General features: G+C 72.7%; 48 protein-coding genes and 1 tRNA gene (2 of these 49 running past the window's edge). 16 read left to right on the top strand and 33 right to left on the bottom strand.

Annotation, left to right across the window (positions count from 1 at the left end; all coding sequences use genetic code 11):
• Nucleotides 1–1,293, bottom strand: partial view of an excinuclease ABC subunit UvrB gene (uvrB, locus tag ABZ809_RS15880; RefSeq protein WP_357563227.1) — the 5' portion only. The gene continues 816 nt to the left of window position 1, outside the view; the window shows 1,293 of its 2,109 coding nt (coding positions 1–1,293); the start codon lies at nucleotides 1,291–1,293; the stop codon falls past the left edge of the window.
• A 298-nt stretch (nucleotides 1,294–1,591) separates the two neighbouring features.
• Here uvrB and ABZ809_RS15875 point away from each other — a divergent pair, with 298 nt between their 5' ends.
• Nucleotides 1,592–3,118, top strand: coding sequence for a hypothetical protein (locus tag ABZ809_RS15875; protein ID WP_357563226.1), 1,527 nt, complete (start codon nucleotides 1,592–1,594; stop codon nucleotides 3,116–3,118).
• A 77-nt stretch (nucleotides 3,119–3,195) separates the two neighbouring features.
• Here ABZ809_RS15875 and coaE read toward each other — a convergent pair whose 3' ends face one another.
• A complete protein-coding gene (gene coaE / locus ABZ809_RS15870) occupies nucleotides 3,196–4,377 on the bottom strand; it encodes a dephospho-CoA kinase (RefSeq protein ID WP_357563312.1) in 1,182 nt (393 codons plus the stop codon).
• A gap of 651 nt (nucleotides 4,378–5,028) precedes the next feature.
• Nucleotides 5,029–6,522, bottom strand: a complete 1,494-nt coding sequence (rpsA, locus tag ABZ809_RS15865; RefSeq protein ID WP_334561457.1) for a 30S ribosomal protein S1 — start codon at nucleotides 6,520–6,522, stop codon at nucleotides 5,029–5,031.
• 396 nt (nucleotides 6,523–6,918) lie between these two features.
• Here rpsA and ABZ809_RS15860 point away from each other — a divergent pair, with 396 nt between their 5' ends.
• The 3 genes from ABZ809_RS15860 to ABZ809_RS15850 all read left to right on the top strand — a co-directional run bounded on the left by ABZ809_RS15860 (nucleotide 6,919) and on the right by ABZ809_RS15850 (nucleotide 8,404).
• Nucleotides 6,919–7,722 carry a class I SAM-dependent methyltransferase gene (locus tag ABZ809_RS15860; RefSeq protein WP_357563225.1) on the top strand — a complete coding sequence of 268 codons (804 nt, stop codon included), beginning with the start codon at nucleotides 6,919–6,921 and terminating at the stop codon, nucleotides 7,720–7,722.
• 126 nt (nucleotides 7,723–7,848) lie between these two features.
• Nucleotides 7,849–8,067 (top strand): DUF2945 domain-containing protein, encoded by a 219-nt coding sequence (locus ABZ809_RS15855; protein ID WP_357563224.1) that lies wholly within the window; start codon nucleotides 7,849–7,851, stop codon nucleotides 8,065–8,067.
• On the top strand, nucleotides 8,057–8,404 hold the full coding sequence (locus ABZ809_RS15850) for a DUF3140 domain-containing protein (RefSeq protein ID WP_357563223.1): 348 nt from the start codon (nucleotides 8,057–8,059) through the stop codon (nucleotides 8,402–8,404). Before ABZ809_RS15855 ends, ABZ809_RS15850 begins: the two co-directional genes overlap by 11 nt.
• 268 nt (nucleotides 8,405–8,672) lie before the next feature.
• On the opposite strand, the gene polA is transcribed toward ABZ809_RS15850, so the two are convergent.
• The 11 genes from polA to ABZ809_RS15795 all read right to left on the bottom strand — a co-directional run bounded on the left by polA (nucleotide 8,673) and on the right by ABZ809_RS15795 (nucleotide 21,252).
• Nucleotides 8,673–11,372, bottom strand: a complete 2,700-nt coding sequence (polA, locus tag ABZ809_RS15845; protein ID WP_357563222.1) for a DNA polymerase I — start codon at nucleotides 11,370–11,372, stop codon at nucleotides 8,673–8,675.
• A 178-nt stretch (nucleotides 11,373–11,550) separates the two neighbouring features.
• Nucleotides 11,551–12,357, bottom strand: a complete 807-nt coding sequence (locus ABZ809_RS15840; protein WP_357563221.1) for an amino acid ABC transporter ATP-binding protein — start codon at nucleotides 12,355–12,357, stop codon at nucleotides 11,551–11,553.
• Nucleotides 12,354–13,334, bottom strand: coding sequence for an amino acid ABC transporter permease (locus ABZ809_RS15835; protein ID WP_357563220.1), 981 nt, complete (start codon nucleotides 13,332–13,334; stop codon nucleotides 12,354–12,356). The genes ABZ809_RS15840 and ABZ809_RS15835 overlap by 4 nt, the downstream gene beginning before the upstream one ends.
• Before the next feature lie 2 nt (nucleotides 13,335–13,336).
• Entirely contained in the window at nucleotides 13,337–14,248 is a 912-nt protein-coding gene (locus tag ABZ809_RS15830; RefSeq protein WP_357563219.1) for an ABC transporter substrate-binding protein, read from the bottom strand.
• Nucleotides 14,249–14,281: 33 nt separating this feature from the next.
• On the bottom strand, nucleotides 14,282–14,992 hold the full coding sequence (locus tag ABZ809_RS15825) for an ABC transporter ATP-binding protein (RefSeq protein ID WP_357563218.1): 711 nt from the start codon (nucleotides 14,990–14,992) through the stop codon (nucleotides 14,282–14,284).
• Nucleotides 14,982–15,773, bottom strand: a complete 792-nt coding sequence (locus ABZ809_RS15820) for an ABC transporter ATP-binding protein (RefSeq protein WP_357563311.1) — start codon at nucleotides 15,771–15,773, stop codon at nucleotides 14,982–14,984. Before ABZ809_RS15820 ends, ABZ809_RS15825 begins: the two co-directional genes overlap by 11 nt.
• 46 nt (nucleotides 15,774–15,819) lie before the next feature.
• Nucleotides 15,820–16,929: a branched-chain amino acid ABC transporter permease gene (locus ABZ809_RS15815; protein WP_357563217.1), complete on the bottom strand. Its 1,110-nt coding sequence runs from the start codon at nucleotides 16,927–16,929 to the stop codon at nucleotides 15,820–15,822.
• Complete coding sequence (locus tag ABZ809_RS15810; protein ID WP_357563216.1) at nucleotides 16,926–17,876, bottom strand: branched-chain amino acid ABC transporter permease; 951 nt, start codon at nucleotides 17,874–17,876, stop codon at nucleotides 16,926–16,928. The genes ABZ809_RS15815 and ABZ809_RS15810 overlap by 4 nt, the downstream gene beginning before the upstream one ends.
• Nucleotides 17,877–17,984: 108 nt before the next feature.
• The gene (locus ABZ809_RS15805; protein ID WP_357563215.1) at nucleotides 17,985–19,145 is read right to left on the bottom strand and encodes a branched-chain amino acid ABC transporter substrate-binding protein; all 1,161 of its coding nucleotides are present in this window, start codon (nucleotides 19,143–19,145) and stop codon (nucleotides 17,985–17,987) included.
• 259 nt (nucleotides 19,146–19,404) lie between these two features.
• The gene (locus tag ABZ809_RS15800; RefSeq protein ID WP_357563214.1) at nucleotides 19,405–20,571 is read right to left on the bottom strand and encodes a hypothetical protein; all 1,167 of its coding nucleotides are present in this window, start codon (nucleotides 20,569–20,571) and stop codon (nucleotides 19,405–19,407) included.
• 60 nt (nucleotides 20,572–20,631) lie between these two features.
• On the bottom strand, nucleotides 20,632–21,252 hold the full coding sequence (locus ABZ809_RS15795) for a response regulator (protein WP_357563213.1): 621 nt from the start codon (nucleotides 21,250–21,252) through the stop codon (nucleotides 20,632–20,634).
• Nucleotides 21,253–21,333: 81 nt separating this feature from the next.
• Here ABZ809_RS15795 and ABZ809_RS15790 point away from each other — a divergent pair.
• Nucleotides 21,334–21,416 (top strand) — tRNA-Leu (locus tag ABZ809_RS15790).
• A gap of 32 nt (nucleotides 21,417–21,448) precedes the next feature.
• Nucleotides 21,449–22,198 (top strand): transcriptional regulator, encoded by a 750-nt coding sequence (locus tag ABZ809_RS15785; RefSeq protein ID WP_357563212.1) that lies wholly within the window; start codon nucleotides 21,449–21,451, stop codon nucleotides 22,196–22,198.
• Nucleotides 22,199–22,213: 15 nt separating this feature from the next.
• Here ABZ809_RS15785 and ABZ809_RS15780 read toward each other — a convergent pair whose 3' ends face one another.
• Nucleotides 22,214–23,392: a PLP-dependent aspartate aminotransferase family protein gene (locus tag ABZ809_RS15780; protein WP_357563211.1), complete on the bottom strand. Its 1,179-nt coding sequence runs from the start codon at nucleotides 23,390–23,392 to the stop codon at nucleotides 22,214–22,216.
• 83 nt (nucleotides 23,393–23,475) lie between these two features.
• Between ABZ809_RS15780 and ABZ809_RS15775 the strand changes: the two genes are divergently transcribed.
• The gene (locus ABZ809_RS15775; RefSeq protein ID WP_357563210.1) at nucleotides 23,476–23,955 is read left to right on the top strand and encodes an Lrp/AsnC family transcriptional regulator; all 480 of its coding nucleotides are present in this window, start codon (nucleotides 23,476–23,478) and stop codon (nucleotides 23,953–23,955) included.
• A 92-nt stretch (nucleotides 23,956–24,047) separates the two neighbouring features.
• Nucleotides 24,048–25,070: an LLM class flavin-dependent oxidoreductase gene (locus ABZ809_RS15770; protein WP_357563209.1), complete on the top strand. Its 1,023-nt coding sequence runs from the start codon at nucleotides 24,048–24,050 to the stop codon at nucleotides 25,068–25,070.
• A 221-nt stretch (nucleotides 25,071–25,291) separates the two neighbouring features.
• Here ABZ809_RS15770 and ABZ809_RS15765 read toward each other — a convergent pair whose 3' ends face one another.
• Nucleotides 25,292–27,580, bottom strand: coding sequence for a cellulose binding domain-containing protein (locus tag ABZ809_RS15765; RefSeq protein ID WP_357563208.1), 2,289 nt, complete (start codon nucleotides 27,578–27,580; stop codon nucleotides 25,292–25,294).
• Nucleotides 27,581–27,797: 217 nt separating this feature from the next.
• Here ABZ809_RS15765 and ABZ809_RS15760 point away from each other — a divergent pair, with 217 nt between their 5' ends.
• Nucleotides 27,798–29,231 carry a pyridoxal-dependent decarboxylase gene (locus tag ABZ809_RS15760; RefSeq protein ID WP_357563207.1) on the top strand — a complete coding sequence of 478 codons (1,434 nt, stop codon included), beginning with the start codon at nucleotides 27,798–27,800 and terminating at the stop codon, nucleotides 29,229–29,231.
• An 81-nt stretch (nucleotides 29,232–29,312) separates the two neighbouring features.
• Here the strand turns inward: ABZ809_RS15760 and ABZ809_RS15755 are convergent, their stop codons facing one another.
• The 5 genes from ABZ809_RS15755 to ABZ809_RS15735 form a co-directional block, all read right to left on the bottom strand.
• On the bottom strand, nucleotides 29,313–30,326 hold the full coding sequence (locus ABZ809_RS15755) for a sulfite exporter TauE/SafE family protein (protein WP_357563206.1): 1,014 nt from the start codon (nucleotides 30,324–30,326) through the stop codon (nucleotides 29,313–29,315).
• Nucleotides 30,327–30,447: 121 nt separating this feature from the next.
• The gene (locus ABZ809_RS15750; RefSeq protein ID WP_357563205.1) at nucleotides 30,448–30,918 is read right to left on the bottom strand and encodes an Rrf2 family transcriptional regulator; all 471 of its coding nucleotides are present in this window, start codon (nucleotides 30,916–30,918) and stop codon (nucleotides 30,448–30,450) included.
• Nucleotides 30,919–31,004: 86 nt separating this feature from the next.
• Nucleotides 31,005–31,889 (bottom strand): acyl-CoA thioesterase II, encoded by an 885-nt coding sequence (locus tag ABZ809_RS15745; RefSeq protein ID WP_357563204.1) that lies wholly within the window; start codon nucleotides 31,887–31,889, stop codon nucleotides 31,005–31,007.
• A complete protein-coding gene (gene pyk / locus ABZ809_RS15740; protein ID WP_357563203.1) occupies nucleotides 31,886–33,334 on the bottom strand; it encodes a pyruvate kinase in 1,449 nt (482 codons plus the stop codon). Before pyk ends, ABZ809_RS15745 begins: the two co-directional genes overlap by 4 nt.
• Before the next feature lie 710 nt (nucleotides 33,335–34,044).
• Entirely contained in the window at nucleotides 34,045–34,410 is a 366-nt protein-coding gene (locus tag ABZ809_RS15735; RefSeq protein ID WP_357563202.1) for a YciI family protein, read from the bottom strand.
• Nucleotides 34,411–34,721: 311 nt separating this feature from the next.
• On the opposite strand from ABZ809_RS15735, the gene ABZ809_RS15730 reads away from it, so the two are divergent.
• The 3 genes from ABZ809_RS15730 to ABZ809_RS15720 all read left to right on the top strand — a co-directional run bounded on the left by ABZ809_RS15730 (nucleotide 34,722) and on the right by ABZ809_RS15720 (nucleotide 37,509).
• A complete protein-coding gene (locus ABZ809_RS15730; RefSeq protein WP_357563201.1) occupies nucleotides 34,722–35,594 on the top strand; it encodes an aldo/keto reductase in 873 nt (290 codons plus the stop codon).
• Between the two features lie 80 nt (nucleotides 35,595–35,674).
• The gene (locus tag ABZ809_RS15725; protein ID WP_357563200.1) at nucleotides 35,675–37,027 is read left to right on the top strand and encodes a pentapeptide repeat-containing protein; all 1,353 of its coding nucleotides are present in this window, start codon (nucleotides 35,675–35,677) and stop codon (nucleotides 37,025–37,027) included.
• Between the two features lie 53 nt (nucleotides 37,028–37,080).
• Nucleotides 37,081–37,509, top strand: coding sequence for a nitroreductase family deazaflavin-dependent oxidoreductase (locus ABZ809_RS15720; RefSeq protein WP_357563199.1), 429 nt, complete (start codon nucleotides 37,081–37,083; stop codon nucleotides 37,507–37,509).
• A gap of 16 nt (nucleotides 37,510–37,525) precedes the next feature.
• On the opposite strand, the gene ABZ809_RS15715 is transcribed toward ABZ809_RS15720, so the two are convergent.
• Nucleotides 37,526–38,530 carry a hypothetical protein gene (locus tag ABZ809_RS15715; protein WP_357563198.1) on the bottom strand — a complete coding sequence of 335 codons (1,005 nt, stop codon included), beginning with the start codon at nucleotides 38,528–38,530 and terminating at the stop codon, nucleotides 37,526–37,528.
• A 295-nt stretch (nucleotides 38,531–38,825) separates the two neighbouring features.
• Here ABZ809_RS15715 and ABZ809_RS15710 point away from each other — a divergent pair, with 295 nt between their 5' ends.
• Nucleotides 38,826–39,446 (top strand): hypothetical protein, encoded by a 621-nt coding sequence (locus ABZ809_RS15710; RefSeq protein ID WP_357563197.1) that lies wholly within the window; start codon nucleotides 38,826–38,828, stop codon nucleotides 39,444–39,446.
• A gap of 515 nt (nucleotides 39,447–39,961) precedes the next feature.
• Here the strand turns inward: ABZ809_RS15710 and ABZ809_RS15705 are convergent.
• The 5 genes from ABZ809_RS15705 to ABZ809_RS15685 all read right to left on the bottom strand — a co-directional run bounded on the left by ABZ809_RS15705 (nucleotide 39,962) and on the right by ABZ809_RS15685 (nucleotide 43,358).
• On the bottom strand, nucleotides 39,962–41,323 hold the full coding sequence (locus ABZ809_RS15705) for an MFS transporter (RefSeq protein ID WP_357563196.1): 1,362 nt from the start codon (nucleotides 41,321–41,323) through the stop codon (nucleotides 39,962–39,964).
• 166 nt (nucleotides 41,324–41,489) lie between these two features.
• On the bottom strand, nucleotides 41,490–41,990 hold the full coding sequence (locus ABZ809_RS15700) for a hypothetical protein (RefSeq protein WP_357563195.1): 501 nt from the start codon (nucleotides 41,988–41,990) through the stop codon (nucleotides 41,490–41,492).
• Nucleotides 41,987–42,430, bottom strand: a complete 444-nt coding sequence (locus ABZ809_RS15695; protein WP_357563194.1) for a hypothetical protein — start codon at nucleotides 42,428–42,430, stop codon at nucleotides 41,987–41,989. Before ABZ809_RS15695 ends, ABZ809_RS15700 begins: the two co-directional genes overlap by 4 nt.
• A 306-nt stretch (nucleotides 42,431–42,736) precedes the next feature.
• The gene (locus ABZ809_RS15690; protein ID WP_091076450.1) at nucleotides 42,737–43,000 is read right to left on the bottom strand and encodes a DUF6244 family protein; all 264 of its coding nucleotides are present in this window, start codon (nucleotides 42,998–43,000) and stop codon (nucleotides 42,737–42,739) included.
• Nucleotides 43,001–43,130: 130 nt separating this feature from the next.
• Entirely contained in the window at nucleotides 43,131–43,358 is a 228-nt protein-coding gene (locus ABZ809_RS15685) for a winged helix-turn-helix domain-containing protein (protein WP_357563193.1), read from the bottom strand.
• A gap of 261 nt (nucleotides 43,359–43,619) precedes the next feature.
• On the opposite strand from ABZ809_RS15685, the gene ABZ809_RS15680 reads away from it, so the two are divergent.
• On the top strand, nucleotides 43,620–43,835 hold the full coding sequence (locus ABZ809_RS15680; RefSeq protein ID WP_357563192.1) for a hypothetical protein: 216 nt from the start codon (nucleotides 43,620–43,622) through the stop codon (nucleotides 43,833–43,835).
• Nucleotides 43,832–44,782: a hypothetical protein gene (locus ABZ809_RS15675; RefSeq protein ID WP_357563191.1), complete on the top strand. Its 951-nt coding sequence runs from the start codon at nucleotides 43,832–43,834 to the stop codon at nucleotides 44,780–44,782. The genes ABZ809_RS15680 and ABZ809_RS15675 overlap by 4 nt, the downstream gene beginning before the upstream one ends.
• Before the next feature lie 422 nt (nucleotides 44,783–45,204).
• Here the strand turns inward: ABZ809_RS15675 and ABZ809_RS15670 are convergent, their stop codons facing one another.
• The 5 genes from ABZ809_RS15670 to gltB form a co-directional block, all read right to left on the bottom strand.
• On the bottom strand, nucleotides 45,205–46,080 hold the full coding sequence (locus ABZ809_RS15670; RefSeq protein ID WP_357563190.1) for a hypothetical protein: 876 nt from the start codon (nucleotides 46,078–46,080) through the stop codon (nucleotides 45,205–45,207).
• A complete protein-coding gene (locus ABZ809_RS15665) occupies nucleotides 46,081–48,678 on the bottom strand; it encodes an FtsK/SpoIIIE domain-containing protein (RefSeq protein WP_357563189.1) in 2,598 nt (865 codons plus the stop codon).
• A gap of 169 nt (nucleotides 48,679–48,847) precedes the next feature.
• Nucleotides 48,848–49,648, bottom strand: coding sequence for an SGNH/GDSL hydrolase family protein (locus tag ABZ809_RS15660; RefSeq protein ID WP_357563188.1), 801 nt, complete (start codon nucleotides 49,646–49,648; stop codon nucleotides 48,848–48,850).
• 256 nt (nucleotides 49,649–49,904) lie between these two features.
• Nucleotides 49,905–51,413 (bottom strand): glutamate synthase subunit beta, encoded by a 1,509-nt coding sequence (locus ABZ809_RS15655; protein ID WP_357563187.1) that lies wholly within the window; start codon nucleotides 51,411–51,413, stop codon nucleotides 49,905–49,907.
• On the bottom strand, nucleotides 51,406–56,127 hold the full coding sequence (gltB, locus tag ABZ809_RS15650) for a glutamate synthase large subunit (protein ID WP_357563186.1): 4,722 nt from the start codon (nucleotides 56,125–56,127) through the stop codon (nucleotides 51,406–51,408). The genes ABZ809_RS15655 and gltB overlap by 8 nt, the downstream gene beginning before the upstream one ends.
• A 146-nt stretch (nucleotides 56,128–56,273) precedes the next feature.
• Between gltB and ABZ809_RS15645 the strand changes: the two genes are divergently transcribed.
• The gene (locus ABZ809_RS15645) at nucleotides 56,274–57,119 is read left to right on the top strand and encodes a GNAT family N-acetyltransferase (RefSeq protein ID WP_357563185.1); all 846 of its coding nucleotides are present in this window, start codon (nucleotides 56,274–56,276) and stop codon (nucleotides 57,117–57,119) included.
• A 122-nt stretch (nucleotides 57,120–57,241) separates the two neighbouring features.
• Here ABZ809_RS15645 and ABZ809_RS15640 read toward each other — a convergent pair whose 3' ends face one another.
• Nucleotides 57,242–57,671, bottom strand: the 3' end of a protein-coding gene (locus tag ABZ809_RS15640; RefSeq protein ID WP_357563184.1) for an NAD(P)/FAD-dependent oxidoreductase. The gene runs 758 nt beyond the window's last position; the window shows 430 of its 1,188 coding nt (coding positions 759–1,188); its start codon lies beyond the right edge, outside the window; it ends in the stop codon at nucleotides 57,242–57,244.

Below are 57,671 nucleotides of genomic sequence, written 5' to 3'. Positions count from 1 at the left end.
CACGACGACCTCCGGGTCGATCAGGCCGGTGGGCCGGATCACCTGCTCGACGAACTCGCCCTGCGACTGCTCCATCTCCCACGAGCCGGGGGTGGCGGAGAGGAAGACCATCTGCCCGACCCGCTCCAGGAACTCGTCGAAGCGCAGCGGCCGGTTGTCGGCGGCGCTGGGCAGCCGGAACCCGTGGTCGATCAGCATCCGCTTGCGGGACGCGTCGCCCTCGTACATGCCGCCGATCTGCGGGATGGTCACGTGCGACTCGTCGACGACGGTGAGGAAGTCGTCGGGGAAGTAGTCGAGCAGGCAGTGCGGCGGGCTGCCGGGCAGTCGCCCGTCCATGTGCATCGAGTAGTTCTCGATGCCGGAGCAGAACCCGACCTGGCGCATCATCTCGATGTCGTAGGTGGTGCGCATCCGCAGCCGCTGCGCCTCCAGCAGCTTGCCCTGTCGCTCCAGCTCGGCGAGCCGTTCGGCCAGCTCGGCCTCGATGTCACGGATCGCCCGCTCCATCCGCTCCGGCCCGGCCGCGTAGTGGGTGGCTGGGAAGATCACCAGCCCGTCGACCTCCTTGACCACGTCGCCGGTGAGCGGGTTGAGGTAGTAGAGCTTCTCCACCTCTTCGCCGAAGAGCTCGATGCGGACGGCCAGCTCCTCGTAGGCCGGGATGATCTCCAGCGTGTCGCCGCGGACCCGGAAGGTGCCCCGGTTGAAGGCCATGTCGTTACGCGTGTACTGGATGTCGACCAGCCGGCGCAGCAGCTGGTCGCGGTCCAGCTCCTGCCCGACCGCGACCCGCACGGCGCGGTCGAGATATTCCTCCGGGGTGCCCAGCCCGTAGATCGCCGAGACGGTGGCCACCACGATCACGTCGCGCCGGGTGAGCAGCGACATGGTGGCCGAGTGCCGCAGCCGCTCGACCTCCTCGTTGATCGAGGAATCCTTCTCGATGTAGGTGTCGGTCTGCGGGATGTAGGCCTCGGGCTGGTAGTAGTCGTAGTAGGAGACGAAGTATTCGACGGCGTTGTGCGGAAGCAGCTCGCTGAACTCCTTGGCCAGCTGCGCGCAGAGCGTCTTGTTCGGCGCCAGCACCAACGTCGGCCGCTGCACCCGCTCGATCAGCCACGCGGTGGTGGCGCTCTTGCCGGTGCCGGTCGCACCGAGCAGCACCGTGTGGCGGTCGCCGCGCCGGACCCGGCGCTCCAGGTCGTCGATGGCCGCCGGCTGGTCGCCGGCCGGCTGAAACTCGCTGATGACCTGGAAACGGCCGTCGAGCCGGGGAATGTCGAGCGCCATGACCCCAACGGTACGCCGGGGGTCCGACACCCCGGAGCGACTACGCCCGGTCGACGATCGGCTTCGATATTCCCATTGTGTGAGCCATCTCACCGGACTACGCTTTCCGGGTAGGCCGCTCGCGGCGGCCGACCGGGCAGGTGGCCAGGCCGACAAGGCCGGCCTGCCCCCGGCACAGAGGTCGCAGCACCCGGCACTCCCGGCGTGCGCGCCGACGTGGTCGCGCCCGACGCGCTGACCGGCCGCCGCGAGCGCCCCTGCTCGTCACCCCACGGGGGTGAATCCCGTTCAACCTCCCGTGGAGACCTCCGCCGCCCGGGCCCCCCGCCCAGGGCCGACCCGCCCGCCGCAGCACCGCCCGCCGCACGACGACGCCCACACCGGGAGCATCCCCCGGGTGGTGACCGGCCGCCGGCGCACCGTCCTGCTGACGCTCGCGGCCGTGGCCGTGCTCTCCGCCGCCGCGCTGGTCGTGGGGCTGCTGAGCTGGACGCCCGCCCGGCCGGAGCAGCCGAGGACGCTGACCGGCGACGAACGCGAGCGGCTCGCCGCGATGCGGGTCACCAACCTCCGCGACCTGCGGGCGGGAGTGCGCGTGACCGTGGGCACCGGCGGCGCGCGTACCGAACTGGTCGGCTGGGTCGACTGGTCGCGGTCGCTCGTCTACCTCGACGTCGGCGGGCCCGGCGCCGGCGCCGAACGCGGGCTGCTCCAGGCCACCCCGACGGTGGCCCTGCTGCGCCCCGACCCGGCCGCCGTGCCCACCCCCGCGCCGCCGCCGCTGGTGCCGCCGACCGACCGCTGGCGGCTGTACGAGCCGCCCGACGGGCGCGCGCTGGCGGCCGTACTCGATCTGCTCTTCCGGCTCGCCACGGACCGTCCGGAGCCGCCGGCCGACGACGCCCGGCGGATCGGTGGCAGCACGGTCGGCGTGGTGCCGGTCGACATCCTCCGGGCGCCACCGCCGCCCGCACCCGGCACGCCGGCATCCTCACCGCCCGGCACGCCGGCACCCTCACCGCCCGGCACGCCGGCACCGTCCGCGCCCGCGTCGTCGGGCGGGCAGCCGCGCTACTGGATCGACCGCGACGCCCGCCTGCACCGGCTGGAGACCGAGCTGCCCGGCGTCGGGCCGGTGACCGTACAGCTGAACCGGACCGACCGGCCCACGCTGCGACCGGTCGACGCCCTCGGCGGCCGTCCCGGGCAGCCCCGTGCCCTGACCGCCGCCGAGCGGGACCGGCTGGCGCGGTTGCCCGCCCGGCTCCGCGCCGGGGGCGCCGCCGTGACGCTGACCCTGCCCGCCACCGCCACCACGAACCTGCGCGGATCCGGCTGGGTGAGTTGGCGCGGGCGCAGCGCGTACGTGGCCGTCGCCGACCTCGACGTGCCGGACCGCCGGACGTTGCTGCGGATCGACGGCGCCCGGGTGACCCGGGCGGAGGTGTCGGCGGCGACGGTCCCGGGGACCGTGGAGGCGCCGGGGCGGCCACCGCTGCCGCCGCCCGCCCGGGGTTGGCGGGCCGAGCCGGCGCGTGCCGCCGAGCTGGTTCTGTTGCTCGACGCGGCGCTGCGGGCCGCCGGGTCGCCCGTCCGGCGGCAGGCCGCCCTGCGGGTACGCGGCGACACCCTTGCGGGAAAGGCCATCGACGTCATCGAGGTGCGCCCGGCCGCGGGGCCACTGCGCTACTGGATCGACCGGTCCGGGACGCTGCGCCGCCTGGAGTTGCGCACCCGACCCGGCTCCTGGGCCCAGCTCGACCTGGCGCCCGCCACGGTGCCCCGGCTCGGCCCGGCACCCGGTCAGCCGGCCGGAGCCCGCTGACCCGCGCTGGGCCGCTGCCCGGTCGTGAAGTGCCGCTCTTCCTGGAGCGCTGCCCCCTCCTCGACCGCTCCTCCTTGTCAGGGACGCCAGCCGGTCTGGGCCGCCCACTCCTCGGCGCGCAGGTGCTCCTCGTCGAACCACGGGTCCTTCGCGGTGGTGTAGGTGGCGCTGTCCGGCGCGGAGGCGGCCAACTCCCGCTTCAACATGAGATACGCCGCCCGCTGGCCCGGGTCGGCGCGCAGGTGGTCGCGCATCAGCAGCGCGTACCGCCAGCCGGGCGAGTCCGCCGGGCGGACGTGCAGGTGGACGGGACGGCCCGGGTCCGCACTGCCGTGCAGCCGCTTCTCCCACCGCCCGCTGCCGGGTGGGCGGGGGGTGTCCCACCACTCGCCGGGCAGGCGGGGAAAGCCCGCCGCCGCGAGGCGTTCGGCCAGCGGACCGTCCGCGTCGGCGAGGGTCGGAACGGTGAGCTGGATGTCGATCACGTCCTTGGCGGCGAGCCCGGGGACCGCGGTCGAGCCGATGTGGTCGATGCGCAGGTCGGCGGGGGCGACCGCGTGCCGGATCCGGGCGGCCAGCCGTGCGTACTGCTGCGGCCAGGTCGGGTCGGCCTCGACCAGCGCGACGCGGTCCGGCCGGACCGGTCGCCCCGCACGCAGGTTCGCCTCGTAGGGCCGCAGCCGCTCGTGCCACAGCGCGTCGACCGCCGCGTGCAGGTCGGCGAGGCTGCCGTCGTTGGTCAGCAGCACGTCCGCCGCCGCGCCGCGCCGGGCGTCGTCGGCCTGCGCGGCGATCCGCCGCTCGGCCTCCGCCCGCGCCATCCCCCGGTCGCGGGTCAGCCGCGCCAACCGGGTGGCCACCTCCGTCTGCACCACGACCACCAGGTGGTACGTGGGCGCGAGCCCCACCTCCACCAGCAGCGGCACGTCGTTGACCACGATCGCGTCGGGTGCCGCCGCGGCGGCCAGTTCGGCGGCCCGGGCCCGTACGCGCGGATGGGTGATCGCCTCCAGCCGGCGGCGGGCCGCCTCGTCACCGAAGACGAGCGCGCCCAGCGCCGCCCGGTCGAGGGCGCCCTCGGCGTCGAGGACCCGGTCGGAGAAGGCCGCGACGATCTCGGCCAGCCCTTCCGTGCCCGGCGCGACCACCTCCCGGGCCAGCAGGTCGGAGTCGATCACCACCGCACCACACTCGGCCAGCCGCGCCGACACGGCGCTCTTGCCGGAACCGATTCCCCCGGTCAGTCCCACCTTCAGCACCACACCAGTCAACCGGATCTCCCCCGCGCCCACCAAACCGGGCCCGGCACCCCGATCGCCCGGCCTCGTATCGCGCTTGGCCCGTCCCGTCCCGTCGCGGCGCGGCACGGAGCGGCACGGCACGGCACGGAGCGGCACGGAGCGGCACGGCGCGGCGCAGCACGTAGCGGCGCGGCACGGCGCAGCACGTAGCGGCGCGGCACGGCGCAGCACGTAGCGGAGCGGCACGGCACGGCACGGAGCGGCGCGGCACGGCACGGAGCGGCACGGCACGGCACGGAGCGGCACGGCACGGCGCGGAGCGGCACGGAGCGGCACGGCACGGAGCGACGCAGCACGTAGCGGCGCGGCACGACGCAAGATCGCGCTCGTTCCTGGATGTAGTTGCCTGTCGAGCGTTCCGAGGCCCCTACTTCCAGGATCTAGCACGATCTTGCAACGGCGATCGCCCGTCGTGGCCCGAGCCCGGGCGGGCCACGCTGGGGCGGGCCACGTCCGAACATGCAGCGCCCGGGCGGGCCGCGCCGGAGCGGGCCGCGCCGGGGCGGTGGTTGCCGGCGGCGGGCAGGGTGGGCGTGTCAGGGAACGGCGAGGGCCCCGCCCCCGGCGATCTTTCGATCGCGGGGACGGGGCCCGTCGTCGTTCAGCGGGTCACTTGCCGCCGGCGAGCTTCTCCCGCAGAGCGGCGAGCGCCTCGTCGGTGGCCAGGGTGCCGGCCGGCTCCTCGGCCTGGCGGCTCGGGGCCGCGCTGGTCGAGGTGGTGGTGCCACCACCGGTGACGGCCGGAGCCGGGTTGGCCGCAGCCTCGGCGTCGGCGGCCCGGGAGGTCTGCACCTGCTTGGTGTGGGCCTCCCAGCGCTGACGCGCCTCGGCGTACTGGTTCTCCCAGGTCTCGCGCTGCTTGTCGTACCCCTCGAGCCACTCGCCCGTCTCCGGGTCGAAGCCCTCCGGGTAGATGTAGTTGCCCTCGGCGTCGTACGTCGCGGCCATGCCGTAGAGGGTCGGGTCGAAGTGCTCCTCGCCCTCGACGAAGCCCTCGTTGGCCTGCTTGAGCGACAGCGAGATCCGGCGGCGCTCCAGGTCGATGTCGATGACCTTGACCATGACCTCGGAGCCGACCTGGACGACCTGCTCCGGGATCTCCACGTGGCGCTCGGCCAGCTCGGAGATGTGGACCAGGCCCTCGATGCCGTCGTCCACCCGGACGAAGGCGCCGAACGGCACCAGCTTGGTGACCTTACCCGGCACGATCTGCTGGATCGCGTGGGTGCGGGCGAACTGCCGCCACGGGTCCTCCTGGGTCGCCTTCAGCGACAGCGAGACCCGCTCGCGGTCCAGGTCGACGTCCAGGACCTCGACCTCGACCTCCTGGCCCACCTCGACGACCTCGGACGGGTGGTCGATGTGCTTCCAGGAGAGCTCGGAGACGTGCACCAGGCCGTCCACGCCGCCCAGGTCGACGAACGCGCCGAAGTTGACGATCGAGGACACGACGCCCTTGCGGACCTGGCCCTTCTGCAGCTTGTTGAGGAACTCGGTGCGCACCTCGGACTGCGTCTGCTCCAGCCAGGCCCGGCGGGACAGGACCACGTTGTTGCGGTTCTTGTCCAGCTCGATGATCTTGGCTTCGAGCTCGCGGCCGACGTACGGCTGCAGGTCGCGCACCCGACGCATCTCGACCAGGGAGGCGGGCAGGAAGCCGCGCAGCCCGATGTCGAGGATGAGGCCACCCTTGACCACCTCGATGACCGAGCCGCGGACGACACCGTCCTCGTCCTTGATCTTCTCGATGGTGCCCCAGGCCCGCTCGTACTGCGCCCGCTTCTTGGAGAGGATCAGACGACCCTCCTTGTCCTCCTTCTGGAGGACCAGGGCCTCGATGTGGTCACCAACCGAAACGACCTCGGCCGGGTCCACGTCGTGCTTGATCGACAACTCCCGAGAGGGGATGACGCCCTCGGTCTTGTAGCCGATGTCGAGCAGGACCTCGTCCCGATCGACCTTGACGACGGTGCCTTCGACAATGTCGCCGTCGTTGAAGTACTTGATGGTCTCGTCGATCGCGGCGAGGAAAGCCTCCTCAGAGCCGAGATCGTCGTGGGTGACCCGGGTGGCGCTCGAGGGGGCCTCGATGCTGCTCGTCATGTGGGCGGTTGCTCCGGTCGGATGGTGTGTCACAGCAGGCTGGTGTCGCGGTGACCTGTTCGCGCCAACGGATCCGTCGCCGGGCAACCGGGAGATCATCGCGTGAGATCATGGATGTGGCTCCGTGGTCGTGCCGGAGACCGCGCACCTGCTCCCTGCCGAGGCACACGATCCGCGAGCGCATCGTCTAGCCTACCCGCTGCATTACCACAGCGTGCAAGCCCTCCCGCCCTCTCGCCACCGCATCTGCTGCGAAAGCGGAGATATCGGCAGGAAGCTGCCCCAGGTGTAGCGCCCGTCACACCGGCACCAGGAGTGAACGGTAGCGCCGCCCGGCACCGACCGCACGCCGGGGGGCGGCCGGCGGTCGTCGCGGCGGGGGCCTAGCGTGGGCGGGTGGATGACGACAGCCGGGTGACCCGGCGCCGGGTCGGTGACGCCGAGGCCCGCCGGGCCAGCCGCCACTGGTGGGACGCCGACGCCGACGACTACCAGGCCGAGCACGGCCAGTTCCTCGGCGACCTGGACTTCGTCTGGTGTCCGGAGGGCGTGCGCGAGGCCGACGTGCGGCTGCTGGGCGAGTTGGCCGGGCGGCGGGTGCTGGAGCTCGGTTGCGGCGCCGCCGCCGCCGCACGGTGGCTGGCCACCCGGGGTGCCCACCCGGTCGCCCTGGACCTGTCCGCCGGCATGCTGCGGCACGCCGCGCTCGCCGCCGGGCGCACCGGCGTACGCGTGCCGCTGGTGCAGGCCGACGCGCTGGCGCTGCCCTTCGCCGACGCTGCGTTCGACACCGCCTGCACGGCGTTCGGGGCGGTCCCGTTCGTGGCCGACTCGACGGCGGTCATGCGCGAGGTGTTCCGGGTGCTGCGCCCCGGCAGCCGGTGGGTGTTCTCGGTGACCCACCCGATGCGATGGATCTTCCTCGACGACCCGGGTGAGGGCGGGCTGACCGCCGTGCACTCGTACTTCGACCGCTCCCCCTACGTGGAGCAGGACGAGGCCGGCCAGGCCACCTACGTCGAGCAGCACCGCACGCTCGGTGACCGGATCCGGGAGCTCGTGGGGGCCGGATTCCGCCTGGTCGACCTGGTGGAGCCGGAGTGGCCCGCCGGGCACGAGGGGATCTGGGGGCAGTGGAGCCCGCTGCGCGGCCGGCTCTTCCCCGGCACCGCCATCTTCGTCGCGGAGAAGCCTGCCTGACCGGAGACGCCGTCAGACCGGAGATGCCCGTCTGACCGGAGACGCCCGCCCGATCCGCGGCCGCCCGGACAGCCGTGGCGCCGCCGGCCGTCGTTTCGGGGCAGCACCGCCGGGTACCCGCGGCACATGGCCGAGCAGAACGAGTTCCGCAAGGGCGACCACGTCTCCTGGGCCAGTCACAGCGGCCGGGCGTACGGCGTGGTCAAGGAAAAGATCACCGAACGGACGCACGTGCGCGGGCACACCGTGAACGCGTCTCCGGACGACCCGCAGTACCGGATCCGCAACGACGACTCGGGCCGGGACGTCGCGCACCGACCGGAGGTGCTGCGCCATGAGCCGTGACGACGAGGGCCGGGACACCTACCGGGAGTTCACCGAGGCGGTGAACATGAAGCCGGGCGAGCTGTCGACGTGGCTGGAGACCGACGAGTCGAAGCAGGTCGGCTGGCACAAGGGCGGGCGCTCCGGCGGCGGCGAGTCGGTCGGGCACGAGTCCGGCCGGAAGATCATCAGCCTGCTGCGGCGCAAGCGCGGCGAACTCACCGAGGGCGACTACAAGCACATGCGCAAGGTCGTCGGCTACGTCCGCCGGCACATGGCGCAGCGCCCCTCCGGCGACGTCCGCGACACGAAATGGCGCTGGTCCCTGATGAACTGGGGCCACGACCCGCTCAAGTGACCCGGACCGCGAGCTGACCCGGACCGGAAGCTGACCCGGACCGGAAGCGCCGTGACCCTGGCGGCGGGCCGCCGATCCGACCGGCCCCTGACCAAGCCCCGCGGCAGCGCCGAACGACCACGCACCCGACGGGGCCTGCGGGCCAGCCCGACCGACAGGGGTTCCGGGGCAGCCCGACCCGCGCAGGGATCAAGCCTGACCGCCCGGAGCGGGTCGGGCTGCCCCGGAACCGGCACCCGGAAAAGTCCCGGACCCCCATCCAAAGAGATCAGTGGTCGGCGCTGTTCCAGTCCCGCCCCTCGCCGACCGAGACCTCCAGCGGCACCGACAGCGGGTGCGCCCCGCCCATCTCCCGCCGGACGAGCGCCTCCAGGGACTCCCGCTCACCGGGGGCGACCTCGAAGACCAGCTCGTCGTGCACCTGGAGCAGCATCCGCGAGCGCAGGCCCGCAGCGCGCAGGGCGGTGTCCACGTGCAGCATGGCGACCTTGATGATGTCGGCCGCCGAGCCCTGGATCGGGGCGTTGAGCGCCATCCGCTCGGCCATCTCCCGGCGCTGCCGGTTGTCGCTGACCAGGTCGGGAAGGTAGCGCCGGCGGCCCAGGATGGTCGAGGTGTAGCCGTCGCGCCGGGCCCGGTCGACGACCTCCTGGAGGTAGTCGCGTACCCCGCCGAACCCGGCGAAGTAGTCCTCCATCAGCCCGCGGGCCTCCTCGGCGGTGATCCCGAGCTGTTGGGAGAGGCCGAACGCGCTCAACCCGTACGCCAGGCCGTAGTTCATCGCCTTGATCTTGCGCCGCTGGTCGGCGGTGACCTCGTCGACGGGCACCCGGAAGACGGACGAGGCCGTGGTGGCGTGGAAGTCGGCGCCGGAGTTGAACGCCTGGATGAGGGCGTCGTCCGACGACAGGTGCGCCATGATCCGCATCTCGATCTGGCTGTAGTCGGCGGTGAGCAGGCACTCGTAGCCCTCCCCCACCACGAAGGCGCGGCGGATCCGGCGCCCCTCCTCGGTGCGGATCGGGATGTTCTGCAGGTTGGGCTCGGTGGAGGAGAGCCGGCCGGTGGCCGCCACCGTCTGGTTGAACGTGGTGTGGATCCGGCCGTCGTCGGAGACCGACTTGAGCAGGCCGTCGACGGTCGTCTTCAGCTTCGCCACGTCGCGGTGGCGCAGCAGGTGGGCCAGCACCGGGTGCGGATTCTGCGCGTGGAGCCACTGGAGGGCGTCGGCGTCGGTGGTGTAGCCGGTCTTGATCTTCTTGGTCTTCGGCAGGCCCAGCTCGCCGAAGAGGATCTCCTGCAACTGCTTCGGCGACCCGAGGTTGAACTCCCGCCCGACCGCGGCGTACGCCCCCTGGGCGGCGGCCTTCACCTCGGCGGCGAAGTGCGCCTCCAGCTCGGACAGGTAGTGCGTGTCAGCGGCGATGCCGGTGCGTTCCATGCCGGCGAGCACCCGCATCAACGGCAGCTCGACCCCGGCCATCAGCCGCGCCGACTGCTCGCCGTCGCGGGACAACTCGGCGTCGATCGCGTCGGCCAGGTCGAGGGTGGCCCGGGCCTGGAGCATCAGGTTCTGCTCCGCCTCGCCGTCGTTGCCGAACCCCTCCAGGGTGAGCTGGCCGGTCTCCGGGGCGTCGACCCGCAGCTCGCGGTGCAGGTAGCGCAGGGCCAGGTCGGTCAGGTCGTAGGACCGTTGGTCGGGGCGGGCCAGGTAGGCGGCGATCTGGGTGTCGCGGAGGATGCCCTCCAGGCCCCAGCCGTGCGCGGCGAACGCGAGCACCGCCGGCTTGCTGTCGTGCAGCACCTTGGGCCGCCCGGCGTCGGCCAGCCAGGCCGCCAGGGCCGCCTCGTCGGCCGGATCCAGCGTGGCGGGGTCGAACCAGGCCGCCGCGCCACCGGCGGTGGCCAGCGCCAGCCCGGTCACCGAGGCCGTGTGCCGGCGGTTGGGACCGGTGTCGAGCTTCACCGCCACGCCCACCGGGGCGCCGGCCGGCGCGTGCGTCTCCAGCCACCCGGCCAGCGCCCCGGGCGTGGTGAGCACCTCGCCGGTCAGGTCGAACCCGGCCTCGGCCTCCGGCTCCACCGCCTCAAGGTATTGATAGAGCCGGTCGCGCAGGATGCGGAACTCCAGGGTGTCGAAGACCTGGTGGACGGCCTCCCGGTCCCACCCCTGCCAGCGCGCGTCCTCGGGGCGCAGCGGCAGCTCCAGGTCGGAGACGAGAGCGTTGATCTCGTAGTTGCGGATCACGTCGGCGAGCCGCTCGCGGAGGCTCTCGCCGGCCTTGCCCTTGATCTCGTCGGCCCGCGCGACGACCCCGTCGACCCCGCCGTACGTGTTGATCCACTTCGCGGCGGTCTTCGGGCCGACGCCGGGGACGCCGGGCAGGTTGTCGCTGGTCTCGCCGACCAGGGCGGCCAGGTCGCGGTAACGCTCCGGGGTGACCCCGTATTTCGCCTCGATCGCCGCCGGGTCCATCCGGGCGAGGTCCGAGACGCCCTTACGCGGGTAGAGCACCGTGACCTGGTCGCCGACGAGCTGGAACGCGTCCCGGTCGCCGGTGCTGATCAGCACCGACATGCCCTGGTCGCGGGCCTGGCAGGCGAGGGTGGCGATGAGGTCGTCGGCCTCGTAGCCCTCTTTCTCCACCACCGGGACCTGCAACGCCGCGAGGACCTCCTTGACCAGGCTGACCTGGCCCTTGAAGTCGTTGGGGGTCTCGCTGCGGCCGGCCTTGTACTCCGCGTATTTCTCGGTGCGGAAGGAGCGGCGGGAGACGTCGAAGGCGACCACGATGTGCGTCGGCTGCTCGTCGCGCAGCACGTTGATCAGCATCGACGTGAAGCCGTAGACGGCGTTGGTCGGCTGCCCCGTTGTCGTGGAGAAGTTTTCCACCGGCAGGGCGAAGAAGGCCCGGTAAGCCATGGAATGTCCGTCGACGAGAAGCAGGCGCGGCGTCGTAGCTGTCACGGCAGCGACTCTAGCCGCCCGCTCCGACACTCCAGGACACCGGCACGGGCGCGGCCGGCACGAACGTCAACCGGCGCGCGCGGCCGGCACGAACGTCACCGGCACGGGCGAGGCCGGCACGACGTCACCGGCACGGACGCCGGCGCGGCCCGGAGCGGGACCGCGCCGGCGTCCCGCCTCAGAGCACCTTCGCCAGGAACGCCTTCGTCCGGTCGTGCCGGGGGTTGGCGATCACCTCGCGGGGCACGCCGGACTCGACCACGACGCCGCCGTCCATGAAGACCAGGGAGTCGCCGACCTCGCGGGCGAAGCCGATCTCGTGGGTCACCACGATCATCGTCATGCCGTCACGGGCCAGGTCCTTCATCACGTCGAGCACCTCGCCGACCAGCTCCGGGTCGAGCGCGCTGGTGGGCTCGTCGAAGAGCATCAGCTTCGGCTGCATCGCCAGCGCCCGGGCGATCGCCACCCGCTGCTGCTGCCCGCCGGAGAGCTGGCTCGGGTAGTTGCCGAGCTTGTCGCCGAGCCCGACCCGCTCCAGCAGCGCGGCAGCCCGGTCGCGGGCGGCGGCCTTCTTTTCCCGGCCCAGCAGCACGGGCGCCTCGGCGACGTTCTGCAGGGCGGTCATGTGCGGGAAGAGGTTGAACCGCTGGAACACCATGCCGATCGACCGCCGCTGGGCGGCTACCTCGGACTCCCGCATCTCGTGCAGCTTGCCGCCGCGCTCGCGGTAGCCGATCAGGTCGCCGTCCACCCAGATGCGGCCGGCGTTGATCTTCTCCAGGTGGTTGATGCAGCGCAGGAACGTCGACTTGCCGGAGCCGGAGGGGCCCAGCAGGCAGCACACCTCGCCGCTGCGGACCTCCAGGTCGATGCCCTTGAGCACCTCGATCGGCCCGAACGACTTGTGCACCTGCTCGGCCCGGACCATCGGCCCGGGATCCACCGCCTTGTCAGCCGGTGCCGGCATTGTCAGCTCGGTCATGCGCCGTCCACCTTCCCGGTCGTGCCGCCGCTCTCCGCCGTGATCGCCCGCAGCCTCGTCCTCGCCCGCCCGCTGCGCCCGACGCCCTTGGAGAAGTGCCGCTCCAGGTAGTACTGCCCGACCAGCAGCACGCTGGTCAGCAGCAGGTACCAGATGGTCGCCGCGACCAGCATCGGGAAGACCTGGAAGGTACGGCTGCCCACGGCTCTGAGCTGGAAGAACAGCTCCATCGAGACCGGCACGAAGGCCACCAGCGAGGTGTCCTTGAGCATCGCGATGGTCTCGTTGCCGGTCGGCGGAACGATCACCCGCATGGCCTGCGGCAGCACGATGCGGCGCAGGATCTGCCCCCGCCGCATGCCCAGCGCCTGGGCGGCCTCGGTCTGGCCCTCGTCGACCGACTGGATGCCGGCTCGGACGATCTCCGCCATGTAGGCGGCCTCCGACAGGCCCAGCGCCAGCATGCCGGCGACGAACCCGGTGAGGATGTCCACCGCCGAGAAGCCGAACAGCCGCGCCTCGAAGTCGTCGACCCCGAACAGGGCGCCGATCTGCCGGTCGAAGGGCAGGCCGAACTCGATGCGCGCCCAGAGGATGCCCAGGTTGCCGAAGAGGATCGCCAGCACCAGCCGGGGCACCGCCCGGAAGAACCAGGTGTACGCCCAGGCGACGCCGCGCAGGATCGGGTTCTCCGACAGCCGCATGATGGCGATGACGACGCCCAGCCCGATGCCGATCAGCATGGCGGTCACCAGCAGCGCGATGCTGCCGCGTACCCCCTCCATGATCGGCGGGCGGAACATCTCGTCGATCATGAACGACCAGTTGAACGCCTTGTTCGTCACCAGCAGGTGCACGAACATGGCCACCAGCACCCCGATCACGGCGACGGCGACCCACCGCCCGGGATGCCGCACGGGCACGGCGCGGATGGGTTCCGGCCGTGCCCGTTCGGGTGTGTCTGTTCCGACCGACATGGTCAGCTGGTCGGGTTCAGCGCCGGAGTCGTGATGGCGCCGCCCTCGACGCCCCACTTCTTCAGCGCGCCCTCGTACGTGCCGTCCGCGATGACCGCCGCGACGGCCTCCTTGAGCACCTCGGCGAACGCGGCCTGGTCCTTCTTCACCGCGTAGCCGTACGGGGCCGACTCGTAGATGTCGCCGAGCAGCTCCAGCTGGCCGCTGCTCTGCTTCACCGCGTACGCACCCACCGGGGAGTCGGCCAGCATGGCGTCGTCCTTGCCGCTGACCACGGCGGCGGTGGCGTCGCTCTGCGCCTGGTACTGGTCGATGGTGATCGCCGGCTTGCCGGCGTCGGTGCACTTCTTCGACCGGGCGGTGATGTCGTCGAGCTGCACGGTGCCGACCTGCACGGCGATCTTCTTGCCGCAGGCGTTCTCGGTGTCGACCTTGGCCGGGTTGCCGGCCTTGGTCGCCCACTGGGTGCCGGCGGAGAAGTAGCTGACCATGTTGACGGTCTTCATCCGCTCGGCGTTGATGGTGAACGATGAGACGCCGACCTCGTACTTGCCCGAGTCCACGCCCGGCAGGATCGCGTCGAACGGCGCCGACTCGTACTCGGCCTTGAGGCCGAGCTTCTGCGCGACCGCGTTGAACAGCTCGATGTCGAAGCCGATGACCGTCTTGCCGTCGGCGTCGAGGAACTCCGCCGGGGCGTACGTCGAGTCGGTCCCGACCTTGATCACGCCGTCGGCCTTGATGGCGTCGGGCACCTTCGCGGCCAGCGCCGAGTCCGCGGCGGCCGTGACGCTGGGGCCGGCGCCGGGCTGGTCGGTGTTCTCCTTCTCGCCGCAGCCGGCCAGCGAGAAGGCCAGCAGCACGGCCCCGGTGACGCCGAGGGCGGCCCGGCGGCCACCACTGATGAGGAACATGGGGTACTCCTTGCGATGAGGGGTGGCGGCCGGTCAGGCCACGCCGAGGTATGCCTCTTTGACCGCCGGGTCGTGCAGCAGCTCGGCACCGGTGCCGCTCTTGACGATCCGACCGGTCTCCAGCACGTACGCCCGGTGGGCCCGGGCCAGCGCCTGCTGGGCGTTCTGCTCGACCAGCAGGATGGTGGTGCCCTGTTGGTTGATCTCGACGATGATGTCGAAGATCTGCTGGATCAGCATCGGCGCCAGACCCATCGAGGGCTCGTCGAGCAGCAGCAGCTTCGGCCGGCTCATCAGCGCCCGCCCGACGGCCAGCATCTGCTGCTCGCCGCCGGAGAGGGTGCCGCCCGGCTGCTTGCGCCGCTCGGCCAGGCGCGGGAAGAGCCCCAGCACCCGGTCGAGGTCCTGGGCGACGCCGGCGCGGTCACGCCGGGTGTACGCGCCCATGTCCAGGTTCTCCAGCACCGTCATGCCCGGGAAGATCCCGCGCCCCTCGGGGGCCTGGCACAGCCCGCGCCGGACCCGCAGGTCCGCCCGGAGCTTGGTGATGTCCTCGCCGTCGAAGCGGATGCTGCCGCTGGCGACCGGCCGGATCCCGGAGATCGCCCGCATCGTGGTCGACTTGCCGGCGCCGTTGGCCCCGATCAGGGCGACGATCTCGCCCTCGTCCACCGTCAGGCTGATGCCGTGCAGCGCCTGGATCCGCCCGTAGAGCAGGCTCACATCGTCGATCTCAAGCAGCATCGTCCGGCACCCCCAGGTACGCCGCGATCACCTTCGGGTTCTCCCGCACCTCGGCGGGCAGCCCCTCGGCGATCTTCTTTCCGAACTCCAGCACCACGATCCGGTCGGTGACGCCCATGACCAGGCGCATGTCGTGCTCGATGAGCAGCACGGTCACGCCGGTGTCGCGGATCTGCCGGATGAGCTGGAGCAGTTCCTCCTTCTCGGCCGGGTTGAAGCCGGCGGCCGGCTCGTCCAGGCAGAGCAGCACGGGGTCGGTGGCCAGCGCGCGGGCGATCTCCAGCCGCCGCTGCTCGCCGTAGGAGAGGTTGCGGGCGAACTCGTGCATCCGCTTGCGGATGCCGACGAACTCCAGCAGGCGCTCGGCCTTCTCCCGACTCGCGCGCTCCTCCTTCCAGTACCGCGGCAGGCGGAACAGCGCGGAGACCACGCTCGTCTTGTTGTGCGCGTCCGCGCCCACCAGGACGTTCTCCAGCGCGGTCATCTCCGGGAAGAGGCGGATGTTCTGGAACGTCCGTGCCATGCCCATCTTGGTGATGTGGTGCCGCTTCTTGCCGCTGATCTTCTCGCCGCGGAACCGGATCTGCCCCTCCGTGGGCTGGTAGATGCCGGTCATGGCGTTGAAGCAGGTCGTCTTGCCGGCGCCGTTCGGGCCGATCAGACCGAGGATCTCGCCCTTGTAGAGGGTGAAGTCCACCTCGTTGAGGGCGACCACGCCGCCGAAGCGCAGCGTGACGTTGTCGACCTCCAGCAGCGGCTCCCGGGTGGGCACCGCCTCCACGGCCGGCGCGCCGGCCTGCGCCGGAACGGCCGGCGTCTGCTCGGTGTCACTCACCGACGGTCACCTCCTTGCGGCGATCCTTGAACTCCGCCGCACGTCGTCGGTTGGGGATCAGACCCTCCGGCCGGAAGATCATCATGACCACCAGCACCAGGCCGAAGAACAGGAACCGGTACTCGTACAGCTCGACGCCGAACAGCTCGATGCCGCGGAACCGCTCGATCATGTACGCCACCAGCCCACCGCCGACGATCGCGCCGACGATGTTGCCGGAGCCGCCGAAGATGACCGCGGCCAGGATGATGATCGAGTTCAGCAGCTCGAAGTTCTGCGAGTTGACGAAGTTCTGTTTACCTGCGAACAACGCGCCGGCCAGGCCGGCGATCGCGGCACCCGCGGCGAACGCCCACAGCTTGAACTTGAACGTCGGCACGCCCATGAGCTGCGCGGCGTCCTCGTCCTCCCGGATGGAGATCCAGGCCCGCCCGACCCGGCTGTGGGTCAGGTTCCGCACCCCGATCACCACCAGGATGATCACCGTGAGCACCAGCCAGTAGTACGGTCGGGCGTCGAGCACGCCGAAGACCGGCTTGCCGTCGGCGTACTGGCCCGGCGGGTGCGGGATCTGGTTGAAGCCCCGCTGGCCCTTGAGGAACTCCGAGCTGACCGCGCCGATCCGGATCATCTCGGCGAAGCCGAGCGTCACCAGTGCCAGGTAGTCGCCCCGCAGCCGCAGGGTCGGCGTACCGAGCATCACGCCGGAGACCATCGTCAGGGCGATCGCCACCGGCACCGCCAGCAGCCACGGCCACAGCGTCTTGAGGTCGCTGCTCGGCGAGGTCAGCACCGCCACGGTGTACGCGCCGACGGCGAAGAAGCCGAAGTAGCCGAGGTCGAGCAGGCCGGCGAAGCCGACCACGATGTTCAGTCCGACGGCCAGCAGCACGTAGATCGAGACGGTGAACATCACCTGCGTGAAGTTCGCACCCGGGGTCGGGATCGGCCCGAGGTACTGGTAGAACTCCTTGTTCGGCAGGGCGTAGAAGAACACGATCACCGCGGCCAGCAGCGCCCAGCGCACCCAGCGCGGCGCGCCGCGCCACCGTTCGCCGGCAGCCTCGCGGCCGGAGCGCACCTTCTCCAAGACGGTCGTCATGCCCGCGCCCTCCCCAGCGACTCACCCAGCAGACCGGTCGGCCGGAACATCAGCAGCACCACCAGCAGCGCGAAGGCGGCGAAATCCTTCCACTGCGTGCCGAACAGGCCCGAGGCGTAGTTCTCCACGACGCCCAGCAACAGGCCGCCGACGAGCGCGCCCCGCAGGTTGCCGATGCCGCCGAGCACCGCGGCGGTGAAGGCCTTCAGGCCGAGCAGGAAGCCGACGCTGTAGGTGAGGGTCTGGATCCGCACGTCGTACAGCAGGCCCGCGACGCCGGCCATGCTGCCGCCGGCGATGAAGACCATCAGGATGATCCGGTCCTTGTTCACGCCCATCAGCGCGGCGGTGTTGGGGTCCTGGGCGACCGCCCGGATGCCGCGGCCTACCCGGCTGCGGTTGATGAACATGTCCAGCGCGATCATCATCACCAGCGCGGCGCCGATGGTCAGCAGCTGGACGGCGTCGATCGGCACGCCGGCGATCTCGAACAGCGGCTTGGTGCTGACCAACTGGGGAGCGCCCTCGGGGCGGCGCCGGGTCCAGATGCCGAACGCCTCGGAGATGGCGATTGACGCGCCGATGGCCGTGATGAGGAAGGCCAGCGGCGGCGCGTTGCGCTTACGCAGCGGCCGGTACGCCACCCGCTCGATCACCGTGGCGGTGCCCGCCGAGGCGATCGCCGCGACGATCATCGCCACGAGCAGGTAGAACATGATCGAACCAAGCCCGCTGACCTGCGAGTCCTGGTTGAGGCCGAATCCGTTCCAGGTCCAGATCGCAGCGAACGCGCCGGCGATGAAGACCTCGGAGTGGGCGAAGTTGATGAGTTTCAGCACGCCGTAGACCAGCGTGTAGCCCAGCGCGACCAGGGCGTAGATCGCACCCTGCGTCAGGCCGGTCGTGGTGAGTTCTCCGAAGTTGGAGAACAGTCCGTCGAAGTTCAAGGGAGGGACGCTCCATCAGGGTCTGGAGAGAAAAATGGGGTGCGGCCGGGAGCGAGCTCCCGGCCGCACCCGCGATCACAACTCAATCGCTGTGGCCAGCGACCGGCGTCAGGACTTCGGGATCTCCTGGTCCGGAACGACCTTGCCGCCGACGACCTTGAAGGCCCAGACCTTGACCTGCGCCGGGTCGAGCTCGCCGCCCTCGACGAACTTGTAGCTCGCCGCGACGCCCTCGCCGCTGTAGCCCTTCACGAACTCCAGCAGGCCCTCACGGGTGGTCTTGCCCGCCTTGATGCCGGCCAGCAGGATGTTCGCCGCGTCGTAGGCGGTGTCGCTGTAGGTGCCCGGGTCGGAGCCGTTGAGGGCCTTGTACTCCTGGACGAAGGTGCCGCGCGCCTCGGCGGCCGGCTGGCACGGGCAGGTGAGGATGGTGCCCTCGGCGGCCGCCGCACCCGCGGAGGTGATGTACGCGGCGTCGTTCACGCCGTCGCCGGCGACCAGCGGAGCGGTGACCCCGGCAGCGGTGAGCTGCTTACGGATCAGACCCGCCTCCTGGTAGTAGCCGCCGTAGAAGATCGCCTTGACGTTGGCAGCCTTGACCTTGGTGACCACGGCCGAGAACTCGACCTGCTTGCCCTCGCCCTGGACCTTGTCCGAGCCGACGACGGCCGGGCCGAGCAGCTTCTTGACCTCGTCGGCCAGGCCGGCGCCGTAGGCGGACTGGTCGTCGATGACGAAGACCTTGTCGGCCTTCAGCACGTTCTTGATGTAGTTGCCGGCCGCCGGGCCCTGGCTGAAGTCGTTGCCGACCGCGCGGAAGAAGGTCTTCCAGCCCTGCTCCGAGAGGCTCGGGCGGGTCGCCGAGGGGGTGATGGTGACCAGGCCGGCCTCGTTGAACAGCGGACCAGCGGCCTCCGACTCACCCGAGTACGCCGGGCCGATGATGCCGAGGATCTTGGTGTCGTCGATGGCCTTCTGGGCCAGCTGCGGGGCCTGGTCCGGGCTGCCCTGCGAGTCCAGCGGAACCAGCTCGACCTTGCAGTCGGCGTTCTCCTTGTTGTACTTGTCGACGGCCAGCTTGACGCCGTTGTTCTCGTTGATGCCGAGCGCCGCCGAGCTGCCGGTCAGCGCGCCGAAGAACGCGATCTTGTTGCCGCAGGCGTCACCACCGGACGCCGTGTCGTCGCTACCGCTGGAGCATGCGGTGCCGCCGGCGACGAGCGCCAGCATGGCGACCCCACCGATAACGCGCGCGAGCTTCTGCCTCAAGGCCCGAACCCTCCTCCGTCCCATGGTCCGAACCACCCGCTGCCTTTTGGCCCTTGCGGGGACGGACGAACCAGACCGTCGTCGCCGGTCTGGGGCCGGACGCTATCCCACCTCGGAGCTGTGACGAAAGCCCCAGGGGAGCGGGTTGACCGAACCGTTACACGCCGTGGCGGACTGGAAACGATCGCTGTAAGAATCATCGGTCGCGAGAACTTCTCAGCTTCGTTACGTCGGCGGCGGCCCGAACCCCGCCGGCCCCCTACCGATCGACCATCGGCACGCCCGCTGACCAGGCACGGGATGCCTCACCATCGTCGGTCACCAACAGCAGTCGATCGCCCAGCGACGCCACCGCCACGGCGGTGTCCCCGCCATCCGCCACCGCGCCTGGCATCACCATCACCCGCCATGAATCCCCCGAATCGACCGAGAGCCACAGTCCGTGACCGCCACCGTCCCTCGTGACCGCGACCAGGTCCCGCCCGACCGGCACCAGGCCGTCGACCGAGGACACCCCCGGGCCGGCCGCCCCGAACCCGCCGACCCGCCGCCACTCGCCCCCCGCCAGCCGCCAGCCGGCAAAGCCCTCGCGCACCGGTCCGACCGCCACCACCGCGCCTTCGACCGACGCCACCCGCTGCGCCTGACCACGCCCGTCCGACGCCGGCAGCGCCACCCGCCGCCAGGCCCGCCCGTCCACCGAGCCCCAGGCCAGGGGCGCCAGCGTCGTCGCGCCGGGCGGCAGCACCGCCCCCACCACCCACCACCCCGACGGCGCGGCCACCGCGTCGTACGCGACCGTCCGGCCGCGACCGTCACTGGCGAGCTCCGGCACGCCCTCCCGGACCGTGAAGCGCACGCCGTCCGGCGAGGTCCAGACCGCCGCCCCGTCGATTCGCGCCCCCGCGATCAGCCAACCGGCCGAACCCACCGCCACCCGGCTCACGCTCACCGCCCGGGGCCCGGCATACAACTCGAACGGCGCCGGCGCCTCCCGCAGCGCCCCGCCGGTCGACTGCGACCAGGTGCCCGTGCGCGGGTTGCCGTGCGCGCCGCCGTTCTTCGCGCCCAACGCCGCCAGCAGGCCGTCCCGGCAGGCGGCCGCGTAGAGCACGTGCTGGCGACCGTAGAAGCTCGACGGCGCCACCGGCAGCGCCGACCAGGACACCCCGTCTCCGCTGCTCCAGGCCGCGGGCCGGGTCTCCCCCGCCTCGTCGGCCAGCCCGCCGACCACGTACCACCGCCCGGCGCAGGCAACGGCGTCGCGCAGCAGCGGCCGACCGGATGCACCCGGCGGCGCCGGCAGCGCCAGCGGCTGCCACCGGGGGCGCAACGGCTCCTCCACCGGCGCCGCCGGGGCCCGGTCGCAGCCCGTCAGCAGCACCGCGAGAACGCCGAGCACTGCCACCAGGCGCCGGGTCCACATGGATCAGATGCTATCGATCAACCGGCTCGGGAGGGAGGGTCAGTCGACATGTTCGGGGCGTCAGGAGGTGGGCTGGGCGACCTCGCCGCCGGCGGTCTCGTCGAGGATCCGCTCGGCGACCTCCTTCATGGTCATCCGGTGGTCCATCGCCGTGCGCTGGATCCACTTGAACGCCTGCGGCTCGGTCATCCCGTAGGTCGTCATCAGCGCGCCCTTCGCGCGCTCGACCGTCTTGCGGATCTCCAGCCGGTCCGTCAGCCCGGCGACCTCCGCCTCCAGGGCGGAGATCTCCGAGTAGCGGGACAGCGCGATCTCCACCGCCGGCACCAGGTCGCTCTTCTGGAAGGGCTTCACGAGGTACGCCATCGCGCCGGCCGCCCGGGCCCGCTCCACCAGGTCACGCTGGCTGAACGCGGTCAGGATGATCACCGGGGCGATCCGGGCGCCCGCGATGCGCTCGGCGGCGGCCAGCCCATCCATGATCGGCATCTTGATGTCGAGGATGACGAGGTCCGGCTTGAGTTCCTCGGCGAGCCGGACGGCGGTCTCCCCGTCACCGGCCTCCCCGACGACCTCGTATCCCTCCTCGACGAGCATCTCGGCGAGGTCCAGCCGGATGAGCGCCTCGTCCTCGGCGATCAGAACGCGCCTGCGCTCGACGTCCGTCTGCGTCTCGGCCACGAGCCACTCCCACCATCGTTCCCGGCACGGCTACCGCCCATGCTCCCGCACGAGCGTAGTCGGGTACAGTAAGCCGCACCCGCCGGGATGGTGGAACGGCATACACGGAAGTCTCAAACACTTCTGCCCGAGAGGGCTTGCGGGTTCGAATCCCGCTCCCGGCACTCCTGTCACACACCTGTTCGATGATGCAAGGGTGCATCCACCCGAGATGCGGGCCCGGGCCCGGGCCCTCCGCGCCCGGGGCAACGACATCCGGTCGGTTGCCCGCGCACTATCCCTGCCCTACACCACCGTCTGGCACTGGTGCGTCGACCGCCCAGAACCGATCATGATCGCCACCGCCGCCCGCTATTTCCGCTGCTCACCCGATGTCGGCTATCCGACCGACCCCGCGGCCTACTCCTACCTGCTGGGCCTCTACCTCGGGGACGGCCATCTGGTCACCACCGACCGGGTTCCCGTCCTACGCATCTACTGCGCCGATGCGTGGCCTGATCTGATCGACGCCTGCGATGCCGCGATGAGGACAGTGCTCGCGAACAAGGTCCAACGGATCCAGAAGAAGGGCTGCACGGCGGTGCAGAGCACGGGCAAGCACTGGCCGTGCCTGTTCCCGCAGCACGGGCCTGGCAAGAAGCATGAGCGACCGATCGTCCTCACCGATTGGCAGAGGGAGATCGTCACCGCGCACCCTGGCGACTTTCTGCGTGGCCTGTTCCACTCCGACGGCTGCCGGGTGAGCAACCGGGTGACGATGCGCGGCAAGGACTATGTCTACCCGCGCTACATGTTCGTCAACGAGTCGGCCGACATCATGGGGCTCTGCCAGTGGGCGCTGGACCTGCTCGGCATCGCCTGGCGGATGAACCGCCGCAACTCCCTCTCGGTGGCCCGCCGGGAGGCCGTCGCCACCCTCGACGGTCACGTCGGCCCGAAGTCCTGACCCGACGGCCGCGCCTCAGCCGAGTTCGGCGAGCGCCCGGGCCAGGTCCACGCGCAGGTCCTCGGGATCCTCCAGGCCGACGGAGACGCGCAGCAGCCCGCCGCACGGCTTGGCCTCCCCCTCGACGGGTCGGTGCGTCAGCGAGGCCGGGTGCTGGACGAGGGTGTCCACGCCACCCAGCGACACCGCGTGGGTGATCAGCCGGCAGGCGTTCGCCACGGTGGCCGCGGCGGTCGCGCCGCCGCGTACCTCGAAGGCGAGGAGGCTGCCGGGGCCGCTCATCTGCCGACCGACGAGCCGTGCGGGGTCGTGCAGCGACGGGTGGTGCACCCGCGCGACGGCGGGATGGCTGGCGAGCCAGGCGGCGAGTTTCTCCGCGCCGGCCTGCTGGGCGCGGACCCGGACCGGCAGGGTCTGCAGGCCACGATGCAGCAGGTACGCGCCGAGGGGGTGCAGGATCGCGCCGGTGAGCGCGCGGACCTGGCGCAGCCGGGCGGCCCACCCGGAGTCGCAGGCGACGACACCGGCGAGGACGTCGCCGTGCCCGCCGATGCTCTTGGTGGCGCTGTGCAGCACGAGTGCGGCGCCGTGCCGGGCCGGCTGCTGGAGCACGGGGGTGGCGACGGTGTTGTCGACGAGCAGCGGCACGTCGCCGGCCGCGCGGGCGAGGGCGGCGATGTCCACCAGGTCGAGGGTGGGGTTGGCCGGGGTCTCGGCGATCACCAGGGCGGTGTCGGGGCGGACGGCGTCGGCGACCCCGCCCGCGCGGGCCCAGGTGACGGTGGAGCCGAGCAGGCCGGTGGCGAGCACGTGGTCGGTGCCGCCGTAGAGGGGACGGACGGCGACCACGTGCCGCTTCCCGTCCCGGGTGGCGGCGAGCAGGGCGGCGGTCAGGGCGGCCATGCCGCTGGCGAAGGCGACGGCGTCGGTGGTGCCTTCGAGATCGGCGAGGGCGGTCTCGAAGCGGGCCACGGTCGGGTTCCACAGCCGCTGGTAGACCGCGCTGCCGTCGGCGGGGACGGTGCCTCCGGTGGCGAGTGCCTCGTACGCGGCGCCGCCGGCGTCGACCGACGGCAGTGGGTTGGTGGTGGAGAGGTCGATGGGTGGGACGTGGACGCCGAGGGCGGCGAGGTCGTCGCGGCCGGCGTGCACGGCTCTGGTGTCCACGGTCGTCATGCCGGAAGGATCGAACATGGCGGCAACCGATGGCAATAATTCCGAAGATGATTCGGTGATGCTGCTTGGGCGCCCTGGGCGATTCGGTGGAAGATGCCTCCATGCCCCTTGCGACGAATGATGTACGGCGGTTCACGGACCTCGACGACACCGACCGGGCGATCCTGTCGGTGCTGGCCGCCGACGGCCGGCTGCCCAACAACGCCCTCGCCGAACGGGTCGGGGTGGCCCCCTCGACCTGCCTGACCCGTACCCGCGCCCTGCGGGAGCGCGGGGCGATCCGCGGGTTCCACGCGGAGGTGGATCCGGCGGCGCTCGGGCTGCCGTTGCAGGCGCTGGTGTCGGTGCGGCTGACCGCGCACGAACGGGCGGCGGTGGACGCGTTCCGGGCCCGGTCGGTGCGGCTGCCCGGGGTGGTGGCGGTGTTCCACGTGGCGGGCGCGGAGGACTACGTGCTGCACGTACGGGCCGCCTCGGCCGACGCGCTGCGCGACTTCGTGCTGGACCACCTGGCCGTGGACCCGGCGGTGCAGCACACCCAGACGAGCCTGATCTTCGAGCAGGCCCGCGGCATGGGTTGAGCACCCGGCGGTGCCCCCGACGAACCGGGCGGGGCGCTCGCGGTGCCGGGTGATCCCGCCCGCCCCGGGGAACAAATCCGAGGTGGGAGCGGTTGGCCAGGCGTGTGATCAACGTACCGCTGTCTGTTCTCGATCTTGCCCCGGTCGCGGCCGGCGCCACCGCCGGCGCGGCCCTGCGGCACACCACCGAGCTGGCCCGGCGCACGGAGGAACTCGGGTACCACCGGTTCTGGGTGGCCGAACACCACAACATGCCGGCGATCGCCAGTTCCGCCCCGGCGGTGCTGCTCGCGCACCTGGCGGCGCACACGTCGACGATCCGGCTGGGTTCGGGCGGGGTGATGCTGCCCAACCACGCGCCGCTGGTGGTGGCCGAGCAGTTCGGCACGCTGGAGGCGCTGCACCCGGGCCGGATCGACCTGGGCATCGGTCGCGCCCCGGGCACCGACCAGGTGACCGCGCTGGCGCTGCGCCGGACGATGGAGGGCCTGTCGGCGGAGGGTTTCCCCCGGGAGCTGGCGGACCTGATGAACTACTTCAGCGGCGAGCGGCCGGGGCCGATCACGGCCACCCCGGGCCTCGGCGAGCAACCGGCCGTCTGGCTGCTCGGCTCCAGCGGGTTCAGCGCCCAGCTCGCCGGGCTGCTGGGCCTGCCGTTCTCCTTCGCGCACCACTTCAGCGCGCAGAACACGGTGCCCGCGCTGGCGCTCTACCGGCAGCACTTCCGGCCGTCGAAGTGGCTGGAGAAGCCGTACGCGATGGTGGCGGTCAACGCGGTCTGCGCGGACACCGACGAGCGGGCGGAGTGGCTGGCGGGGCCGGCGGCGCTGTCGTTCCTGCGGCTGCGCTCGGGGCGGCCGGAGCCCCTGTCGACGCCGAACGAGGCGGCGGCGTACCCGTACACCGAGGCGGAGCGGGAGTTCGTGCGGCAACGCCGGGACGGGCAGGCCACGGGCTCCCCGGAGACGGTACGCCGGCAGCTCGGCGAGCTGCTGGCGCGGACCGGCGCGGACGAGCTGATGCTGACCACGCTGGTGTACGACGTGGCCGACCGGGTGCGCTCGTACGAGCTGATCGCCGAGCAGGTGGCCGGTGGCCTGCGCCGGCAGCCCTGAAACACGATCTTCACGTCGGCGTCACCGGGGCGACGCGCGGCCCGCCTAGGTTGGTCCTCGGTGGTGGTACGGCATTCCCGGTCGGGACGGGTCGGGAATGCCGCGGTGTGGGGCACCGGGCCAGAGCTGTGCGGATTCCGCGGCTGTGGCCCGGTGCCTACTCCACTCCCCCGTGACCGGCCGACGGGGTCGCACGGAAACCGCCGCCGGCCGGGGACGGCTCAGCGCAGATACACGTTCGGCGTGGGCGGGGTGGCCATCTGGTCGCCGATGAAGAAGCCCGGGTGCGGGGGCTGGTTGTAGGCGGTGTTCTGCCAGGCGACCGCGACCCGGTACTGCGGGTCGTGCATGAGCGTGTGGATCCGGGTGCCGCTGGGCACGGGCGTGCTGTAGATCCGCAGGGCCTGGCTGTCGCTGGTGCGCCAGACGACCTCCTCCCGCCAGTCACCGAACAGGTCGGCGGAGAGTGCCGGGGTGGACTTGGTGCCGTTGTTCGCCGCCACTCCGCTGCCGGTCAGCAGCCGGGTGTCGCCCCCGGTGCCGTACTTGTCGATCCGGGTGGCGTCGAGCAGTTCCCGGACGGGGTCGCCGTCCCACCAGACGAGGAAGTTCGCCGACGACGGCCGGCGCCCGACGACGGCTCCGGTCGCGCTGTAGAGGTCGCCCATGTGGGTGCCGGCGCCCCAGACCTCGGCGCCGGGGCTGCCGGCGTGGACGTCGGCGGCGACCCCCCGGCCGGGGCCCTCGGCTCCCCCGTTGTTCGGCCGCTGCCAGACGACCTGGCCGGTACGGGCGTCGTGCAGGTCGGCCGCCGGCTGGTTGCCGGACTCGTGGATCGTGAAGACCTCCAGGCCGGCCCGGCCGGGGACGAGGTCACCGACGTGCAGGGCGTCGCCGTGGCCGAACCCGGTGGCGTACATCAGGCGGCCGTCGTCGTTGATGGTGGCCGACCCGTACACGATCTCCTGGCGGCCGTCCGCGTCGACGTCGGCGACGGAGAGGTTGTGGTTGCCCTGACCGTGGGCGGCGCCGTTGCCCGAGGCGTTGGAGTCGAAGGTCCACCGCTTGCGCAGGGTGCCGTCACGGAAGTCCCAGGCCGCCACGACCGCCCGGGTGTAGTAGCCGCGGGCCATCACCAGCGAGGGGCGCTGCCCGTCGAGGTAGGCGGTGGCGGCGAGGAAGCGGTCGACACGGTTGCCGTAGTTGTCGCCCCAGGAGGAGACCGTGCCCCGTGGCGGGTCGTAGGTGACGGTGGAGAGGACGGCGCCGGTGCGGCCGTCGAACATCGTCAGGTACTCGGGGCCGGCGAGGACGTACCCGCTGGAGTTGCGGTGGTCGGCGGTGGCGGAGCCGATCACCTGGCCGGTGCCGGAGCGGGTGCCGTCGGCGGTCTTCATGGCCACCTCGGCGCGGCCGTCGCCGTCGTAGTCGTACACCTGGAACTGGGTGTAGTGCGCCCCGGCGCGGATGTTGCGGCCCAGGTCGACGCGCCACAGCCGGGTGCCGGTGAGGGTGTACGCGTCGACGTACACGTTGCCGGTGTAGCCGGACTGGGAGTTGTCCTTGGCGTTGGACGGCTCCCACTTGACCACGAACTCGTAGTCGCCGTCGCCGTCGAGGTCGCCGACGGAGGCGTCGTTGGCGGAGTACGTGTAGCTCTCGCCGCTGGGCGTGCTCGCGCCGGGCGGCACCTGCAACGGCACGTCGAGGTAGCCGGCGGGGAACTGGAGCGCGGCCGCGGACGCGGCCTGCTCCACACCCCCGACCACGGCGCGCACGGTGTAGGTCGCGTTGGCCGCCGCGCCGCTGTCGAGGTAGTTGGTCGCCCCGGTGATCGGGCTGCCGTTGACCCTGGTCGCGCCGCGGTAGAGGTTGAAGGACACCCCTGAGGTCTCGGTGCCGAGCAGCCGCCAGGAGACCAGGTTGCCGGTGCCGGAGCGGACGCTGACCAGCCCCCGGTCGAGGTCCTCCATCTGCACCGCCCCGGCCGGGGGCGGAGTGGTGGGTGGCGGGGTGGTGGGTGGTGGAGTCGTGGGCGGCTGGGTGGTGGGCGGAGCGCTGGTCGGCGGCGCGGTGGTCGGGCCGCTGGTGGGCACGGCACCGGTGCAGACGGTGCCGTTGAGGGCGAAGCTGGTCGGCGCCGGGTTGCTGCCGTCCCAGGAGCCGGTGAAGCCGAACGCGGCGCTGGCGCCGGTGGCGATCACCGCGTTGTAGTCGACGTTGCGGGCGGTCACCTGGGCGCCGGACTGGCTGACGACGGCGCTCCACGCCTGGGTGACCTGCTGGCCGGCGGTGTACGACCAGGTGAGGGTCCAGCCGTTCACCGTCTCGCCCAGGTTGGTGACGGTGACGTCGGCGTTGAAGCCGCCGGGCCACTGGTTGGTGATCCGGTGGTCGACGCGGCAGCCGGCGACGGCGGCCTCGGCGGTGAGGGTGGGCAGCGTACCGGCGACGAGCGTGGCCGCGGCGCCCGCGCAGAGCAGCGCGACGCGGCGGGGGGTGACGGGCATCGGGGGTTTCCTCCGGGGAGGTCGGGCGCGCGGCGACCGTCGCCGCCGGCCTGCCCGGGCCGGCGGGAGGGCACACCGCGCTGGCGGCGGTGGTCCGGCGCCGCACTGCGGCGTCGAGGGGATGGCTCCGCGCCCCTGCGATGCTAGGGCAAGCGCTTACTTCGGACAATCCGCCGATGCCTTGCCTTCCGCACCCGATTCTTGATCGACTCGGGGCGTGGCAGAGCACATGACTCCCGACGAGTTCCGACGCGCCGGGCACGCCGTGGTGGACTGGATCGCCGACTACTGGGCCACGCTGGGGCAGCGGCCGGTGACCTCGCAGGACCCGCCCGGTGCGGTGGCCGCCCGGCTCCCGGCCGGCCCGCCCGAGCACGGCGAGCCGGTGGAGGCGGTCCTCGCCGACCTGGACGCCGTCGTCACCCCCGGGCTGACCCACTGGCAGCACCCCGGCTTCTTCGGCTACTTCCCGGCCAACACCTCCGGCCCCAGCGTGCTGGGCGACCTGGTCAGCGCCGGGCTCGGCGTGCAGGGGATGCTCTGGGCGACCGGCCCGGCGTGCACCGAGCTGGAGACGGTGCTGCTGGACTGGCTCGCCGAGCTGCTCGACCTGCCGAAGCGGTTCCGCTCCGGCTCCGGCGGCGGTGGGGTGATCCAGGATTCGGCGTCCTCGGCGACGCTGGTGGCGACACTGGTCGCGCTGCACCGGGCCGGTGGCGGCCGGTGGCGCGAGGTCGGCGTCGACCGTCGCTACCGCGCCTACACCTCGACCCAGGGCCACTCGTCCATCGAGAAGGCCGCGCGGATCGCCGGGCTGGGCGCCGACGGCGTACGACCGGTCGAGGTCGACCCGGAGACGCAGGCGATGTCCCCGGCGGCACTGCGGGCGGCGATCGAGGCCGACGTGGCCGCCGGGGTGGTCCCGGCGATCGTGGTCGCGACCGTCGGCACCACCTCCACCACGGCGATCGACCCGCTGCCGGAGATCGGCGCGATCTGTGCCGAGTACGGGGTCTTCCTGCACGTCGACGCCGCGTACGCGGGGGCGGCGGCGGTCTGCCCGGAGCTGCGCTTCGGCCACATCGGCCTGGAGTACGCGGACTCGTACTGCTTCGACCCGCACAAGTGGCTGCTCACCGGCTTCGACTGCGACGCGTTCTGGGTGGCCGACACGGCCGAGTTGATCGAGGCGCTGAGCGTGCTGCCGGAGTACCTGCGCAACGCCGCCACCGAGTCCGGCGCGGTGATCGACTACCGGGACTGGCAGGTGCCGCTGGGCCGCCGGTTCCGGGCGCTGAAGCTCTGGTTCGTCCTGCGCTGGTACGGCGCCGAGGGGCTGCGGGCGCACATCCGCTCCGGCGTGGCGCTCGCCGCCCGGTTCGCCGACCGGGTGCGCGCCGACGACCGGTTCACGCTGGTCGGGGCGCACCCGTACTCGCTGGTGTGCTTCCGGCTGCGGGCGGACGACGAGGTCAACACGGAGCTGCTGGCCCGGGTGAACGCCACCGGTCGGGTGTACCTGACGCACACCCGGGTCGCCGGCTGGTACACGCTGCGGCTGGCGGTCGGCTCGCCGCAGACCACCGAGGCCCACGTGGACGAGGCGTTCAACCTCCTAGCCACCACCGCGACGACCCTGCTCCCCCGCTAACGCCCCGTCCCGCCCCGCCCCGTCGAGCGATCTTGGTGAGAAACGGCCCCTCTGAGGGCACTTACCTACCAAGATCTCGAACTACCGCCCGGTCGGCGAACCGGCGGTCACGGTCGGGCGGGACTCGGCCCCGGACACGGACTCGGCGGTGCCCGGGGTCGGGAGGGTGCCGATCGCAGCCGAATCGGCGTCAGCCGGGGCCGTAGCCGCGAGGGCGGTCGCCGCGACGGCCCGCTCCCGGCGGGTACGCAGCAGCGCCCGGACGGCCAGCGCGAGAGCGGCGACCCAGGCGACGGCCAGCAGGGCGTAGACGGCCGGCCGGGCCGAGCCGCCGAGGTCGGCCGAGCGCATCAGCGTACGGGCGTTGGTCAGCACGATCACCCCGCCGATCGTCGCGCCGAGGAGCTGGGCGGGAACGATACGCACCAGCCAGGCGGCGATCGGGGCGGCGATCAGGCCGCCGACGAGCAGCGCGGCGACCATGGGCAGCAGGAAGCCCTCGGAGCCGAGGCCGATCAGGAAGCCGAGGCTGGCGGCACCGGCGACCACGAACTCGGAGGTGTCCACCGAACCGATCACCTTGCGCGGCTCCATCCGCCCGCTGACCAGCAGGGCGGGTGTGGCGACGGGCCCCCAGCCGCCGCCTCCGGTGGCGTCGACGAAGCCGGCCACCAGGCCGAGCGGGCCGAGGAAGCGGCTGCGCAGCCGGCCGCCGCGCCGGTCGGTGCGCAGCGGCCGGGAGAACCGCACCAGCAGGTACGCGCCGAGCGTGAACAGGATGCCGGCCATCCACGGGGCGGCCGACTCGGTCGAGATCGAGCTGAGGAAGGTGGCACCGGCGAACGCGCCCACCGCGCCGGGAAGCGCGATCCGGGAGACGACCCGCCAGTCGACGTTGCCGAACCGCCAGTGCGACACCCCGGCGGCGAGCGTGGTGCCGATCTCAGCCAGGTGCACCGATGCCGACGCGGCGGCCGGCGCCACGCCCACGAGCAGCAGTAACGTCGAGGAGGTCAGCCCGTACGCCATGCCGAGCGCGCCGTCGACGAGTTGCGCGGCCAACCCGACCAGCGCGAGTACCAGCAGCTTGCGCACGGACGCTCCCCAACTTTTAGGTAACTCCTATCGACTTGGTCGACAATGCGGCACGGGACGTGCCCCGGTCAAGCCTCCAACCGGTCAGTGAGACGACTGCCTCGGCAGGGCCAGGCGCGGGTCAGGTCCAGGCGCCGGGGTCGGCGGCCAGGTCGACGACCCGGCCCGGCAGCGTGCCGGCGGCCACGTCGGCGACGGTGACCAACTCAAGGATCTCGCGCTCACTGGCCCGCAGGGCGATCCAGACCTCCTGGAGGGCCCGGGCGGCGCCGTGGTAGCCGAGGTCCTCCGGCCGCTGCCCGCGCACGTGGGCGAGCGGGCCGTCGATCACCCGGATCACCTCGGCCAGCGAGATCTCCCCCGCCGGCCGGGCCAGCCAGTAACCGCCCTCCGGGCCGCGCTGGGCCTGCACGATGCCGCCCCGGCGCAGTTGCAGCAGGATGCTCTCCAGGAACTTCGGCGGGATTTCCTGGGCACGGGCGATCTGCTCGGCGGTGACGGGCCGGCCTCGCCCGCCCCCGGCCTCCCTGGTCACCGAGGCGAGCTCGGCGACCGCGCGGAGGGCATAGTCGACCCGGGCGGAGAGACGCATGCCGGCAAGGTTAGCGGCCCGGTCACCCCGCCCGGACGATCACCCCTCGACCGATCGGCCGACGGCGATGCGGTCGACCGACCGGGTCAGTCGCCGACCCGGCGCAGCAGCCCCTCCTGCACGACGCTGGCGATGTGCCGACCGTCGGCCGTGAACATCCGGCCGGTGGCGAGCCCCCGCGCGCCGGAGGCCGACGGGCTCCAGCAGTCGTAGAGGAACCACTCGTCGGCGCGGAACGGGCGGTGGAACCAGAGCGCGTGGTCGAGGCTGGCCCCGACCACGCCGCCGGGGCCCCAGACCTCACCGTGCACCGAGAGCACCGAGTCGAGCAGCGTCAGGTCGGAGGCGTAGGTCAGCGCGCAGGCGTGCAGCAGCGGGTCGTCGGGCAGCTTGCCGTCGATGCGCATCCAGACCCGCTGGTGCGGCTCGGCGGGGCGGTCGCCGGGGCGTACCCAGCCGGGCTCGCCGACGTAGCGGACGTCGATCGGGCGCGGGATCTGCGCCCAGATGCCGAGCCGCTCCGGGTAGCGGGCGAGCCGGTCGCTCATCGTCGGGACCTCGTCGGGCCCCGGCACGTCGGGCGGGGTGGGGGCCTGGTGGTCCAGGCCCTCCTCCGCCCGTTGGAACGACGCCGACATGAAGAAGATCGGCTTGTCGTGCTGGAGCGCCACCGACCGGCGCACCGAGAACGAGCGGCCGTCGCGGATGTTCTCCACCTCGTAGGTGATCGGCTCGGCCGGGTCGCCGGGCCGCACGAAGTAGCCGTGCAGGGAGTGCACGAAGCGGGCCGGGTCGACGGTGCGACCGGCGGCCACCAGCGCCTGGCCGGCGACCTGGCCGCCGTACACCCGCTGGGGGCCGACCGGAGGGCTCATCCCACGGAAGGTCATGCCACCGGTGTGCTCCAGGTCGAGCACCTCCAGGAGCTGATCGACCGCGGCCTGCCCGACCGCGACGCCCGCCTGGCTCACTGCAAGGCCCGCGCGGAGGCCGCGTCGACAAGCGATCCGAGCTGGTGTACCCGGAGCGTGTTGGTCGAGCCGGGGGTGCCGGGCGGGCTGCCGGCGACGATCACCACGTAGTCGCCCGGGTTGGCCCGGTTGAGCCCGAGCAACGCCTCGTCGACCTGGCGGAACATGTCGTCGGTGTGCTGCACGAACGGCATCAGGAACGTCTCCACACCCCAGCAGAGGGCGAGCTGGTTGCGCACCTCGGGCACCGGGGTGAAGGCGAGCAGCGGCAGGTCGCAGTGCAGCCGGGAGAGCCGCTTGACGGTGTCGCCGGTCTGCGAGAAGGCGACCATCGCCTTGGCGCCGATGGCCCGCGCGATCGAGGAGGCGGCGACGGTGAGCGCGCCGCCGTGGGTACGCGGGTCGTGTTGCAGGCGCGGCACCCCGATCGAGCCGGACTCGGTGGTGGTGACGATCTTCGCCATGGTGCTGACGGTGAGCACCGGGTACTTGCCGACGCTCGTCTCGCCGGAGAGCATCACCGCGTCGGCGCCGTCGAGCACGGCGTTGGCCACGTCGGACGCCTCGGCGCGGGTCGGCCGGGAATTCTCGATCATCGAGTCGAGCATCTGGGTGGCGACGATGACCGGCTTGGCATTCTCCCGGCAGAGCTGAACGGCGCGCTTCTGCACCAGCGGGACCTGGTCCAGCGGCAGCTCGACGCCCAGGTCGCCACGGGCGACCATGACGCCGTCGAAGGCCAGCACGATCTGCTCCAGGCAGTCGACCGCCTCGGGCTTCTCCACCTTGGCCAGCACCGGCCGGTGCACGCCCACCTCGGCCATGATGCCGTGCACCAGCTTGATGTCGTCGGCGGAGCGGACGAACGAGAGCGCGATCAGGTCGACGCCCAGGCCGAGCGCGAAACGCAGGTCCTCGGCGTCTTTCTCGGACATCGCCGGCACGCTGACCGCCACGTTCGGCAGCGAGACGCCCTTGTTGTTGGAGACCGGGCCGCCCTCGGTGACCAGGCAGCGGATGTCGTTGCCGGTGACGTCGGTGACCTCGACGGCGACCCGGCCGTCGTCGATCAGCAGCCGGTCGCCGGGCTTGACCTCCTGCGGAAGCTTGCGGTAGGTGCAGGACACCCGGTCCTTGGTGCCGAGGATGTCGTCACCGGTGATGACGACCGAGTCGCCCGTACGCCACTCGTGCGGGCCGTCGGCGAACCGGCCGAGCCGGATCTTCGGGCCCTGGAGGTCGGCGAGCACGGCCACCGCCCGCCCGGCCTCCTCGGCGGCCTCGCGGACCAGCCGGTAGACCGCCTCGTGATCGGCGTGGCTGCCGTGGCTGAAGTTGAGTCGGGCCACGTTCATGCCGGCCTCGACGAGGCCACGGATGCGCTCCGGCGACGAGGTGGCGGGGCCGAGAGTGCAGACGATCTTCGCGCGGCGTGTCACGCCCATCAGGCTAGTCTCTCCTCCGGGTCGGGCGCTCTGGGCCAACCCCTTGCGGATTGCGGAACTTCTGTCCAACGACGCGCGGCGTGCGCGCAGCCGGCGGGCGGAACCCACGCCGGGACGTCGAGGCGGCGGGCAACGGCGACCGCGCGCCGGAATCGTACGCCCCCGGCGCTACCGGGCATCCGGGTGCTCCCCGTCGATAGACCGGCGACGGGGAGCAGCCGCCCGACTCGCCACGCGCAAGGGCCGGAACCCGCCGCGGAGCGCATCACGCCGGAGGGCGAAGGCGCGCCGCGCTCACCTGGACACCGGCTGCGAGCCCCCCAGCCCGGGCGGCTTCGATAACGTTCGGTAATCACCTTCTGCGCACCCCTCCAAGTTGCTCTGCGTAACCGCCGCCAGCCGCGTAGCCTGCCTTTTTGCCCACCCGCCGCCGACAGATGCTTCTGAACAGCGGATTCTCGGGACACCTCGATCGCGTCACCCACTGTTCCCCGCCCCCTTTGCTCTGCAGCCACGTAGGCACCGCCTACGCAACGTGTCCGGTGCCTATATGGCTGCAGAGCAAAGGGGAAGCGGCGGGAGGGTGCGGCGGTCGAGATTGCCCACGCTGAGTGACTGCCGCGGTCGAAGGTGGTGGTGTGGCGTCTGCGCGGCTCGACGACGCGCAGCGGACGGCTCCGCGCACGGATGCGTCCCAACCGGCCGGCGGCTCAGGTCTGCGTCTTCACCAGCGGGAACTCCAGCGACCCCTCCGGGCAGAGGAAGGTCATCACGTCCACCCGGTAGAGCCCGGCCTGGACGGCCGGGTCGGCCTCCATCACGCTGCGCACGTCGTCCACCGAGCCGGTACGGGCCAGGCCGAAGCCGATCGGCGGGTCCGGTTCCCGGGCCGGGCCGTCCACCGAGCCGGCCACCAGGATGATCCCCCGCCGTTGCAGGGCCTGCATGTGGGCGAGGTGCTCCGCCTGCAACCGCTGCACCGTCTCCGCCGGCAGCGCCCGCCCGGCCGCGCCGGGATACAGCACGATGCACTCGTACGTGTCGAGCGCGAAGTCGACCTGCGGCACTCCCGTCATGGCGCCTCCCTCCCGCGTGGCGCCGCACGCGGCGACCCGTGGTCGACGCCGCGCCGGCACGGGCCCAGCGTCCCACGGCGGGCAGGCCGGCACGGGCGCTCCGGTCAACTTCGTCCACGCCCCGGCCCGGTTGCGGCCCGGTCGCGCCGTTTCGCCGGCGGAGCACCGGGCGGGGAGGTACGCGGTCGACGGCGGGTGATCCCGGTCTCGATCCGCCCTGGCGGCGGTGCGGGCGACGATCGGCGGGAAAGCCCCACCGGTGGCTAGATTGGCCGCTGGAGACGAAGCGAAACAGGATGGGGAATCCACGCATGGCGAACGACGCTGGTAAGCAGCCCGCGAAGGCCTCCGGGACGTACCGGATCGGGGGCGATCTCCAGGTCGACCGACTCGGCTACGGGGCCATGCAGCTCACCGGCCCCGGCGTGTGGGGCGACCCGAAGGACCCGGCCGAGGCCGTGCGCGTGCTGCGCCGGGCGTACGAGCTGGGCGTGACGTTCATCGACACCGCCGACTCCTACGGGCCCTTCGTCAGCGAGCTGCTGATCCGCGAGGCACTGCACCCGTACGCCGATGATTTGGTCATCGCGACCAAGGCCGGCCTGACCCGCTCCGGCCCCGGCGACTGGCGGCCGGTGGGGCGCCCGGAATACCTGCGGCAGCAGTGTGAGCTGAGCCTGCGGCACCTCGGGCTGGACGCCATCCCGCTCTACCAGCTGCACCGGATCGACGCGCAGGTGCCGCTGGCCGACCAGATCGGCGAGCTGGCGCTGCTCAGGCAGGAGGGCAAGATCCGGCACATCGGCCTGTCCGAGGTGACCGTCGAGCAGATCGAGGCGGCCCGGAGCATCGCCCCGATCGTCTCCGTGCAGAACCTCTACAACGTGGCGAACCGCGGCGCGGAGGCCGTCCTGGAATACTGCGAGCGCAACGACCTCGCCTTCATCCCCTGGTATCCGATCGCCACCGGCGACCTGGCCCGGCCGGGCGGGCCGCTGGACGCGATCAGCACGGGGCACGGCGCGACGCCCGCCCAGCTCGCCCTCGCCTGGCTGCTGCGCCGGTCGCCGGTGATGCTGCCGATCCCGGGCACGTCGTCGGTGGCGCACCTGGAGGAGAACGTGGCCGCCGCCGAGGTGCGGCTCACCGACGACGAGTACGAGGCCCTGGCCAAGGCAGCCTGACGCCGTACGGGAAGCGGGCGGCGGCCGTCCATCAGGGATGGTGTCCCTCGCCCGGCCGGCCGTGGTGGCATGCTGTGCGCGTGCGCCAGACACCGCCCCGCGAACGACCGCTGCGGGTGATGCCGTGGTGGCTGGCCCTCGTCGGCCTGCTGGTCGCCGCCCTGCTGGGCTGGCTGGTGCTCGACTGGCTGCTCGGCGAGGCCGACCGGGCCGCCCAGCCGGACACCCGGGCCACGCTGCGCATCGACGCCATCCGGACCGGGCTGACCGTGGTGGCCGGCACCGGCGGCGGGCTCGCGCTGCTGCTCGCCGCCCGGCGACAGTGGATCGGCGAGCGCGCCCAGCGGCACCAGGAGGCCGTCGCCGCGCAGGACCAGGCACACCGGGAACGGGTGCAGGCGCACGCCGAGGCGGTCGCCGAGGCCGGGCAGCGGCACCAGGACCGGCAGGCCCAGGCCGCCGAGCACGACGCTGCCGAGCGCCGGCTGACCGAGTTGTACACCGGCGCCGTCGAGCTACTCGGCAACGACAACGCGGCCGTACGCCTGGGCGGCCTGCACGCCCTGGAGCGGCTCGGGCAGGACAATCCGGCGCAGCGGTCGACGATCGTGGCGGTGCTCTGCGCGTACCTGCGGATGCCGGCGGCCGAGGACGACGCGCGCGAGACGGAGGTGCGCCGCACCGCGCAGCGGGTCCTGACCCGGCACCTGCGCGCGGACGACGACGCCTTCTGGCCCGACACCAGGCTGGATCTGACCGGCGCCCGGCTCGACGGGTTCGACGCCGCCGGCTGCACGCTCGTCGACGCGGACCTCACCGGCGCGGTCTGCACCGGCACCACCAGCCTGGCCGGCGCGACCGTGGTCGGGCGGCTGGCCCTGGACGCCACCTTCGACGACCTGGTCTGCGACGACCTGCGCGGGGACGCCGAGATCGTCCTCGACGACGCCCGGATCGGCGGCGAGGTCAGCTTCGAGCGCGCGGACCTGGCCGGCGGCCTGTCCTGCCGGCGCGCGACGATCGCCCGGGCCTCGTTCCGGGGTGCCACGGTGCACGGGACGGCGAGCTTCGACGCGACCAGGTTCACCAGCAGCGCCAGCTTCCGTGAGGCGGTCTTCCGCAGCGGGGTCTCGATGGACCATGCCAGGTTCGCGGGCTACGTCGGGTTCCGGCAGACCCGGTTCGCGGACATGGCCCTGTTCCGGTGGACCGAGTTCGGCGACGAAACCTGGTTCGAGGGGGCCCGCTTCGAGGGGGCGGCGAACTTCGGCCGGGCCCGTTTCTCCGGTCCGGTCACCTTCGACGGGGCGACGTTCGCCCGCCGCCCCCTGGTCGACCAGGCGCGGGCGACGACCGCCAGCCCGCACGTCTGGCCCGAGGCCACGGCCGTCGCCCCGCTCGACGACGACTGGCTGCTGCTCACCGACCCCTGACCGTCCCCGGCGCGGGGCCCTCGCCGGCGCGGCGTGACCGTTAGGCTGGGCCGATGGGGGAAACCATTCAGGACAGTCCGGTGGAGTGGGTGGCCAGCCACGTGCGGCGCTACCTGGAGACCGACGGCGCCGACGGCGGAAAGTTCCACGGCTACGACAGCCTGCTGCTCACCACCCGGGGGCGCCGCTCCGGCACGCTGCGGCGCACCGCGCTCATCTACGGCCGCGACGGCGACCGCTACCTGCTGGTGGCGTCGAACGGCGGCGCGGCGCGGCACCCGAGTTGGTACCTCAACCTGTGCGCCGATCCGGCGGTGGAGGTGCAGGTCGGGGCCGAGAAGTTCCGGGGCACGGCGCGCACCGCCACGGCCGGGGAGCGGCCCCGGCTGTGGCAGGTGATGACCGGGGTCTTCCCGACCTACGTCGGCTACCAGGAGGGCACCGACCGGGAGATCCCGGTGATCGTGGTCGAGCGCGCCTGATCGCCGCAGCGTTTGGTCATGCGCAGACCCACCGGACCGGCGTCGAGTAGTGGTTGCCGTACGCGACGTCGTCGTCGGTCAGCCCAGCGACGTCGGCGATCGAGAAGGGCGACGGACCGAACGGCAGCGCCCGGTCGACGCCGTCCTGCCGGAGCCACTGCTCGTTCTCATAGGACTTCTCGTACGCGACCGAGCCACGCGCGTTGACCGCGTGCGGCGTCGCCCCCTGGGCGAGCAGGGCCGGGGCTGTGCCGGGCGCCCACGCCAGAACGAGGTGACTGGACCCGGTGACTTCCATGCCTACCACCACACCCGCGCTGATCCCGGTCAAATGCCAGCCGCTGTCTGGGCCCGCCGCGTAGCCGGGCAGCGTCTCCGGCTGGGCGTTGGGCGCCCACCGCACCGGCGTGTTCCCCAGGAACCCGATGACGGTTCCGTCGGAGTCGATGTCGACCGCCCGGCTCGCGCCGGCACCCGGCAGCGCCCGCACGGTGTTGTCCGGCGCCCACGTCACCGCCGTCTGTCGCCCGTCGGCGGAGCGCACCCACCCGGCCACGGTGCCGTCCCCGGCGATGGCGGTCGCGATCGTCTGCACGCTGTCGGGCAGGCCCGGCAGCGAGGTCGTCTGACCTGCGGAGTACCGCCACGCGGTGCTGCGGTGGAGGCCGTCCTCGGAGGACGTGTTACCGACGAAGTCGCCCTGCTCGTTGATCTCCTCCAGCCCGCCGGGCGGCGTGCCGAGGTTGCTGGGCACGCCGTTGTCCCATCGGATGACGTGCCCGCCCCAGGAGGTGTCCGTCCCGTAGGCGAGCTGGAACCGGCCGCTGGGGTCGGCGTGCTCGACCTCGATCCGCTGCCACGGCCCGGCGGGCAGCCGCAGGTCCTCCCGGACGCAGGGCGGGCCCACCTCGGTCGCGCTCGCGGCCGCCTCCACCGCCGAGGCGGCCGGCGGTAGGGCGTTCGCGCCCGCCACCACCGACGCCACGGCCACCAGTCCGGCCATGCCTTCTCTGATTCCCATCGAAACCCCCGTACGTCGACAGCCATAAACTGACGTCGATCGTACGGATCGGGCACCCGCTGCATTGCCCGGTGTAATCGGATACCCCTCGCCGAGTCGTCTACCTACACTGACGCCTGCCTGGGGCCGGGTGACGGAAACTCGGGTCATCCGATCAGTGCCCCGGGTTGGCGCCTCGCGGGGGAAGGACTTGGCAGTGGTAGGTAATCGCCCGTGTCGAGGGTTTGTCCTCGGCCTCGTCGTTGCGACCGCGTATGCGGTGAGCGGGTGCACACCGGAGCGGCACGACGATGCCGTGGCCGTGCTCCAGGAGGCGGTCGACCGGCTCGATCGCGAGAGCTTTCGATTGACTATGAAGGTGACGCGGGGGGACGGGCAGGAACTCAGTGACCTGGTTGGAGTGACGGACCAATCAAGGAACTGGCGAGTGTTCACGATGTCCGTGTTGGAGGACGGGGTGAAGGTCACCACGGAGACCCGCCAGATCGGGCAGGACGTCTACAACCGTTTCTCGAAGGACGGCGCGCTGGTCGAAGCCCGCGAGGGCAAGACCTGGGTGTATACCGATGTCACACAGCACCCCAAGGGCAACGGGCTTATCGAGATGGATGTCCGTTCCCTGTTGAACCCCGTGGATCACATCGTCCGGGCGGAGCGGGCCGGCAGCGGCAGTTTCCGGGGCGACTTCGACTTCGCAGCGGCCAACGGGCTGAAGGACGGGTCGCAGGACCGAGCCGTGGCGTTCGAGGCGACTGTCGACAGCCAGGGCCGCCTCACCCGCCTTACATACGTCCGCGAGCCGGCCGACCACAGTCAGGGGAACCGGGCAGAAATGACCATCTCCGAGTTTGGGACGAAGGTGAACGTTGACGTTCCGCCAGCCGCCGAGATTACGCGGAACCCGCTGACCAGGTAGCGACCGCTGACGGGCAATCCTGGGCTCGATGTTACGGGCGGGTACTGTCAGCTTGGATGTCCGGTCCGCTCACCACGGCCCCTTCCTGACCGCCTCAGTTCGGTTCGGGACTGCGCCGGCCGAGGGCGTCGGCGATGGCGGAGAACTCGCGCAGGGCCGTTTGCAGGTCCTCCACGATCTCCTGGGCGATCACCTCGGGCGGCAGCAGCGCGTCCGCGTCCTCCAGCTGGCGTCCTCCGCACCCCGGGCCAGCAGCTCCTCGTCGCCGCCCTCGAAGGCGAGGAGTTCGACGAGGAATGGCAGGACCGGCTCCGGGATGTCGCGTCCGGCCTCATCAGCGCCGACGAGCTGATCGCTCAGGAGATCGCCCGGATCAGCGGTGACCGACCCTGACCCCTACTGCTGGCCGAGGCGACGCCAGGCTCCGGCCGCCGGCCGCCGGGCGCGGAGGCCGAACACCAAGTGGCCCCGCCGAGCAGAGTACGTACGGGCGGGGCCGAACCACCAGGCGGGACCTAGCGGATCAGACCACCGGTGGACTCGGGTAGCGGCTCGTCGGCGTTGACGAGCGAGGGTGGCCCGGCCGCGCTGTCCCCCTCGGGCTCGCGACTGGAGGCACGGGCGTCGGCCAACACCTCGGCAGGGACGTGCTGATTGAGGAACCGCCGCGCCAGCCCGGTCGACGGGTGCAGGCCGATGGTGGCCACCACGATGATGCCCGCGATCACCAGCCAGCCGGCGGCGCCCCAGTTCAGCGCGAGGAAGGTGTATACCGCCGGAGCCCACACCCGGCCCAGGGTGCTGCTCAGTTCCGCGGCCCCCTGGTAGGCGCCGCGCTGACGTGGGTCCATCAGCTCGGCCTCGAACGACCAACTGGCGGCCGAGAAGTACAGCTCAGCCCCGGTGACGGTGACGTGACCCAGCCAGACCAGCAAGATCGTGACCCAGCCGACGGTGTCGTGTGTCGCCAGCGTGATCAGACAGGACAGTACGAAGAAGGTGGACGACACCCGGACCGCCTTCAGCGCGGTCGAAACGTCCTTGACTCCGCGGGCCGCCGCCATCGGCAGGATGATGCACATCACCGTGTTGGTCGCGAACAGGAAGGCCAGCAGCACCCGCGGGGCGTCGGTCTTTTCCACCAGCCACAGCGGAATCACGATGGTGAGCAGCACCTGGTTGGTCCAGAAGACCCCGCCGAAGAACGCCGTGAGGAGCCAGCCGGGGTTGCGCAACGGTCCGGGCCCGGCGATCTTCACCTTGCGGTCCTGCGGGGTGCGGTCGTCGTGCGGGGCCCGCGGCAGCCGGATGATTGCGACAGCGTTGACCAGGAAGATCACAGTGGTGAACCAGGGCAGCGCGTGGAGGACGTCGTTGGAGCGGAACGCCAGCGCGACGCCGCCGAGCAGGGAGCCGAGGGTGAAGCCGACGTTGAGCGCCGAGTACATGTAGGCGCGTGACGTCACCCGCTCGTCCGGCGGCAGGACGTCGATCGTGTACGCGCCATATGCCGCGCTGCCGAGGGCACCGATGACCTCCATGCCGACGGCCATGACGACGAAGCCCGTGAAGTCGTCGATGAACGGCCACGCCGCGAACATCGCCGCCTGCCCGATCGCGCTGACGGCCCACATCTTCTTCGGCCCGAAGCGGTCGACCAGCTTGCCCATCGGCAGCGCGGCCAGGAAAGCGGCGATGCCGGCGCATGTCAGGCCGAGACCGACCTGGGCGGCGGACAGCCCGACAATCTGGGTGAAGAACACCGCCGAGCCCGTCATGAACGTGCCCTCACCGAGGGCGAAGAGGAGTGACTGGGCAGCGAGCCGGCCGGCGAGAGGCGACGGCGGGCGCGCTCGGCGGAGGAGAGCAGCAAACATCACCGGAGATCCTCCGGCACCTCACGTTAGTTGTCGTACGATTTTCCGGCGGCGAATGCGCTACAGCATGCCCATCGCCGTGACAGCCCATCCCGAACAGGACAATGCCCGTCGGAGAAGCCGATCACCGAACGGCGACACCAGGCGCACCTCGACACCGCCGACCTCAATCCGCGGGTGGACGCACCGGGGCCAGTCGTACGACGCCTGCGCTGGCGGGGTCGTCCTGATCCGATACCGCCACGACGGCAAGCGCCGTCGGCAGAAGCTGCCCCTCGTCCGCCAGGTCGGTGGCGACCAGCACGTTGACGGCGACACCAGGCTCAGCGAGCCAGAACGCCTGGGAGTCGTCACGAAGCCCCGCAGAGTCACCGTGCATGAACTCGACCAACGGCCAGTCGCCAGGGTCGCGCTCGTGATACTCGGCGAGAAAATCGCGCAGCGCGGCGAGGTCGGTCAGCCGCTCGCCCCGCATGACGTGGACGCGCAGGTCGACCTGGTAGCCGTCGTCGGTCTGCCGCTCCCAGACCCGCGTGGCGAACCGGACGTCGTCCCACTCGCTGGCGAAGTCGGAGACCTCGGTGCCGATGTCACCCGGCACCTGCCGGATGTGGAACCCGTCCAGCACCCCACCGTCACGCGTCACCGGCTCGGACACCCCGGTCATCCCGCCGCCTCGATCGCCGCCTCGGCACGGTCCAGGTAGTCCCACCACTTCTCGTCGTCACGGCGGCAGGACGACAGCAGGTTCGCGGCAACCACGAAGGCGAGCACGATGATGTTCTCGATTGGGACAGCCTCACCGAAGGGCTCCCCGCTCATGAGCTTCGACAGGAAGACCTCGATCTCATCCCGGGTCGGCTGCGCCCATGATTCTGCCCTGGCGATCTCCGTAGCAATCGCCGTCACCTGTTCCCGCGTGGGCCTGCCACCGTGCACGTCCGTCATCAGGTAGCCCACGACCGCAAGTGTCAGTTGCGTGGTCGAACGGGCAAGCTCGTCACTCTTGAGAGTCTGAAGTTGCTGGTCGAGCATCCCGAAGTCACGCTTGACGGCGGCGTGGATGGTGACCCGCATGGCGGCCTCTACCGAACTGTCAATTTTCACCGCGATCCTCTCGACGCTTCTTCAACCAGGACTTGCCGGCGCTGACCGTGGCAGCACTCGCCAGGAGAGTCCCCGCCACGGCTTTCGGTAGCACCGGCATGAACTCGGAGACCGTTGCCCAAGTAGCTGCGCCCGCTGACGCCCAGAACCCAATGGCCTCAGCGCTGACTCGCTCACGCCGAGGTGCTGGCGGCTCGTCGCTATGGGCGTCCGCCGCTCGTCGGGCAGCAGCGACCGGTCCAGCGTTCGGCACTGCCTGCCGCAGCACAATGGGTGGTTGGCTGGTTGTGCCGCCACCACCCGTGCTCAGTTACCCAGCGCATGCACCTTGGCGATCGTCTCCTGGACCTGCTGCTTGGCCGGCTCGCTGCCCTGAGCAGCCCTCATGAGCGCTTCCCGATACGAGTCGATCATGCCAATCAGCGGCCCGGCCCCGATGCCCTGCAACGCACCCGCGACGAGTTGTCGCGCCTCGGCCGCGTCCTGGGCTGCCGCTGCCGTCTTGGCTTTTGCCTCGTCCAGCTTCTGTGACGCCGCCGCCAACCTGGCGATCATCTCCGCTGCGCTCACACGCCCTCCCCCGGTTCCTGACGAGCCGCGCCCCGCACGAGCCACGACCACTGAGGAGAGTACGAGATCAGCGCACCCAGCGCGACCACCCGATCACCAATGGCAAGCGGGACGCAGCCCTCGGGAATGGTCAGTCCGTTTGCCGTTCGGCGACGAAGACGCCCAGCCCGTGGACGCCTTGCACCCAGCCCTGCGTCTGCAACACCAGGATCGCTTGGCGGACGACCGTGGTGGAGACATTGTGTTGGGTCGTGAGCTGGACGGTAGAGGGCAGCCGGTCCCCCGGCTGAAGTTCGCCTGACTCGATCTGACCACGGATGCGGTCCGCGAGCTGTTCCCACTTGGGCTTTACGGGCATATGGACTCCCAGGTCTGCCCGCTCATTCGATCACGCGTGACTACTCGTGACAAGCAACGTGTTGCCGTCCTTGCTTTCCGTAACTACATGTGTAAAGTTGGCCCCGACCGGCTCCCAGGTCTGCAAACCCGGAGTTGGTTCTTCCCCACCGCACAGAGCGCCCGGCCGGTCGATCCCCCCGGTCGGCCGGGCGTGCCGTGGCCGACCGCACACGGCCCCGGCTGGATTCCGCACCGCCAGCGACGGACGGGAGACGCCCTCGTGCCCCACCCATCAGACCTGCCACCCGACGACCGCACACCACCCGTCGGCAGCACGGACTTCGTGTCGACGCAGGACGTCGAGGACGCGGACGACGTGCTCTTCGCCCACCCGCCCCGGCCCGTGACGCGCTGGATGTGCGGGTGCGGCGAGCCGTACCCGTGCCCGGAGGTGCGCTTCGCCCGCCTGGTGAAGCACGCCAGGGTCGCCCCGTGAACGCCGACGAGCTGCGCCGCCACGTCCTGTGCGAGCTGGCCGAGGCGCGGCGGACGGTGGTCGAGCACGACACGGAGGCGTACACCGGGATCTGCCGCAGGTGTGGACGGCCCGGCCCCTGCGACGCGCAGCGCGCCGCGCGGGCCCGACTCCGCGACCGGCGCGACACCCCACCGCCGATCCGCCCGGCGTCCCCCGTGCTGCCGGCGCCCCGGGGCCGGGCGGTGCCGCCGGAGTTGCCGGGGCACGCGGATGCCGTCGACCGGCTTCGCGACGCCTGGCTGGCGACCATCGCGGCGGCCGACCGGGCCGGCGGGCTGCTGCACGGCGCGGGGCCGCCCGGCCGGCGGCTGCCCTGGCAGGATGCCGTCACCGAATGCTGGCGGGCGCTGAGCCTCGTGCACGCCGGGCTCGGCGTGGCCCGGGCCGGTTCCGGCAGCGCCGGTGACCTGCTCGCCGGGCTGCGGGCGGCCCGCGCCGACGCGGACCGGGCCGCCGCCGAGGCCGCCCGGACCCGATGGTGGCTGGCTGCGGCCGAGGACAGGATCCGCCGCAGCCACCACCGGGAGCCTTCCGGCCCCACCGGCGGGGGCATCCTGCCGCAGCGGCCCGGCGCGGCGCGCGACCCGGGCGACCTGGCCGCGGCGGGCCGGTTCCGGGCGGCCGTGGCCCGGCTCGACCTGGTGGCCGCGCGGTTGGCGCACGGCGGCCGGGCCATCGACCGGTGGGCAGCGGCCCTGGCCGGCACACCGGAGCCGGCACCCGTGCTGCCACCTTTGCGGGCCGCCCCGGCGCAGGCGGACGCCTCAGCGACCGCACGGGCAACGGCACAGGGGGCACGGGCCGCCGCCGACCTGGTCGTCGCCAACGCCAGGCGGCACCACCCGCGGGCCAGAGCGGGCCTGCCGCGCAACCGACAGCACGGAGGAAGGTGGAACCGTCCATGACCGACGACCCGACGACCGCCCTGCGGAGCCTGCTCGACGGGCGGCTCGGCCGGCACGACCGCCGGTTGCGCCGCTTCACCGAGCCGCAGTGGCTGCGCTACGCCGACCTGCTCGCCGGGGCGCTGCTGGTGGCCGCGCGCCGCCGGTTCGTCGCCGGACAGGACCGCGCGCCGCTGATCAGGTTCGTCGCGGCGGCCCGGGAACGCTACGACCTGACCGGCGTGGACGTCGACCCGACGCTGGCGGAGACGCTGCTCGGCGCGGCCCTGGGCGAGCGCCCGCCGCCGCCCGGCACCGCCGAAGCGGTGACCGCCGGCACGGTGCTGCTCCTGGCGCTGCTGGAGGACGAGGGGCTGACCCCCGCCGAGCTGGACGCCTTCCTCGCCGCCACCGAGACCGCCGCCCGGCGCGACGGCGCGGCGTCAGCGCAGGGCGCGGAAGATCAGCAGGTAGCCGCAGTAGGCCAGCGGGACGGCCAGGAAGCAGACCAGGATGCCCAGCAGGGGGTAGCGCGGCGGCGTGCCGGTGACCACGGCGGGCGTGCCCCAGCGACCGAGGACGAGCCACCCGGCGATCAGCGACACGGCGGGCAGCCCGGCGCACATCCACGTGTAGAGCGTGCCGAGGCCGAGCGCCCCGACGCCGGAGGCGAGCACCATGACCAGCATCAGCAGCACGCCGACGCCGGCACAGCCGAGGTAGACGGCGAGTGCCCGGGCCACCGGTGACCAGCTCGGCAGGAGCGCCGGGCGCTGGGCCAGCAGCTCGACCTGCTGGCCCAGCCGGTCGGCCTCGTCGGCCCAGCGCCGCGCCGATTCCAGCTCCGCCACCGGGTCCAGCTCCCCGGCGCGCGGCGCGGGCACCCCGCCCGGCACCGCCAGCGCCGTCTCCCCCGGGCTCCCCTGGGCGTACGCCCCGACCTCCGGCCGCCCCGGCGCGGCGGCTGCGCCGCCGACCGACCCCGCCCCCGGTTGCGGCAAGCCGTCGGGCCACCCGGCCGACAGGCCGCCCGAGGTGGGCGCAACCGCCACCGGCCCGCCCGACGTCGGCGCATCCGGCACCGGGCCGCCCGGTGCGGCGCCGGTGGCCGGCTGGCCGGGGGGCGGGGGTGGACTGCCGATCGTGTGGCCGATCTGGTCGAGACGCTGCCCCTGCGCGGTGAGCCGGCGGTCGAGATGGTCGACGGCGGCGTGCAGGTTTCGCTGGCGGGCCGACTCGGCGGCGGCGCCCTGCTCGCCGGCCCGCCGCTGCGCGGCGAGATGGCGGGCCAGCGCCGCGTAGTCCTCGAAGGTGGACACTCAGCTCTCCCCGTCCGGCGGGTGCCCGTCGCGGGTGAACGGCACGATGAGGCGGGTCCGCTGGTCGTGCCGGTCTACCAGCAGCGCCCGGTCGGCGCGCGGCTCGTAGGCCAGATCGTGCACGCCCAGGTGCAGCCCCAGCTCGGCGCCTGTCACGTTCAGCGCGACCAGGCAGGCCACGTCGTCCCGGTTCTGGGTACCGCCGAGGTCGTCGGCGAGCCGGCGCAGGCCGCGCCACCAGCCCAGCAGGTGCACGCCCCGCCCCGGCCCCTGGCGCAGCAGGGCACGCAGGTCCTCGTGGGCGGAACGGAACGTCACCGGATCAGCGGCGGCGAGCACGGCGGAGGCGGCATCCATCCCGAACACGACCAGGTAGCTGCGGGCCGGCCCCGCCTCCGTGGATCCCGCCGCGCCGGCTGTCGCGTCCGGGCCGGGCGCCGCGTGCGGGGCGGGGGCCGGCGCGGCCAGCGCCACGATCCGGTCGCGCAGGGCGTGCGCGTCGAGGCGTTCCACGGTGTGGCCGGCGGCCACGAGCGCGGCGACGGTGTCGTCGACGGCCGGGTCGGCGGCGGCCACGAGGGGTGCGAGCAGGAACCGCGCCTCGCCGGGGCCGTGCTGGCGGGCGAGGCTGAGGGTGGCCGCGCGCAGCACCTCGGCGGCGGTGACGGCGGTGCCCACGACGGCCAGGTGCCGGCCGGGGCTGGTGTCCATCATGAACAGCGCGGATGTGCCGTCCATGTCGACGGTGCGGCCGACCAGCGTCAGGGGACGCCGGCCGCCGGGGCGCAGACCGGCGAACGTGGGATCGTCCTCGACGCGGGCCCCCTCGTAGCCCCGGAACACCGACGGCGGGCGGGCACCCGCCGGGCGGGCCTGCCACAGCTCGTGGCGCAGCCGGGCCAGCACGCCGGCCTCGGCGTGCGCGTCGGGGAAACGGACGACCGTGTCGGCGCCGGTGGCCCCGGCGGCGGCGTTGAGCACGGCCGTGCCGACGCTCAGGGTGGCGGCGGCGGGGTTGTCGCGGTCGAGCACGCCGCCGCCACCGGGCAGCGCCACCCGCAGGGCGAACTGCCCGAAGACGGCCTCGGCCCGCCCGTAGAGGGCCTCGATCCCGGTCGTGCTCTGGCTGGCCAGCACCAGGTGCACCCCGTAGGAGCGGCCCTTGCGGGCCAACTCCTCCAGCAGGTCCACCGACTCCCGGGCGATGGCGTCCCGGCCGGCCAGCAGCACCTGGAACTCGTCGACCACCGCCACGACCCGGGGGGCCGCGACGTCGGCAGGCAGGTCCGCGAGCTTCGTGACGCCGTGCCGCTTGAGCAGGGTGGCCCGGCGGTTCAGCTCACGGCGCAGCTCGCGCAGCACGGCGACGCCGTACTCGCGGTCGCTCTCGATGCCCACCGTGCGGGCGTGCGGCAGCCAGGCGGGGTCGCGCTCGGTCGGCACGAACTCGGTGAAGCTCACGCCCTCCTTGAAGTCGAGCAGGTAGAGCTGAAGCTCGGCCGGGGAGTAGCGGGCGGCCAGCCCGTAGAGGACGTCGAGCAGGAAGACCGTCTTTCCGCCGCCGGTGCGCCCGCCGACGAGCCAGTGCGGGGTGGCGTCGTCGAAGGCGACCGCGACGGCATCCCGGCCGGCACGCCCGACGACGGTACGCAGGCCGGCCCGGCCGGACTCCGTCCACCGGTGCGGGGGCAGCAGCTCGGCGAAGCCCACGGCGGCGTGGCGGCGGACGGCGGCGTCGAGGTGCTCCGCGAGGGCCGACACGGCCGCCGGCGGCGGATCACCGTCGAGCAGCACCGGCACGGCCAGCCCGCTGCCGTCGGCGCTGAACGGCGCGCCGGGCGGGTCGCCGACGTGGGCGTACCCGTCGGGGGTCAGGCGCAGCGCGGTGGTGGTGCCCAGCGGCGGCGGTGGGGTGGCCGACGGCCCGGACGGCCAGCCGCCGGCCAGGACGCAGACGGCGGCGGCCGGGCCGGCGTGGGTGAGCGCGGCGAGCCGGGCGGCCTCGCGGGGCGACGGGGCGGACGCGGCCACCACCAGCAACAGCTCCTGGCCGACGCGGTCGCCGTTGCGGGCGGCGCGGGCGTGCCGCTCCGCGTCGTCGAGCAGCGCGGCCACCTCCGCGTCGGTGGTGGCGGGCGGGTCGAGCACCCCGGCGTCGACCAGCGGGCGCAGCGGTCCGAAGGTGGCCCCGAGGGCGGCGGCGTCGAGCCCGGCGACCCGCAGCCCGCCGGGCGGCGCGGTGGCCAGCATCCGCAGGACGACGGCCCGCAGCAGCGCGGCGGCACGCGGGTCACGGGCGTCGACGTCGACGGACAGGTGGTGGCCGCCGCCGAGGGGCACCAGCACGGGGAACCCGCCGCCGGCGGTGACCGCCTCACCGAGGCGGACTGGCCGGGGCGTACCGGTGAGCGGGGTGCCCGGGGCGGGAGCGGCGAGCGCGCCGCCGACGCGGGCCAGCCGGGCGACCAGGTCGGGGTCGGCCGCCGGTGGGGCGGGCGGTGGCGCGGCACGCCACGCGGCGCGGGCGTTTTCGAGGTGGACGCGGGCGGCCCGGTGGGCGGCGACCGCCTGCCCGTACGCCGACGCGAGCCTGCCCACTTGCCGCTCCCGTCGCCGTCGCCCCACCTGATCCACAAGGACCCTAACGGACACCGGCGACACCGGACAGTGACGAACCCGGGCGCGTCGGCTCGGGTGTAAGGAAGGTGCCCTTCCTATCGCTTTTGCGATAGGAAGGGCACCTTCCTTACACCCTGGGTGGGGTGGGTCAGCTGGTCGCGGCGTCGAGGGCGGGCAGGTAGCCGTACCGGTAGCCGTCGGCGTTCGGGTGGTACGCCTCGATGACGCCGCTGACGTCGCGGATCCACGGGTCGGCGGCGCAGACCCCGTGCCCGGCGAAGTAGGGGCGGGTGTCGGCGAACGTGGCGCCTGCCGCGGCGGCCCGGCCGGAGATGACCGTGGCGAGCACGTCGGCGGCCTCGTTGAGGATGGTCCGCTTGTAGGTGCTCATCGCCAGCAGCCCGCAGGAGCCGGTCTCGAACAGTCGCGGGTAGCCGAGCACGATCAGCCGCGCGTTGGGCGCCCGGTTCCGGATGGCGGCGTACGTGGCGTCCAGCCGGCCGGGCAGCGTGGCGGTGGCGAACGCCTTCGACTCGTTCACCGCGTTGGTGCAGCTCGACGTGCTGCCGAAGCGGCAGCTCGTGATGACGTCGGCGAAGCCCGCGTCGTTGCCGCCGATGGTGATGGTGACCAGGGTGGTGCTGGTGCTCAGCGAGCCGACCTGGTTGTTGATGACGTCGGCGGTGACCGCGCCGCCGCAGGCGGGGAACGTGAAGCTGGCGACCGCGTTGGCGGCGGCCCACAGTGGGGCGTACGACTTCTGGCTGCGCAGGCAGGTGGACGGGTCGTACGGACCGGCGCCGACGCCCGAGGAGTAGGAGTCGCCGAGGGCCACGTAGTTGACGGCTGCGGCGGCCTGGGCGGGGCCGGGGGCGAGTACCGCGCCGAGGGCGGCGGTGAGCAGGGCGACCAGCGCGGCGAGGGCACGGGCCAGCGGGCGGTGGGGCATGGGGGACCTCCACGGGACAGGGGTGGTGGAGCCCGATGACCGCGCGCGTGGCCAGGACGGGTGCTTGTTACCAGGCGGTAATGCTATCGAAACATGCAGATCAATGGAATGGTTCGGGGCCGCTCAGCGACCATGGGGCACGCGGGCACGGGCCCGTGACGGCGTCGGCCGGGTCGACAGGTGTCGACCCGGCCGAGTCACCAGGTGCCGGTCCGGCGGTGGCCGGAGCGCGAGGCGTCTGTGGAGAGGGCGCCGGTCAGCGCGCGGCGAGGGGCTGCCGGGCCGGGTCCACCGGGGCGGGCAGGGTGCCCACCCCACCCAGGTAGGCGTGGATGCCCGCCGCCGCGGCCCGGCCCTCGGCGATCGCCCAGACGATCAGCGAGGCGCCCCGGTGCATGTCACCGGCGACGAAGACGCCGTCCGCGTCGGTCTGCCAGTCGGGCCGGGCGTCGACCGCGCCGCGCCCGTTGCGCCCGACCCCGAACTGGTCGAGCAGCGGCTGCTCCTCCGTACCCTCGAAGCCGATCGCGAGCAGCACCAGGTCGGCCGGCAGCTCCCGCTCGGAGCCGGGCAGCGCGGTGACGATCCGCCGGCCGTCCCGCTTCTCCACGGTCACCTCGGCGATCCGCACCGCCCGCACCTGGCCGGTGCCGTCGTCGACGAACTCCTGCACCGCGACGGCGAAGACCCGCTCGCCGCCCTCCTCGTGCGCCGGGTAGCTGCGCAGCAGCCACGGCCAGGTCGGCCAGGGGTCCCGGGCCTCGTCGCGGGCCTGCGGCGGCTGCGGGTAGAGATCGAGCTGGTGTACGCCGGCCGCGCCCTGGCGGTGTGCCACGCCCAGGCAGTCCGCCGCCGTGTCGCCGCCACCGATGATCACGATGTGCTTCCCGGCCGCGTCGATCGGGCGGCCGTCGGGCAGCACCGCCGTGTCGGGCCGGCCGCCGGCCGCCGCGGCGACCACCCGGTTGGCCGCGACGAGGTGGTCCATCGCCTGGTGTACGCCGCGCAGGCCGCGCCCCGGGGTCTCCGGGGTGTCCCGGCCCTGCAACGCGCCGCAGGCGAGCAGCACCGCGTCGTGCTCGGCGCGCAACTGCTCGGCGGTGACGTCCACGCCGACGTTCACCCCGGTGCGGAAGCGCACGCCCTCGGCGGTGAGTTGGGCCAGCCGGCGGTCGATGTGGACCTTCTCCAGCTTGAAGTCGGGGATGCCGTACCGGAGCAGGCCGCCGATCGCGTCGTCGCGCTCGTACACCGTCACGGCGTGGCCGGCGCGGGCGAGTTGCTGCGCGGCGGCGAGCCCGGCGGGCCCGGAACCGACCACGGCGACCGACCGGCCGGTCGGCGCCGGCACCGGGCGCGGCAGCAGCCCGCCCCGGGCGACGGCCGCGTCGGCGATCTCCACCTCGACCTGCTTGATGGTGACCGGCTGCCCGCCACCGATGCCGAGCACGCAGGCCGCCTCGCACGGCGCCGGGCAGAGCCGGCCGGTGAACTCGGGGAAGTTGTTGGTGGCGTGCAGCGACTCGACCGCGGCGTCCCAGCCGCCCGTGCGGACCAGGTCGTTCCAGTCCGGGATGCGGTTGCCCAGCGGGCAACCGTCGTGGCAGAACGGGATGCCGCAGTCCATGCAGCGGGTGGCCTGCTCGCGGATCAGCTCCTCGCCGGCCGGCGGGTACACCTCCCGCCAGTCGCTGATCCGCACCGGCACCGGGCGACGCGCGGGCAGTCGCCGGTCGTAGCGCAGGAAACCGTTCGGGTCAGGCACGAGCCACCTCCTGGACCGTGGCCCGCGTGGCGGACGTGGTCGGCATGGACGAGTCGGAAGGCGCCGGCTGCGCTGCCGACGCGGCGTTCGCCGCGAGTGCGCTCATCACCGCGTCGTCGACGTCGCGGCCGGCGGCTTCGGCGGCCCGCATGATCTCCCGCACCCGGCGGTAGTCGCGGGGCACCACGGCGGTGAACTCCGCCACCGCCTCCGGCCAGCGCTTGAGCAGCGCCTCGGCGACCGCCGAGTCGGTCTCGGCGAAGTGTCGCTGCACCAGCTCGTGCAGCGCCGCCTGCTCCTCCTCGGACAGCGGCGCCAGGTCGACCAGCTCCGCGTTGACCCGGCGGCGGTCCAGCCGGTGCACGAAGGCCGTACCGCCGGACATGCCGGCGGCGAAGTTGCGGCCGGTCGGGCCCAGCACCACCACGGTCCCGCCGGTCATGTACTCGCAGCCGTGGTCGCCGACGCCCTCGACGACCGCCGCCGCGCCGGAGTTGCGCACCGCGAACCGCTCCCCCACCCGGCCGCGCAGGAACAGCTCGCCCGCGGTGGCCCCGTAGAGGATGGTGTTCCCGGCGATGGTCTGGTCCTCGGCCCGCTGGCCCTGCTCGGCGTCGCCGTCGAGGAAGGGCGCGGCGGCGTCCGGCCGCACGACGAGCCGGCCGCCGGAGAGGCCCTTGCCCACGTAGTCGTTGGCGTCGCCGTGCAGCCGCAGCGTGACCCCACGCGGAAGGAACGCGCCGAACGACTGCCCGGCCGTGCCACGCAGCGTGAACTCGATCGTGTCGGCGGGCAGGCCGGCCCCGCCGAAGCGGCGGGTCACCTCGCCGCCCAGCATGGCGCCGACGCTGCGGTGCTCGTTGCGTACCGCCACCTCCAGGCGCACCGGCGTGCCGTCGGCCAGCGCGGGCCCCGCCAGGGCGATCAGCTCGTTGTCCAGCGCCAGCTCCAGGCCGTGGTCCTGGGCGCGGACGCCCCGGCGGGCGGCGCCGGCCGGCAGCTCCGGCAGGTGCAGTACGGGGGCCAGGTCCAGCCCGTTGGCCTTCCAGTGGGCGATCGCCGGGGCGACGTCGAGCAGCTCGGTCTGCCCGATGGCCTCCTCGATCGACCGGAAGCCCAGCTCGGCCAGGTAGCCGCGGACCTCCTCGGCGAGGAACAGGAAGAAGTTCTCCACGAACTCCGGCCGGCCGGTGAAGCGTTCCCGCAGCACCGGGTTCTGGGTGGCGATGCCGACCGGGCAGGTGTCGAGGTGGCAGACCCGCATCATCACGCAGCCCTCGACGATCAGCGGCGCGGTGGCGAACCCGAACTCCTCGGCGCCGAGCAGCGCCGCGATCAGCACGTCGCGGCCGGTCTTGAGCTGGCCGTCGACCTGCACGGTGACCCGGTCGCGGAGCTTGTTGAGCAGCAGCGTCTGCTGCGCCTCGGCCAACCCCAGCTCCCACGGGGTGCCGGCGTGCTTGAGGGAGTTCAGCGGCGAGGCGCCGGTGCCGCCGTCGTGGCCCGAGATCAGGATGACGTCGGCCTTGAGCTTGGCCACGCCCGCCGCCACGGTGCCCACGCCGACCTCGCTGACGAGCTTGACGTGCACCCGCGCGGCCGGGTTGACGCACTTCAGGTCGTGGACGAGCTGGGCGAGGTCCTCGATGGAGTAGATGTCGTGGTGCGGCGGCGGGGAGATCAGGCCGACGCCCGGGGTGGCGTGCCGGGTGCGGGCGATCCACGGCCAGACCTTGTTGCCGGGCAACTGCCCGCCCTCGCCGGGCTTGGCGCCCTGGGCCATCTTGATCTGGAGGTCGTCGGCGTTGACCAGGTATTCGCTGGTCACCCCGAACCGGCCGCTGGCGATCTGCTTCACGGCGGAGCGGCGGGCCGGGTCGTGCAGCCGCTCGACGTCCTCGCCGCCCTCGCCGGTGTTGGACTTGCCGCCGAGGCGGTTCATCGCGATGGCGAGGGTCTCGTGCGCCTCGGCCGAGATCGACCCGTACGACATGGCGCCGGTGGCGAACCGCTTGACGATCTCGGTGGCCGGCTCGACCTCGTCGAGGGGCACCGGGGGCCGCGTGCCGGTGCGCAGGGTGAACAGCCCGCGCAGCGAGCCGGCCTTCGCGGCCAACTCGTCGACCTTGGCCGTGTACTGCCGGAAGACGTCGTACTGGCGGCTGCGGGTGGCGTGCTGGAGCAGGAAGACGGTCTCCGGGTTGAACAGGTGCAGCTCGCCCTCGCGGCGCCACTGGTACTCGCCGCCCACCTCCAGCCGCCCGGTGGACTCGGCGCCGGGCGCCGGCCAGGCCACGGCGTGCCGGGCGGCGACCTCGGCGTGGATGCCGTCCAGCCCGATCCCGCCGATCTTGCTCGGGGTGCCCCGGAAGTAGCGGTGGACCAGCTTGGCGTCCAGCCCGACGGCCTCGAAGACCTGCGCCCCGCAGTACGACGACACGGTCGAGATGCCCATCTTCGACATGATCTTCAGGACGCCCTTGCCGAGGCCCTTGACGTAGTTGCGGACCGCCTTCGCCGGCTCCACGCCGACGAGCGCCCCGGTGGCGATCATGTCCTCCACCGACTCGAACGCCAGGTAGGGGTTGACCGCCGCCGCGCCGTAGCCGATCAGCACCGCCGCGTGGTGCACCTCGCGGCAGTCGCCGGACTCGACGACCAGCGCCACCTGGGTACGGGTCTGCTCACGCACCAGGTGCTGGTGCACGGCGGCGGTGAGCAGCAGCGACGGGATCGGGGCGAGGTCGGCGTTGGAGTCCCGGTCCGACAGCACCAGGATCCGTACGCCGTCCTCGATCGCCTCGGAGACGTGCCGGCAGATCTCGGTCAGCCGGGCCCTGATGCCGGCCCCGCCCTCCCGGACCCGGTAGAGCCCGGAGACCCGGACCGCCTTGAAGCCGGGCAGGTCGCCGTCCTCGTCGATGCAGAGGATCTTGGCCAGCTCGTCGTTGTCGATCACCGGGTAGGGAAGCACGATCTGCCGGCAGCTCGCCGGGCCCGGGTCGAGCAGGTTGCCCTCCGGCCCGATCGTCGACGCCAGGCTGGTCACCAACTCCTCCCGGATGGCGTCCAGCGGCGGGTTGGTGACCTGCGCGAAGAGCTGGTGGAAGTAGTCGTAGAGCTGCCGCGGCCGGGTGGACAGCGGGGCGATCGGGGTGTCGGTGCCCATCGAGCCGATCGGCTCGGCGCCCGTGCGGGCCATCGGCGCGAGCAGGATCTTCAGCTCCTCCTCGGTGTAGCCGAAGGTCTGCTGGCGGCGGCGTACGGAGTCGTGGGTGTAGACGATGTGCTCGCGCGGGGGCAGGTCGGTCAGCTCGATCAGGCCGGCGTGCAGCCACTCCGCGTACGGGTGCTCCGCCGCCAGCTCCGCCTTGATCTCCTCGTCGAGCACGATCCGGCCGGCCACGGTGTCGACCAGGAACATCTTCCCCGGCTGGAGACGGCCCTTGGCGACCACCCGGGCCGGGTCGAGGTCGAGCACGCCCGCCTCGCTGCCGAGCACCACGAGCCCGTCGTCCGTACGCCACCAGCGCCCCGGGCGCAGCCCGTTGCGGTCCAGCACGGCGCCGACGACCTCGCCGTCGGTGAAGGCGACCGAGGCCGGCCCGTCCCACGGCTCCATCAGGCTGGCGTGGAAGCGGTAGAAGGCGCGCTTCTCGGCGCCCATGTCGGGGTCGTTCTCCCACGCCTCGGGGATCATCATCAGCACCGCGTGCGGCAGGCTCCGGCCGGCCAGGTGCAGCAGCTCCAGGACCTCGTCGAAGTTCGCCGAGTCGGAGGCCGCGGGGGTGCAGACCGGGAAGACCCGGCGGATGTTGCCGGGCAGGTTCGGGCTGCGCAGGAGTGCTTCGCGGGCCTGCATCCAGTTCCGGTTGCCCCGGATGGTGTTGATCTCGCCGTTGTGCGCGATGAGCCGGTACGGGTGCGCCAGCGGCCAGGACGGGAACGTGTTCGTCGAGAACCGGGAGTGCACCAGCGCGATCGCGCTGTCCATCCGCTCGTCGGTCAGCTCCGGGAAGTACGCCGGGAGCTGGTCGGGGGTGAGCATGCCCTTGAAGACCATGGTCCGCGCGGACAGCGACGGGAAGTACGCCGGCACGCCCCGCTCGGCGCTCTCCCGCTCGGCCTGCTTGCGTACGCAGAACGCGACCCGCTCCAGCTCGATGCCGCGCAGCCGCGACCCGGCCGGCCCGGCCGGCGAGTCGGTGAGCCGGTGCGCGGCGAGGAAGAGCTGCCGGACCCGGGGCATCGCCGCGAGGGCCGTCTCGCCGAGCCCGCTCGGGTCCACCGGCACGTCCCGCCAGCCGAGCAGGTCGGCGCCCTCGACCAGCGCGTACTTCTCCACCACCTGGCGGGCGCGGGCCTCGTCGGCGTCGTCGTCGGGCAGGAAGACCAGGCCGGTGGCGTACTCGCCGGCGGGCGGCAGCGGGAAGTCCACCACCGCGCGCAGGAACGCGTCCGGGACCTGGATCATGATGCCCGCGCCGTCGCCGGTGTTCGGTTCCGCGCCCCGGGCGCCCCGGTGGTCCAGCCGGCAGAGCGCCCCGAGGCCGTTGGCCACGACCGCGTGCGAGCGCCGCCCGTACAGGTCCGCCACGAAGGCCACGCCGCAGGCGTCGTGCTCCTGCGCGGGATCGTAGAGCCCGGCCGCGGGTGCCCCCGGGCCGAGGTGCGGGGCCTGCTGCGGGCTGCTGTGAGGGTACGGAAAGGCCACCGGGCCTCCTGTCGTCACTCAGGGTGGATCTCGATCGGGACGACGTCGGCCCTCAAGGGTCTATTGAGTCTACGTTAGGGTCCTGAGCGCAAGGCCAGTGCAGATTGATCACACCTTCCAGACTCTGGGACGTGTAGTCTCGCGCGGTGGATCACGAGCAACGGGAACTGGTCGACCGGCTGGAGCGTTTCTACGACGCGGTGCCCCGTGACGCGACCCGCACGGAGGAGTACGGCGCCCTGGTGCTGTTCGTCCGGGACGGGGTTGGCTGGCCGTTCTACGCCCGGCCCCGGCGGGACGCCGACGAGCCGCCGTCGCTGGCGGACGTCACGGCCGTCCGGCAGCGCCAGCGTGAGCTGGGTCTCCCCGAAGCCTTGGAGTGGGTGCACGAGGTCACGCCGGGCCTGCTGCCGGTGGCCCGCTCGGCGGGGCTCTCCGTCCTGGAGGCGCCGCTGATGGTGCTCGACCCGGCCGCGCTGCCCGCCCCGGCCACCCTCACGGACGTACCGCTGCGGGTGCTCGACCCGGCGGGCCCCGGCTTCGCGGCCGACGTGGCCGCGCGGCGGGCGGTCGCCGCCGTCGCCTTCGCCGCGGCCGGCACCGAACGCGGCGAGGCCGGCCCGGCGCAGCGGGACGCCGCCGTGGCCGAGCTGGACGAGGCGGCGCTGGACGAGGAACGGGCCCGGACCGCCGACGGCCGGCGGCTGTCGGTGCTGGCGGGGACGCCCGCCGAGGGCGCCCTGGCCAGCGCGATGGCGATGCGGGTCGGCGACGTGGCGGAGATCGCGGGCGTGGCCACCCTGCCGTCCGCCCGCCGCCGGGGCCTGGGCGCGGCCGTCACCGCCACGCTGGCCCGCGAGCTGCTGGCCGCCGGCACCGACCTGATCTTCCTCTCCGCGGGCAACGAGGACATCGCGCGGGTCTACCTGCGGGTCGGCTTCCGCCGCGTCGGCACCGCCTGCATCGCCGAGCCCGCCCCCGTCACCCCCTGACCCGGCCTGCATCCACACTCAGCGATCTTGCACTTACCGCCCGCGCAAACCCGACATACACCTCAAACCGTGGGCATCAAGTGCAAGATCGCGGTGAGCGACCATGTCAGGGCGGGTGGCCGTCAGGTCGGGGGGCGCCACTGGGCGGCCGTGGTGGCGGCCGTGGAGAGCAGGCGGGTGCTGAGCGCGCCGAGCGCCGCGTCGCGGGCACGCAGGGCCAGCGGCCCCCGGGCCTTCAGCACCGCCGACATCCGGCGCGTCTGCCGGACCACCGTCGCCACCCGGGGCCGGCGCGCCCGGTCGTACGCGACCACGGCATCCGGCAGCCGGGACTCGCGCAGCAGCGAGGCGAGGGTGGCGGCGTCCTCGAAGGCGAGGCAGGCGCCCTGGCCGAGGTGCGACGGCATGGCGTGCGCGGCGTCGCCGAGCAGCACCACCCCGCCCGGCCCCACCGGGAAGGCGTACGACCTGGGCAGCGGCCGCAGCTCGCGGATCTCCTGCTGCACCAGGTCCGTCGGGTCGGTGGCGTCGAGCAGGTCGGCGATCGGCGCC

The organism is Micromonospora sp. NPDC047074 (assembly GCF_040643815.1).
Classification (GTDB): domain Bacteria; phylum Actinomycetota; class Actinomycetes; order Mycobacteriales; family Micromonosporaceae; genus Micromonospora.
Note: the sequence above shows the minus strand (reverse complement) of the source record. Positions and strands in the feature narration are given on the sequence as shown.

Excerpts from the sequence above, each read along its gene's own strand:
- rpsA (WP_334561457.1), bottom strand. The coding sequence starts at position 6,522 with ATGACGAGCAGCATCGAGGCCCCCTCGAGCGCCACCCGGGTCACCCAC.
- ABZ809_RS15855 (WP_357563224.1), top strand. The coding sequence starts at position 7,849 with ATGGCCGAGCAGAACGAGTTCCGCAAGGGCGACCACGTCTCCTGGGCC.
- ABZ809_RS15850 (WP_357563223.1), top strand. The coding sequence starts at position 8,057 with ATGAGCCGTGACGACGAGGGCCGGGACACCTACCGGGAGTTCACCGAG.
- ABZ809_RS15840 (WP_357563221.1), bottom strand. The coding sequence starts at position 12,357 with ATGACCGAGCTGACAATGCCGGCACCGGCTGACAAGGCGGTGGATCCC.
- ABZ809_RS15835 (WP_357563220.1), bottom strand. The coding sequence starts at position 13,334 with ATGTCGGTCGGAACAGACACACCCGAACGGGCACGGCCGGAACCCATC.
- ABZ809_RS15830 (WP_357563219.1), bottom strand. The coding sequence starts at position 14,248 with ATGTTCCTCATCAGTGGTGGCCGCCGGGCCGCCCTCGGCGTCACCGGG.
- ABZ809_RS15825 (WP_357563218.1), bottom strand. The coding sequence starts at position 14,992 with ATGCTGCTTGAGATCGACGATGTGAGCCTGCTCTACGGGCGGATCCAG.
- ABZ809_RS15815 (WP_357563217.1), bottom strand. The coding sequence starts at position 16,929 with ATGACGACCGTCTTGGAGAAGGTGCGCTCCGGCCGCGAGGCTGCCGGC.
- ABZ809_RS15800 (WP_357563214.1), bottom strand. The coding sequence starts at position 20,571 with ATGTGGACCCGGCGCCTGGTGGCAGTGCTCGGCGTTCTCGCGGTGCTG.
- ABZ809_RS15780 (WP_357563211.1), bottom strand. The coding sequence starts at position 23,392 with ATGTTCGATCCTTCCGGCATGACGACCGTGGACACCAGAGCCGTGCAC.
- ABZ809_RS15775 (WP_357563210.1), top strand. The coding sequence starts at position 23,476 with ATGCCCCTTGCGACGAATGATGTACGGCGGTTCACGGACCTCGACGAC.
- ABZ809_RS15765 (WP_357563208.1), bottom strand. The coding sequence starts at position 27,580 with ATGCCCGTCACCCCCCGCCGCGTCGCGCTGCTCTGCGCGGGCGCCGCG.
- ABZ809_RS15750 (WP_357563205.1), bottom strand. The coding sequence starts at position 30,918 with ATGCGTCTCTCCGCCCGGGTCGACTATGCCCTCCGCGCGGTCGCCGAG.
- pyk (WP_357563203.1), bottom strand. The coding sequence starts at position 33,334 with ATGGGCGTGACACGCCGCGCGAAGATCGTCTGCACTCTCGGCCCCGCC.
- ABZ809_RS15735 (WP_357563202.1), bottom strand. The coding sequence starts at position 34,410 with ATGACGGGAGTGCCGCAGGTCGACTTCGCGCTCGACACGTACGAGTGC.
- ABZ809_RS15730 (WP_357563201.1), top strand. The coding sequence starts at position 34,722 with ATGGCGAACGACGCTGGTAAGCAGCCCGCGAAGGCCTCCGGGACGTAC.
- ABZ809_RS15720 (WP_357563199.1), top strand. The coding sequence starts at position 37,081 with ATGGGGGAAACCATTCAGGACAGTCCGGTGGAGTGGGTGGCCAGCCAC.
- ABZ809_RS15715 (WP_357563198.1), bottom strand. The coding sequence starts at position 38,530 with ATGGGAATCAGAGAAGGCATGGCCGGACTGGTGGCCGTGGCGTCGGTG.
- ABZ809_RS15705 (WP_357563196.1), bottom strand. The coding sequence starts at position 41,323 with ATGTTTGCTGCTCTCCTCCGCCGAGCGCGCCCGCCGTCGCCTCTCGCC.
- ABZ809_RS15700 (WP_357563195.1), bottom strand. The coding sequence starts at position 41,990 with ATGACCGGGGTGTCCGAGCCGGTGACGCGTGACGGTGGGGTGCTGGAC.
- ABZ809_RS15685 (WP_357563193.1), bottom strand. The coding sequence starts at position 43,358 with ATGCCCGTAAAGCCCAAGTGGGAACAGCTCGCGGACCGCATCCGTGGT.
- ABZ809_RS15660 (WP_357563188.1), bottom strand. The coding sequence starts at position 49,648 with ATGCCCCACCGCCCGCTGGCCCGTGCCCTCGCCGCGCTGGTCGCCCTG.